At 72.0% G+C, this 57,671-nt stretch carries 48 protein-coding genes and 1 tRNA gene (1 of these 49 running past the window's edge); 28 read left to right on the top strand and 21 right to left on the bottom strand.

Going from position 1 to position 57,671, the window contains the following annotated elements:
- Positions 1-102 carry the start of a hypothetical protein gene (locus AB0M29_RS11565; RefSeq protein WP_365382003.1) on the bottom strand. Its footprint begins 1,011 nt before the window's first position, so only the first 102 of its 1,113 coding nucleotides appear in the window; the start codon lies at positions 100-102; its stop codon lies off the left edge, out of view.
- Positions 103-263: 161 nt separating this feature from the next.
- Here AB0M29_RS11565 and AB0M29_RS11560 point away from each other — a divergent pair, with 161 nt between their 5' ends.
- On the top strand, positions 264-722 hold the full coding sequence (locus AB0M29_RS11560; RefSeq protein ID WP_365382002.1) for an ATP-binding protein: 459 nt from the start codon (positions 264-266) through the stop codon (positions 720-722).
- On the opposite strand, the gene gltX is transcribed toward AB0M29_RS11560, so the two are convergent.
- Entirely contained in the window at positions 695-2,080 is a 1,386-nt protein-coding gene (gene gltX / locus AB0M29_RS11555; RefSeq protein ID WP_365382161.1) for a glutamate--tRNA ligase, read from the bottom strand. The genes AB0M29_RS11560 and gltX overlap by 28 nt on opposite strands.
- Before the next feature lie 492 nt (positions 2,081-2,572).
- Between gltX and AB0M29_RS11550 the strand changes: the two genes are divergently transcribed.
- The 3 genes from AB0M29_RS11550 to AB0M29_RS11540 all read left to right on the top strand — a co-directional run bounded on the left by AB0M29_RS11550 (position 2,573) and on the right by AB0M29_RS11540 (position 6,597).
- Positions 2,573-4,369, top strand: coding sequence for a glycoside hydrolase family 6 protein (locus AB0M29_RS11550; RefSeq protein ID WP_365382001.1), 1,797 nt, complete (start codon positions 2,573-2,575; stop codon positions 4,367-4,369).
- Between the two features lie 232 nt (positions 4,370-4,601).
- The gene (locus tag AB0M29_RS11545) at positions 4,602-5,768 is read left to right on the top strand and encodes a serine hydrolase domain-containing protein (RefSeq protein WP_365382000.1); all 1,167 of its coding nucleotides are present in this window, start codon (positions 4,602-4,604) and stop codon (positions 5,766-5,768) included.
- A gap of 4 nt (positions 5,769-5,772) precedes the next feature.
- Positions 5,773-6,597 carry an SDR family NAD(P)-dependent oxidoreductase gene (locus AB0M29_RS11540; protein ID WP_365381999.1) on the top strand — a complete coding sequence of 275 codons (825 nt, stop codon included), beginning with the start codon at positions 5,773-5,775 and terminating at the stop codon, positions 6,595-6,597.
- An 80-nt stretch (positions 6,598-6,677) separates the two neighbouring features.
- On the opposite strand, the gene AB0M29_RS11535 is transcribed toward AB0M29_RS11540, so the two are convergent.
- The 6 genes from AB0M29_RS11535 to AB0M29_RS11510 all read right to left on the bottom strand — a co-directional run bounded on the left by AB0M29_RS11535 (position 6,678) and on the right by AB0M29_RS11510 (position 12,941).
- Positions 6,678-7,394 (bottom strand): hypothetical protein, encoded by a 717-nt coding sequence (locus tag AB0M29_RS11535; protein ID WP_365381998.1) that lies wholly within the window; start codon positions 7,392-7,394, stop codon positions 6,678-6,680.
- A 94-nt stretch (positions 7,395-7,488) separates the two neighbouring features.
- The gene (locus tag AB0M29_RS11530; protein ID WP_365381997.1) at positions 7,489-8,010 is read right to left on the bottom strand and encodes a hypothetical protein; all 522 of its coding nucleotides are present in this window, start codon (positions 8,008-8,010) and stop codon (positions 7,489-7,491) included.
- 130 nt (positions 8,011-8,140) lie between these two features.
- Positions 8,141-8,437, bottom strand: coding sequence for a hypothetical protein (locus AB0M29_RS11525; RefSeq protein ID WP_365381996.1), 297 nt, complete (start codon positions 8,435-8,437; stop codon positions 8,141-8,143).
- Positions 8,438-8,624: 187 nt separating this feature from the next.
- Positions 8,625-9,470, bottom strand: a complete 846-nt coding sequence (locus AB0M29_RS11520) for a DMT family transporter (protein ID WP_365381995.1) — start codon at positions 9,468-9,470, stop codon at positions 8,625-8,627.
- A gap of 3 nt (positions 9,471-9,473) precedes the next feature.
- A complete protein-coding gene (locus AB0M29_RS11515; protein WP_365382160.1) occupies positions 9,474-11,108 on the bottom strand; it encodes a penicillin-binding transpeptidase domain-containing protein in 1,635 nt (544 codons plus the stop codon).
- A gap of 126 nt (positions 11,109-11,234) precedes the next feature.
- Positions 11,235-12,941 (bottom strand): phospholipid carrier-dependent glycosyltransferase, encoded by a 1,707-nt coding sequence (locus AB0M29_RS11510; RefSeq protein WP_365382159.1) that lies wholly within the window; start codon positions 12,939-12,941, stop codon positions 11,235-11,237.
- Positions 12,942-13,175: 234 nt separating this feature from the next.
- On the opposite strand from AB0M29_RS11510, the gene rsmI reads away from it, so the two are divergent.
- From rsmI to AB0M29_RS11445, 13 genes are all read left to right on the top strand, one after another.
- On the top strand, positions 13,176-14,048 hold the full coding sequence (gene rsmI / locus AB0M29_RS11505; protein ID WP_365381994.1) for a 16S rRNA (cytidine(1402)-2'-O)-methyltransferase: 873 nt from the start codon (positions 13,176-13,178) through the stop codon (positions 14,046-14,048).
- 179 nt (positions 14,049-14,227) lie between these two features.
- Complete coding sequence (locus AB0M29_RS11500; RefSeq protein ID WP_365381993.1) at positions 14,228-14,599, top strand: hypothetical protein; 372 nt, start codon at positions 14,228-14,230, stop codon at positions 14,597-14,599.
- A gap of 35 nt (positions 14,600-14,634) precedes the next feature.
- Complete coding sequence (locus tag AB0M29_RS11495) at positions 14,635-15,519, top strand: TatD family hydrolase (RefSeq protein ID WP_365381992.1); 885 nt, start codon at positions 14,635-14,637, stop codon at positions 15,517-15,519.
- A gap of 107 nt (positions 15,520-15,626) precedes the next feature.
- Complete coding sequence (locus AB0M29_RS11490; RefSeq protein ID WP_365381991.1) at positions 15,627-16,814, top strand: ubiquitin-like domain-containing protein; 1,188 nt, start codon at positions 15,627-15,629, stop codon at positions 16,812-16,814.
- A 72-nt stretch (positions 16,815-16,886) separates the two neighbouring features.
- Positions 16,887-17,750, top strand: coding sequence for a 16S rRNA (adenine(1518)-N(6)/adenine(1519)-N(6))-dimethyltransferase RsmA (gene rsmA, locus AB0M29_RS11485; protein WP_365381990.1), 864 nt, complete (start codon positions 16,887-16,889; stop codon positions 17,748-17,750).
- A gap of 282 nt (positions 17,751-18,032) precedes the next feature.
- Entirely contained in the window at positions 18,033-18,998 is a 966-nt protein-coding gene (locus tag AB0M29_RS11480) for a 4-(cytidine 5'-diphospho)-2-C-methyl-D-erythritol kinase (RefSeq protein ID WP_365381989.1), read from the top strand.
- 76 nt (positions 18,999-19,074) lie between these two features.
- Complete coding sequence (locus AB0M29_RS11475; protein WP_365381988.1) at positions 19,075-20,865, top strand: ABC-F family ATP-binding cassette domain-containing protein; 1,791 nt, start codon at positions 19,075-19,077, stop codon at positions 20,863-20,865.
- Between the two features lie 105 nt (positions 20,866-20,970).
- The gene (locus AB0M29_RS11470) at positions 20,971-22,665 is read left to right on the top strand and encodes a PQQ-binding-like beta-propeller repeat protein (RefSeq protein WP_365381987.1); all 1,695 of its coding nucleotides are present in this window, start codon (positions 20,971-20,973) and stop codon (positions 22,663-22,665) included.
- Between the two features lie 180 nt (positions 22,666-22,845).
- Positions 22,846-23,550 (top strand): LuxR C-terminal-related transcriptional regulator, encoded by a 705-nt coding sequence (locus tag AB0M29_RS11465; protein ID WP_365381986.1) that lies wholly within the window; start codon positions 22,846-22,848, stop codon positions 23,548-23,550.
- Positions 23,551-23,782: 232 nt separating this feature from the next.
- A complete protein-coding gene (gene galT, locus AB0M29_RS11460) occupies positions 23,783-24,829 on the top strand; it encodes a galactose-1-phosphate uridylyltransferase (RefSeq protein WP_365381985.1) in 1,047 nt (348 codons plus the stop codon).
- Complete coding sequence (gene galE / locus AB0M29_RS11455) at positions 24,826-25,857, top strand: UDP-glucose 4-epimerase GalE (protein ID WP_365381984.1); 1,032 nt, start codon at positions 24,826-24,828, stop codon at positions 25,855-25,857. The genes galT and galE overlap by 4 nt, the downstream gene beginning before the upstream one ends.
- Entirely contained in the window at positions 25,854-26,999 is a 1,146-nt protein-coding gene (gene galK / locus AB0M29_RS11450; RefSeq protein WP_365381983.1) for a galactokinase, read from the top strand. Before galE ends, galK begins: the two co-directional genes overlap by 4 nt.
- A gap of 276 nt (positions 27,000-27,275) precedes the next feature.
- Entirely contained in the window at positions 27,276-28,136 is an 861-nt protein-coding gene (locus tag AB0M29_RS11445) for a response regulator transcription factor (RefSeq protein ID WP_365381982.1), read from the top strand.
- Here the strand turns inward: AB0M29_RS11445 and AB0M29_RS11440 are convergent.
- Positions 28,095-28,592 (bottom strand): MarR family transcriptional regulator, encoded by a 498-nt coding sequence (locus AB0M29_RS11440; RefSeq protein WP_365381981.1) that lies wholly within the window; start codon positions 28,590-28,592, stop codon positions 28,095-28,097. The two genes, AB0M29_RS11445 and AB0M29_RS11440, sit on opposite strands and share 42 nt — an antisense overlap.
- A gap of 137 nt (positions 28,593-28,729) precedes the next feature.
- On the opposite strand from AB0M29_RS11440, the gene AB0M29_RS11435 reads away from it, so the two are divergent.
- Positions 28,730-29,557: a trans-aconitate 2-methyltransferase gene (locus AB0M29_RS11435; protein WP_365381980.1), complete on the top strand. Its 828-nt coding sequence runs from the start codon at positions 28,730-28,732 to the stop codon at positions 29,555-29,557.
- Complete coding sequence (locus AB0M29_RS11430; protein ID WP_365381979.1) at positions 29,554-29,940, top strand: VOC family protein; 387 nt, start codon at positions 29,554-29,556, stop codon at positions 29,938-29,940. The genes AB0M29_RS11435 and AB0M29_RS11430 overlap by 4 nt, the downstream gene beginning before the upstream one ends.
- Positions 29,941-30,018: 78 nt before the next feature.
- On the opposite strand, the gene AB0M29_RS11425 is transcribed toward AB0M29_RS11430, so the two are convergent.
- From AB0M29_RS11425 to AB0M29_RS11400, 6 genes are all read right to left on the bottom strand, one after another.
- Complete coding sequence (locus tag AB0M29_RS11425; RefSeq protein ID WP_365381978.1) at positions 30,019-30,513, bottom strand: hypothetical protein; 495 nt, start codon at positions 30,511-30,513, stop codon at positions 30,019-30,021.
- Between the two features lie 48 nt (positions 30,514-30,561).
- Positions 30,562-31,155 (bottom strand): aminoacyl-tRNA hydrolase, encoded by a 594-nt coding sequence (gene pth, locus AB0M29_RS11420; RefSeq protein ID WP_365381977.1) that lies wholly within the window; start codon positions 31,153-31,155, stop codon positions 30,562-30,564.
- A gap of 81 nt (positions 31,156-31,236) precedes the next feature.
- Positions 31,237-31,851 (bottom strand): 50S ribosomal protein L25/general stress protein Ctc, encoded by a 615-nt coding sequence (locus tag AB0M29_RS11415; RefSeq protein WP_365381976.1) that lies wholly within the window; start codon positions 31,849-31,851, stop codon positions 31,237-31,239.
- 198 nt (positions 31,852-32,049) lie between these two features.
- Entirely contained in the window at positions 32,050-33,021 is a 972-nt protein-coding gene (locus AB0M29_RS11410) for a ribose-phosphate diphosphokinase (RefSeq protein ID WP_365381975.1), read from the bottom strand.
- Positions 33,022-33,163: 142 nt separating this feature from the next.
- The gene (glmU, locus tag AB0M29_RS11405) at positions 33,164-34,606 is read right to left on the bottom strand and encodes a bifunctional UDP-N-acetylglucosamine diphosphorylase/glucosamine-1-phosphate N-acetyltransferase GlmU (RefSeq protein WP_365381974.1); all 1,443 of its coding nucleotides are present in this window, start codon (positions 34,604-34,606) and stop codon (positions 33,164-33,166) included.
- A 119-nt stretch (positions 34,607-34,725) separates the two neighbouring features.
- Positions 34,726-34,797, bottom strand: a tRNA-Gln gene (locus AB0M29_RS11400).
- Between the two features lie 238 nt (positions 34,798-35,035).
- Between AB0M29_RS11400 and AB0M29_RS11395 the strand changes: the two genes are divergently transcribed.
- Together AB0M29_RS11395 and AB0M29_RS11390 are read left to right on the top strand one after the other, a co-directional pair.
- On the top strand, positions 35,036-36,028 hold the full coding sequence (locus AB0M29_RS11395) for a fatty acid desaturase (protein ID WP_365381973.1): 993 nt from the start codon (positions 35,036-35,038) through the stop codon (positions 36,026-36,028).
- A 115-nt stretch (positions 36,029-36,143) separates the two neighbouring features.
- Positions 36,144-36,746 carry a TetR/AcrR family transcriptional regulator gene (locus AB0M29_RS11390; protein ID WP_365382158.1) on the top strand — a complete coding sequence of 201 codons (603 nt, stop codon included), beginning with the start codon at positions 36,144-36,146 and terminating at the stop codon, positions 36,744-36,746.
- Positions 36,747-36,791: 45 nt separating this feature from the next.
- On the opposite strand, the gene ppc is transcribed toward AB0M29_RS11390, so the two are convergent.
- Positions 36,792-39,524, bottom strand: a complete 2,733-nt coding sequence (ppc, locus tag AB0M29_RS11385; RefSeq protein WP_365381972.1) for a phosphoenolpyruvate carboxylase — start codon at positions 39,522-39,524, stop codon at positions 36,792-36,794.
- A gap of 184 nt (positions 39,525-39,708) precedes the next feature.
- On the opposite strand from ppc, the gene AB0M29_RS11380 reads away from it, so the two are divergent.
- Positions 39,709-41,004, top strand: a complete 1,296-nt coding sequence (locus AB0M29_RS11380; RefSeq protein WP_365381971.1) for a histidine kinase — start codon at positions 39,709-39,711, stop codon at positions 41,002-41,004.
- A 103-nt stretch (positions 41,005-41,107) separates the two neighbouring features.
- Here AB0M29_RS11380 and AB0M29_RS11375 read toward each other — a convergent pair whose 3' ends face one another.
- The 5 genes from AB0M29_RS11375 to AB0M29_RS11355 all read right to left on the bottom strand — a co-directional run bounded on the left by AB0M29_RS11375 (position 41,108) and on the right by AB0M29_RS11355 (position 47,667).
- Entirely contained in the window at positions 41,108-42,016 is a 909-nt protein-coding gene (locus AB0M29_RS11375) for a cellulose-binding protein (protein ID WP_365381970.1), read from the bottom strand.
- A gap of 209 nt (positions 42,017-42,225) precedes the next feature.
- On the bottom strand, positions 42,226-44,835 hold the full coding sequence (locus AB0M29_RS11370; RefSeq protein ID WP_365381969.1) for an SUKH-4 family immunity protein: 2,610 nt from the start codon (positions 44,833-44,835) through the stop codon (positions 42,226-42,228).
- Between the two features lie 8 nt (positions 44,836-44,843).
- Positions 44,844-45,800, bottom strand: a complete 957-nt coding sequence (locus AB0M29_RS11365) for an HNH endonuclease (RefSeq protein WP_365381968.1) — start codon at positions 45,798-45,800, stop codon at positions 44,844-44,846.
- Between the two features lie 122 nt (positions 45,801-45,922).
- The gene (locus AB0M29_RS11360; protein WP_365381967.1) at positions 45,923-46,735 is read right to left on the bottom strand and encodes a sensor domain-containing protein; all 813 of its coding nucleotides are present in this window, start codon (positions 46,733-46,735) and stop codon (positions 45,923-45,925) included.
- Between the two features lie 176 nt (positions 46,736-46,911).
- Positions 46,912-47,667, bottom strand: a complete 756-nt coding sequence (locus AB0M29_RS11355) for a hypothetical protein (protein WP_365381966.1) — start codon at positions 47,665-47,667, stop codon at positions 46,912-46,914.
- Positions 47,668-47,982: 315 nt separating this feature from the next.
- On the opposite strand from AB0M29_RS11355, the gene AB0M29_RS11350 reads away from it, so the two are divergent.
- From AB0M29_RS11350 to AB0M29_RS11325, 6 genes are all read left to right on the top strand, one after another.
- Positions 47,983-48,492: a YwqJ-related putative deaminase gene (locus AB0M29_RS11350; RefSeq protein ID WP_365381965.1), complete on the top strand. Its 510-nt coding sequence runs from the start codon at positions 47,983-47,985 to the stop codon at positions 48,490-48,492.
- Complete coding sequence (locus tag AB0M29_RS11345) at positions 48,489-48,986, top strand: SUKH-3 domain-containing protein (RefSeq protein WP_365381964.1); 498 nt, start codon at positions 48,489-48,491, stop codon at positions 48,984-48,986. The genes AB0M29_RS11350 and AB0M29_RS11345 overlap by 4 nt, the downstream gene beginning before the upstream one ends.
- Positions 48,987-49,279: 293 nt before the next feature.
- Positions 49,280-50,068 (top strand): ABC transporter ATP-binding protein, encoded by a 789-nt coding sequence (locus AB0M29_RS11340; RefSeq protein WP_365381963.1) that lies wholly within the window; start codon positions 49,280-49,282, stop codon positions 50,066-50,068.
- A complete protein-coding gene (locus AB0M29_RS11335; protein ID WP_365381962.1) occupies positions 50,065-52,629 on the top strand; it encodes an FtsX-like permease family protein in 2,565 nt (854 codons plus the stop codon). Before AB0M29_RS11340 ends, AB0M29_RS11335 begins: the two co-directional genes overlap by 4 nt.
- 243 nt (positions 52,630-52,872) lie before the next feature.
- Positions 52,873-56,412 (top strand): transcription-repair coupling factor, encoded by a 3,540-nt coding sequence (mfd, locus tag AB0M29_RS11330; RefSeq protein ID WP_365381961.1) that lies wholly within the window; start codon positions 52,873-52,875, stop codon positions 56,410-56,412.
- A 140-nt stretch (positions 56,413-56,552) separates the two neighbouring features.
- Positions 56,553-57,626, top strand: coding sequence for a glycoside hydrolase family 19 protein (locus tag AB0M29_RS11325; protein WP_365381960.1), 1,074 nt, complete (start codon positions 56,553-56,555; stop codon positions 57,624-57,626).
- The last annotated feature ends 45 nt before the right edge of the window (positions 57,627-57,671 follow it).

Genomic DNA, 57,671 nt, shown 5'->3' with positions numbered 1-57,671 from the left:
CATTCCGACGCCCAAATGCTCGGCGAAAGCACGGACGCTCAGCCGTAGCGCCGAACGCAGCGCTCGGGCCTCCAGGCCGGTCCATTGGTGCACCGTCGCCACACGTGGCTCCCTTCTGCCTGCCATGGAACCACGGTGCATGGACGCGGGGGACGGAAGTGCGACGCAAGTGCGACAGAGAGTCATTTCGCGTCGGCGCTGGCACGTTCAGGCTCGACGTGGCGCACGCCGTCACCGTCACCATCTGAACCGTGAGGTCCGTCATGGCTGAGACAGCACAGACATTCTTCGACGCGAAACGCGAATCGGTCCGCCTGGCACGCGAATTCGCTGCGACAACGCTCGCGGAGTGGGGATTCGCCGACACGGCTGACGATGTGCGGCTGTGTGTGTCGGAACTGGCCTCGAACGCATTGGTGCACGGGACGCAGCGCGGGCACGGGTTCTTGGTGCGGCTGGCCGTGGAGGACGCATTCGTACGGCTGGAGGTGCATGACAGCCGCGACGAGAAGGGGGAGCGCAGGCCGCGGGTCTGTCATCCGGGAGAGGCGGATACACGCGGGCGAGGCTTACTGATCGTCGCGACGGTCGCGGACGTCTGGGGTGTCCAGCGGCGGGAGCCGTTCGGGAAGGTCGTATGGGCGCGCTTCAAAGTCGGGCGCGGCGGGGGTGAGAGGCCGCCGCGCCCGGGGAGCTATGACTCCGTGGGGGTTTCCGCCTGAAGGCGGGTGCGGGCGGCTTCGAGGCGGGCGAGGGAGCGGGGGCGGCCGAGGACTTCGAGGGACTCGAAGAGGGGGAGGCCGACGGTGCGGCCCATGACGGCGACGCGGATCGGGGCCTGGGCCTTGCCGAGCTTGAGGCCGTGGGCGGTGGCGATCGACTCCAGGGTGGCCTTGAGAGGCTCGGCCTCCCAGGCGGGCAGGGCGCCGAGCTGGGTGACGGCGTCGCGCAGCAGCTGCTCCGCGCCCGGCTTCATCGCCTTCGACCAGGACACCTCGTCGGCGACCGGCGTGTCGAGGAAGAGGAAGTCGACGTAGGCCGTGATCTCGGAGAGCACCGGCAGCCGGGTCTGGGCGAGCGGGGCGACGGTCTCGAAGACGGCCTGGTCGAAGTCCTCCGGCTTCCAGGGCGCGTGCGGCGCGGACAGCCAGGGCGCGCAGGCGGCGGTGAACTCCGCGACGGGCAGCGCCCGGATGTACTCGCCGTTGAAGGCGGTCAGCTTCTTGATGTCGAAGAACGCGGACGAGCCGTTGACGTCCTCGATCCGGAAGAGCCGCTGCAGCTCCTCGTAGGGCAGGATCTCGCGGTCGCCGCCCGGGCCCCAGCCCAGCAGCATCAGGTAGTTGACCATGGCGTCGGGCAGATAGCCCTCGGCGAGGTAGTCCTCCAGCGCCACCTTGTCGCGGCGCTTGGACAGCTTCTGCCGCTTCTCGTTGACGATCACCGGCAGGTGCGCCCAGACCGGCGGGGTCGCGCCCAGCGCCTCCCACAGCAGCTGCTGCTTCGGCGTGTTCGACAGGTGCTCCTCGCCGCGGATGACCTCGGTGATCCGCTCGTCGAGGTCGTCCACCACGTTGGCCAGCAGGAAGACGGGGGAGCCGTCACCGCGGGCGATCACGAAGTCCTCGATCGCCGCGTTCGGGAAGGACGGCTCGCCGCGCACCTTGTCGACGACCACGGTCTCGCCCTCGTCCGGCGTACGGAACCGCATCGCGCGGCCCGGCTCGTACGCCAGCCCGCGCTCGCGGCAGTGGCCGTCGTACCCGAGGTGCTCGGAGCCGGTGCGCTCCTTGAGCTGCTCGCGGGTGCAGTCGCAGTAGTACGCCTTGCCCGCCGCGAACAGCTGCTGCGACGCCTCCTTGTGCCGGTCGGCGTTGTGCGACTGGAAGTACGGACCCTCGAAGGCGGGGTCGGACTCCTTGATCCCGATGGACGCGAGGGCGCTGATGATGCCGTCGATCCACTCGGGCTTGTTGCGCGCCGCGTCGGTGTCCTCGATCCGCAGCACGAAGGTCCCGCCTGACTGGCGGGCGACGGCCCAGTTGTACAGGGCGGAGCGGGCGCCGCCGACGTGGAACATGCCGGTGGGGGAGGGGGCGAAGCGGACGCGGAGCGGGGCATCAGACATGCCCCACACCCTACCCAGCCCCCGCCCTCCCGGCCGCCCCGGCCGCCCCGGCCAACCCGGTCCCAGCGCCGCGCCGCCGCTCCCAGCCAACCCGGTCTTTTCAGGGGCGCGAGGAACTGCGCGAGCAACCCTCCACCGGGCCGGTGGTCCGGCAGCGACAGCAACTGCCCCTTTGGGGCGGTTCCCTACCCGCGCCCCTTCGGGGCACGACCTCCGCCAGTGCGGCGCGCGGGCCCCGCGCCCCTTCGGGCGTAAGGGAGTTGCCCGGGAGCACCGGCGCAGCCGGATCTGCTTCAAGCATTGACACAAGCGAAGCGCCTCCGCACTATGGGAGCGCTCCCACGTTAAGAGCGTGTAACTGAACCATGTTCCACCGCACCACCTCCCTTGACCTCTCGAAGTCGCTTCGAGGGGCCCACCCCCCACCCCGGAGGTTGCTCGCACATGGCAGTCCCGACAGTCCGACGCAGAACCGCAGCACTGGCGGCGGGCGCCCTCGTCGTCGCCTCAGGCGGCGTCGTCGCAGCGCTCAGCACCAGCGCCGCGTCCGCGGCCACCCCCGGTTGCTCGGTGGCGTACACCGTCAACCAGTGGGACACCGGCTTCACCAGCCAGGTGACCATCACCAACACCGGCCCCGCGCTGACCTCGTGGCAGCTCGGCTGGAGCTTCGCCGGGAACCAGAAGGTCACCCAGGGCTGGAACGCCACCGTCACGCAGAACGGCGCGGCGGTGACCGCGGCCAGCCTGTCGTACAACGGGGCGATCGCCACCGGCGGTACGGCGAACTTCGGCTTCAACGCCTCGTACAGCGGCACCAACACCTCGCCGACGGCGTTCACCCTCAACGGGGTCGCCTGCGGCGGCGGTACGTCGACCACTCCGCCGACCACCCCGCCGACGACGCCCCCCACGACTCCCCCCACCACCCCGCCCACGACTCCGCCGACGACCCCGCCCACCACGCCGCCGACGTCGCCGCCGCCCGGCAGCCGGGTCGACAACCCGTACGCGGGCGCCAAGGGCTATGTGAACCCCGACTGGTCCGCGAAGGCCGCGGCCGACGGCGGGCAGAAGATCGCCAACCAGTCGACCGCCGTGTGGCTCGACCGGATCGCCGCGATCAACGGCGTGAACGGCGCCATGGGCCTGCGCGCCCACCTCGACGCCGCCGTCCAGCAGGCCGCGGGCCAGCCGCTCACCATCGAGCTGGTCATCTACGACCTGCCGGGCCGTGACTGCGCCGCCCTCGCCTCCAACGGCGAGCTGGGTGCCACCGATATCGGCCGCTACAAGACCGAGTACATCGACCCGATCGCCTCGATCATGTCGGACCCGAAGTACGCGGGCCTGCGCATCGTGAACATCATCGAGCCCGACTCGCTGCCGAACCTGGTCACCAACGCGGGCGGCACCGCCGGCTCGACCGACGCCTGCGCGACGATGAAGGCGAACGGCAACTACGAGGCCGGAGTCGGCTACGCCCTGGCCAAGCTGGGCGCGATCGGCAACACGTACAACTACATCGACGCCGGGCACCACGCCTGGCTGGGCTGGGACAGCAACCTCGCGCCCTCCGCCCAGGAGTTCCTGAAGGCCGCGAAGACCGGCGGTGCCACCGTCGACGACGTGCAGGGCTTCATCGTCAACACCGCCAACTACAGCGCCACCGTGGAGCCCAACTTCAAGGTGACGGACAACGTCAACGGCACCACGGTGCGCCAGTCCAAGTGGGTCGACTGGAACAACTACGTCGACGAGCAGAGCTACGCCACCGCGCTGCGCTCGCTGCTGGTCTCCGACGGCTTCAACTCCAACATCGGCATGCTGATCGACACCTCGCGCAACGGCTGGGGCGGCACCGCGCGTCCCACCGGCCCCGGCGCGACGACCAGCGTGGACACCTATGTGGACGGCGGCCGGATCGACCGGCGCATCCACGCGGGCAACTGGTGCAACCAGTCCGGCGCGGGCCTGGGCGCCCGGCCGACCGCGGCCCCCGCGGCCGGGATCGACGCCTACGTCTGGGTGAAGCCGCCGGGTGAGTCGGACGGTTCGAGCACGGCCATCGCCAACGACCAGGGCAAGGGCTTCGACCGGATGTGCGACCCGACCTACACGGGCAACGCCCGTAACGGCAACAACCCGACCGGCGCGCTGTCGGGCGCGCCGCTGGCGGGCGACTGGTTCTCGGCCCAGTTCCACCAGCTCCTGCAGAACGCGTACCCGCCGCTGTCGTAGCGGATCCCCCACCGGGCCCATGACGGGTCCGCGCCCTGGTCGGGCTTCTCCCACGCTCCAGCCGACCAGGACCGCGGGCCCGTCGCGGGCGTTCACCGGCCGCCCCCTCGCCCGCAGCCTCGCCCGCCCCTCGCCCGCCCCCACTCCCGCAAAACGCCCTGTTTCGGACTCCGTGCCCGCGTCGTGCACCATGGGTGCGGGAGAGTCCGGTACGGCGTGGGAGGCGGCATTCATGGAGGTCAAGGGGACGGCGGAGCCGGGCTACGAACCGGTCCGCACCGCCTTCGCGGAGAACTTCTCCCGCCGCGGCGACCGCGGCGCCGCCTTCGCCCTGTACCGCGACGGCCGCAAGGTGGTGGACCTGTGGGGCGGGACCGCCGACCCCGAGGGCGACGCGCCCTGGGCCGAGGACACCGCGCAGATCGTCAGGTCGGCGACGAAGGGCGTGGCCGCCGCGGCGCTGCTGCTGCTCCACCAGCGCGGGCTGCTGGACCTGGACGCGCCGGTGGGCGCGTACTGGACGGAGTTCAAGGCGCACGGCAAGGAGCGGGTGACCGTCCGCGACGCGCTGGCGCACCGCGCCGGGGTGCCCGCGCTCGACGTGCCGCTCACGCCCGCGCAGGCGCTGGACGGGGTGTCGGGCCCGCGGGCGATCGCCGCCCAGCCGCCGCTCTTCCTGCCGGGCGCCGCACACGGCTACCACGCGCAGACCTTCAGCTGGCTGGCCGGCGAGCTGGTACGGCGTGCCTCCGGGCGGACCATCGGCCGGTACGTCGCCGACGAGATCGCCCGCCCGCTCGGCCTCGACCTGTGGATCGGGCTGCCGCCGGACCAGGAGCACCGGGTCGGCCGGGTCGCCGAGGTCCCCACGCCCCCGCCGCCGCCCTCGGGCGGGCTGCGCGCCCGGCCCAAGCAGTCGGTGCACGACGCGTACGCCGACCCCGCCTCGCTCACCAGCCGCGCCTTCGCCGCGATCACCCCGCTGCCCGACGAGAACGAACCGGCCTACCGGGCAGGCGAGTTGGCCGCGTCCAACGGCATCGCGACCGCCCGCGCGCTGGCCCGCTGCTACGCCGCCCTGATCGGTGAGGTCGACGGCGGCCCGCGACTGCTGGCGCCCGCCACGGTGACCGCCGCCCGTACCGTGGAATCCGAGGGTCCCGACCAGGTGCTGGTGGTCAACACCCGCTTCGGCCTCGGCTACATGCTGCACGGCCCGTCCTCCCCGCTGCTCGGCCCCGGCTCCTTCGGCCACCCCGGGCGCGGCGGCAGCCTGGCCTTCGCCGACCCGGCCGCGGGGATCGGCTTCGGCTATGTGACCAACGGCCTGCAGAAGAACGTCACCGCCGACCCGCGGGCCCAGGCCCTGGTCAGGGCGGTACGGGAGTGCATACGCTGACCCGATGCGGCGCTTCGAGACGTACGGGGTAGTGGTGACCGGCTCGGCCCGCGGTATCGGCGAGGCGACAGCCCGCCGGTTCGCCGCCGAGGGCGCGGGAGTTCTGCTGGCCGACCTGGACGGCGAGGCCGCCGAGCGCACCGCCGCCGCGATCCGCGCGGAGGGCGGCCGGGCCGAGGGCTTCGGCTGCGACGTCGCCGACCGTACGGCGGTGGAGGCGGCGGTCGCGCACGCGGTGGACGCCTTCGGGACGCTGGACGTGCTGGTGAACAACGCCTACTCGTGCAGCCCGCACGAGGATGACTTCACCGACGAGTCGGACGAAGCCTGGTTCCGTGACCTGGACATCACGCTGACCGGCGCGATGCGCTGCTCGCGGGCCGCCCTGCCGCATCTGGCGGCGGCGCCCGACAGGCGCGGCGCGATCGTCAACATCGGCTCGGTCAACGGTCTTTCGTACTTCGGCAACCACGCCTACAGCGCCGCCAAGGCCGGGCTGATCTCGCTGACCCGCGGCCTCGCGGTGGACGCGGCGCGCCGCGGTGTGCGGGTCAACCTGGTCGCGCCCGGCACCATCAACACCCCCGCCTGGACCGGCCGGGAGGCCGTGCTGTCGGCCGCCGCCCCGCTCTACCCCCTCGGCCGGGTGGGCGAGCCCGCCGACATCGCCGCCGCCGTCACCTTCCTGGCCTCCACCGACGCGTCCTGGATCACCGGTGTCACGCTCCCGGTGGAAGGCGGCATCCTGAGCGCCAACCCGGCCTTCTACTCCGCCTTCGAGGCGGCGGGCGGGGCGGGGGCGGCGGGCTCGGTGGGCGACCCGGGCTGATCCCCCCGGGGCCCGGCGGTCAACCGGCGTGCAGCATCAGGCCGATGCCGGTTGGTTGATGGCGGGCTTCGACGGAACGGCTATCCCCAGGTGACGACGTTCTCCGCGGGTCGGTAACCGACATCGAACGCGTTCTCCCCGTCCGCCACGGCCACCGATACGGGGGACAGGCAGTGACAGCAGAGTTTGTAGCCCACTCCCTGGCGGGGGTCGGATTGCCACCTGACCCATTCGGCGGCTTCCTCGGTCGTCATGACCTGCATCCCGGCCGCCCATGTGGTGCTCAGCCTCCCATGGTGGGCGAACGCGGGCAGGCCGGCGAGGGACCACGGCGACCCCACCCGTTCTGCCTGGCCGACATACAGCGCCACCCGGGGGCAGTTGCTCCGGTGCAGAGTGGTCTTCCCTGCCGCATACGGATGGCGGTCCGGATCCGCGAGGCGCATCTTGTGCATGAAGGACTCGATGGCGATCGCTTCGAACTCCGCCCGGGCGCCGACGCACACGGGACAGCCGAGCGGGCAGTCGTATCCGTTCATCTCCCTCTCGGTGTAGCCGTTCCGGGAGTACGGCGGACCGGTCCACTGCGCGAAGGCGTCCAGCGAATCGTGGAGTTCCTGCCAGGTGATGTACCCCTGCGCACACATGTTGATCATTTCCTTGGCTGCGTGGAGTTCGACCACCAGGAGCGGTGCACCCGGAGCGTCGGGGGACTCGTTGGAGTGCGCTCCCCAGACGACCCAGTCCTCTGTGTGCGAGTTATCGATCATCATCTGGTCGTCCTCTTCGAGGAGCACACCTCCCGTATGGGCTGCGCGGGCCGCATGGCCGCCTGCCCTGGTGGTGGCGCGGACCGTCGTGGTCGAGGTCCCGTGCTCCCTTTTTGCGGGGTCAGTGTTTGCGCTGGCGCGGGATCTTGGTCCGGCCGGGGCGGTGAAGGGTGATCTGGCGGGAGAGGAGGAGGAAGCTGGCCAGCGCGGAGAACGGGGGCAGGCCGGCGGTGGCGCTTGCGATGATCGTTCTCGGGGCGTGGGAGATGCACAGCGCCATGGCGATCACCGAGAAGAGGATCACCGCGATCCACCCAGCCCGTCCGGAACGCCGGTAGGCGGCCGCGTGCAGGACGGACAGACAGCCGGCAAGCCACGGACCGTAGACGAGCAGCGGCCACGCGGTGGCCAGGCCGTGGGCGGTCGGAGACGCCAGTTGGCGCAGCGGGTCGTAGGAGACCATCGCGCCGAGCACGCTGACGCTGCCGGTGACGGCGCCGGTGATCGCCACGATGGCGACACCGAGGGCGGCAGGTCGCCGCAGCCACACGAGCCGGGGACGTCTGCGGCGGCGGTTGACGCGGGGTGTCGGGGAGGGGGAAGCCTGGGGCGTAGCCGTCTCCGGGACCAGCGATCTGAACATGTGCTCGAACTCGGCGTCGAGATCCCACTGTGTTCGGGTGTCATCCGACTGTGCATGGGGAGAGGCGCCCGCTTGCTCCCCCAAATGGGGAGCGAATTCGTCGGGGCCCACCATCTGGGGGATAAGATATTCATGCACTTTGGGGCCATCCGAGGTGCGAGTTCTGCCGGTGAGCGCTCATCGGGTCTTCGCGTTGTACGACATCCCAACGCCGCCTGAAATCCGCTTCGATGCGTTCCATCAGGGTGAGGAAGTCGCCGAGCAGGGCGCTGCACGGGGGTGTGCGAATGGCTGGCGCATAGTCGAATTCGGCGCTGCGCGCCGCGTCCAGGTCGTCCTCGCGAGTGAATTCCTGCGGAAGCGGAGCGGAGCCGACAGTTCGGCGGTCCGCATCCTCGGGAGTTGGTTGGCCAGAAGGCGTGTTCACACCTCAGTTAACGATGGGTGGGTCGGAGCAGGACGCGGCGAACGAGTGAACGGGCGTGGCATTCGGTTAGACCGTTTGCCAACGCCGGAGTCGGCTACTGATCCACCGTGGCCGAAGATCTCAGGGGCAAAATATTCGGCGGACGCATGACCGCAATGGGGGTGTAGCCGCCGCCTTCTGCGTGCCGTCAACCGGCGTGCAGCATCAGGCCGATGCCGGTCACGACGATCACGGCGGCCACGATCCGCGGCCTGCCGAACCGCTCCTTGAAGAAGAGCGTCCCGATCGCCGCGCCCGCGATGATCGACGTCTCGCGCAGTGCGGCGACCGGCGCCAGCGGGGCGCGGGTCTGCGCCCAGAGCACCAGACCGTAGGCGCCGATCGACAGCACCCCGCCGAGCAGGCCGCGCAGCGCCACCGGCCGTAGCTGGGCGAGCAGTTCACCGCGACGGGCGGCCAGCGCGAAGGCGGGGATCACCAGGCCCTGGCCGATCAGCAGCCAGGCGATGTAGCCCAGCGGCGTACCGGAGTCGCGGACGCCGACGCCGTCGACGACCGTGTACGAGGCGATGGTCAGGCCGGTGCCCACGGCGGCCGCCAGCGCGGGCCAGTTGGGCCGCCGGCCGCGCATGCCCCACAGGGCCACCCCGCCGAGGCCGGTGGAGGCGACCAGCACACCCGCGGTCTGCCACGGCCCCGGCCGCTCGCCGACGAAGACCGCCGCGAGCACGGTGACCGCGAGCGGTGCGATGCCGCGGGCGATCGGGTAGACCTGCCCGAACTCGCCCAGCCGGAACGACTGCATCAGCAGGTACTGGTAGGCCAGGTGGATCAGGACCGAGGCCACCAGATACGGCCACGCACGGCCGTGCGGCAGCGGCGCGAAGGGCGCCATCGCCAGCGCGACCAGGGCCCCGCCGCCACCCACCAGGGTGAAGGCGAGGACCTGGTCCTTGATGCCGTGCGCGATGGCGTTCCACGCGGCGTGCGTGAGCGCGGCGGTCAGCACCGCCGCCACTATCAGGGGCGTCACGCGTCAGGAGGCCCGCAGCACGGCGGCCACCAGGGGCCCCGCCGAGTCACCGCCGTGACCGCCCTGCACCACCAGCGCCGCCGCCGCGACATCGTCGCGGTAGGCGGTGAACCAGCCGTTGGGCTGGACCGTGCCCGCCTCCGCGGAACCGGTCTTGGCGCCGACGAAGCCGGGGATGCCGCTCATGGCCGCGTGCGCGGTGCCGTAGAGGACCGTGCCGCGCATCATGTCCTGCAGCGACTGCCTGACCCCCGGGGGCAGCGGCGTGGTGTTGATGGAGGCGCGGTCCGCGATCAGGCTGGTGTCCTGGAGGATCGTCGGCTGGTGGAAGCTGCCGTCGCGCACGGTGGCCGAGACGGAGGCCATGTTCAGCGGGCTGAGCAGCAGATTTCCCTGGCCGATCATCTCCGAGGTCAGCTCGTCGCCGGTGCCGCCGGGGACGCTGGCGTCGACGGTGGACGTGCCCACCGACCAGGGCGAGCCGAAGCCGTAGTACGTGCTCCCGGTCTGCGGCAGCGTGGTGGGCTTGATGTTGTCCGCCAGCCTGATGAAGCCGGTGTTGCAGGACTCCTCGAAGTCCCAGCGCAGCGTCGCGTTCGGGTTGTCGGGACTGACGATGTGATACGGCTTGCCGTACTTGTAGTTGTCGCCGTTCTTGCACCGGGACGGGGTGTTCGGCGTCAGCCCCGCGTTCAGCAGCGCCGTCGACGTCACGATCTTGAAGGTGGAGCCGGGCGCCCGCTTGTCCATCAGCGCGTGGTCGAGGCCGCCGGCCGGGCTGAAGGCCACCGCGAGGATGCCGCCGTTGCGGGTGTCCAGCGCGGTCACTCCGGACGTCTCGTTCGCCCGCGCCTTCACGGCCTTCTCGGCGGCGCCCTGGATCGTCGCGTCCAGCGTCGTCCGCAGCTTGGCGTTCTTGCCCTTCTTGATGACGTTCAGGGTCTTCTTCTGCGAGCCGTCGGCGCCCTGGACGAACGTCTCGACACCCGGGGTGCCCGCGCCGAGCTTGCTGCCGTAACGGTCCTTCAGCTGCTTGAAGATCTGGGTGAGCGACGGGTAGTCGGCCGCGTCCATCACCTTGTTGTGGCGGTCGACGATGTCCACGTCCGGTGCCTTCGCCAGGCCCGTGACGAGCGTGTCGCCCGCGGTCAGGTCCGGCTGCATCACCGAGGGCGCCCACTTGACCGCGGGCTTGCCGCTCGTGGCCCGGCCGACGGTCAGCGACGAGGTGTACATCCAGTCCGACGTGAGGCCCTGGTACGTGACGTGGGCGTCGACGGTGAACTCCATCTTGGTGCCGATCACCGTGCCCGGCGTGATGGCCAGCGACGTCACGTGCGCCTGGGTCTTGTACCCGCCCAGGTCGGTCGCGCTGGTCTGCGCGGAGTCGGTCAGCGCCGCGGCCCGCCCGATGTCGCCGGACGACCAGGCGGTCAGGAAGTCGGTGCCGGTGTCGTCGATCTCCTTGGCGCTCGGCGGCGTCGTGTCGACCGCCGCCGTCTTCGTATGGGACCCGGATCCGCCCCCGCCCCCGCTGTCCTTCAGCCCGCTGTAGATGTTGTACGCGCCGTAGCCCGCTACCCCGAACATCCCGGCGGCGACAACACCGACGATGCCCGTCTTCACGCCCCGCGACATGGGCACGATCTGACTCCCCTCCCCTTGAACGCGTTCAAAAGAACGCGCTTCAGCGTCGCACTTTACGCGACGCCCCAAGGGGTGAAGGTCTCGGTCCGGGCACGGCTTTGTACTGAAACCGGCCCGTCAGACCCAGGAGTCGAACCACATTCTGGCCTGCCAGCCGCTGTAAGGAATCGTCATTCCCGTGTAAATAGGGAAGAAATAGATGAAGTTCCAGATGATGAGGAGCACAAGGGTGCCGCCGCCGACCGCGCCCCACATCCGGCGTCCCTCGCTCGCGCCGGGTGGGCCGAGGAAAGCGCCGACCATCATCGCGACGGCCAGGCACAGGTAGGGCACGAAGGCGACGGCGTAGAAGAAGAAGATCGTGCGGTCCTGGTAGAGGAACCACGGGAGGTAGCCGGCGCCGGTCGCGCAGAGGATGGCGCCCGCCCGCCAGTCGCGGCGCATCGCCCACCGGTAGATCAGGTAGACCAGCGCGAAGCACGCCGACCACCACAGCAGCGGGGTGCCCAGCGCGATGATCTCCTGCGAGCAGCCGCTCGCGGTGTGGCAGCCCGCCTCGCCGTTCTTGGGCGAGTTGAAGTAGTACGACACCGGGCGGCCGAGTACCAGCCAGCTCCAGGGGTTCGACTGGTACGGGTGCGGGGTGTGCAGAGTGACGTTGAAGTCGTAGACCTGCACCTCGTAGTGCCACAGGCTGCGCAGCGGCGCCGGGATCCACGACCAGGTGCCGCCGCGGCCGTCGGCCCAGTGCCGTCCGTACGCCTTGTCGGAGACGAACCAGCCGGTCCAGGTGGCGAGATACGTCACCAGGGCGACCGGGATCAGGGTCAGCGCCGTCCAGCCGACGTCCTTGCGGAGCACCGCGAGGTACGGGCGGCGGGCGCCGGCGAGGCGGCGGGAGCCGACGTCCCACATCACCGTCATCACGCCGAAGACGGCGAGGAAGTACAGGCCGTTCCACTTGCTCGCGGCGGCCAGACCCAGGCAGACCGCCGCGGCGATACGCCAGGGGCGCCAGCCCATGCCCGCGCGGTCGCCGGTGCGCTGGTCGGGCCCGGCGAAGCCGTGTTCGTCGACGGGCAGCGCGGCGGCCAGCCGGGCCCGTGAGTGGTCGCGGTCGACCAGGAGGCAGCCGAACGCGGCGAGCGCGAAGAAGGAGATGACGAGGTCGAGCAGGGCGATCCGGCTCATCACGAAGTGCAGGCCGTCGACGGCGAGCAGCAGGCCCGCGACGCAGCCGAGGGTCGTCGAGCGGAACAGGCGGCGGCCGATGCGGCAGAGCATCAGCACCGACAGGGTGCCGAGCAGCGCGACGGAGAAGCGCCAGCCGAACGGGGTCAGCTTGAAGATCCACTCGCCGAACGCGATCACCCATTTGCCCATCGGCGGGTGCACGACGTAGCCGGGCGCGTCGGAGAGCGGGATCGTCTGGTGCTTGGCCAGGATGTCGGCGTTGGCGATCTTGCCGTCGGGCCAGGTGCCCTCGTAGCCGAGCTTCAGCAGGGACCAGGCGTCCTTGGCGTAGTACGTCTCGTCGAAGACGACGTCGCGGGGCTTGCCCAGGTGCCAGAAGCGGAGCGCTCCCGCGAAGAAGGCCACCAGGAGGGGGCCGAGCCAGCCGGTCCAGCGGGCCACGCGCCGGGACCACACCGGGCCCAGGCCCATGGTCTCCCACAGCCTCGTCCCCGGCTCCGGGAACGGCGGAACCAGCTTCTCGCGGGTGTCGGTCCTGGGCCGCTCGGTATAGCCGAACCGGCGCAGCCGACGCGCCCAAGGGCTCGGCTCCGCCTCCACCCGAACACTCAGATCGGCCCGGTCCGCCATCGCGGTCTCACTCGTCACCGGCCCATCGTAGGGAAACCCCCTGAGAATGCGATGAGGTCGGCCCTCCCCGCCCGGGTTTGTCCACGATTCCTGGCCCCCTCCGTCCTGTCCTCCATCGCCGGACGGGCTGATTCTTGCTTCTGGCCGCCCATTCCAGCCCCGCCGGCGTGTGGGGCGAAGGCAAGCCCCCGCCGGGATTGAGGTGAGAGGGCGGGTGGGTGGGAAGCTGGGGGAGTGAATAGCGCAGCCGCAGGCGTACTCGTGTTGGCCGGGACTCCTATCGGGGAGGTGGAGGATGCGCCGCCGAGGTTGAGGGGGGAGCTGGAGGGGGCGGATGTGATCGCGGCGGAGGACACGCGGCGGTTCAGGCGGTTGGCGCAGGCGTTGGGGGTGCAGCCCGGGGGGCGGGTGGTGTCGTACTTCGAGGGGAACGAGGGGGCGCGGACGCCGGAGCTGGTGGAGGCGCTGGAGGGCGGCGCGCGGGTGGTGCTGGTGACGGACGCGGGGATGCCGTCGGTGTCGGACCCCGGATACCGGCTGGTCGCGGCCGCGGTGGAGCGGGGGATCAGGGTGACGGCGGTGCCGGGGCCGTCCGCGGTGCTGACCGCGCTGGCGCTGTCGGGCCTGCCGGTGGACCGGTTCTGCTTCGAGGGGTTCCTGCCGCGGAAGGCGGGCGAGCGGACGGCCCGGCTGCGGGAGGTCGCCGGGGACCGCAGGACGCTGGTGTACTTCGAGGCGCCGCACCGGATCGACGACACGCTGGCGGCGATGGCCGAGGTCTTCGGCGCCGAGCGGCGCGCCGCGGTGTGCCGCGAGCTGACCAAGACGTACGAAGAGGTGAAGCGGGGCCCGCTGGCGGAGCTGGCGCGCTGGGCGGCCGACGGGGTGCGCGGCGAGATCACGGTGGTGGTCGAGGGCGCTCCCGAGCCCGGCCCGGCCGATCTGGACCCGGCGGAGCTGGTACGGCGGGTGCTGGCCCGCGAGGAGGCGGGGGAGCGCCGCAAGGAGGCCATCGCGGCGGTGGCCGCCGCCGCGGGCCTGCCCAAGCGGGACGTGTTCGACGCGGTGGTCGAGGCGAAGAAAACCGGGGACATTCCCAAGGTGTGACGCGCGTCACCGGGCCTAAACTTGGTGCATGGCAAAGCAAGGTCGGCCATCTCCCACATAAAGTCCAAATCTGGCTCAAGAGTCGGATACCTCTCCTGCGGTATCCGGTGAGGGGGCGTTCGCTGGTAGTGGGAAGTCCCGCTCCGGGCACCTTGTCCGGAGGGCACGTAGGAGCTGCCATGAGCGAGACCATCGGAAGCGACAGCGCGGTGGGCAACGGTCGCAACAACGTGACGGAGGCGTACTCCTTCGCCTGTCTGAACTGCGGCCACTGCTGGGAGCAGACGTACGAGATCGAGCACCACGTGGATCCGCAGGGCCAGCCGTTCGTCACCTACTTCGCGGACGGCGTGAAGGTGCCGTCCCCGCTCACCCACCCGTCCTGCGCGAACTGCGACGGCACCCACGTACGGATCATGCGCTCGGGGCAGGTGGCCGGCGTCGCGTCGCTGTGGGCGGTGCCCAGCGGTGACCGGGGAGCGCACCGTGCGCATCACTGGTCCCTGGCACACTTCCTGCACCGCAGGCGCGGGGAGCCCGACACCGTCTGAACCCGGAGCGGCCCCGCGTCCCTAAGATCGGGGCCATGCCCACGAAGAACGGCACGGCTGGTCAGAAGTCCGCCCCGCCGGCGCCCGAGCCCCTGCGCGTCCCCGTCGCCGACTCGCACACCCATCTCGACATGCAGTCCACGACCGTGTCGAAGGCCCTCGCCCAGGCTGCCGCCGTGGGTGTCGACACGCTGATCCAGGTCGGCTGCGACCTGCCCGGCTCGCGCTGGGCCGCCAGGACCGCCGCGGAGTACGAGCGGATCTGGGCCACCGTCGCCCTGCACCCCAACGAGGCGCCGCGCATCGTGCACGGCGCGGCGGCGGGTTCCCACGGGGGCCCGCAGCCCGCCCTGGGCCTCACCGGCCTCGACACCGCCCTCGCCGAGATCGACGCGCTCGCCGCCCTGCCCCAGGTCCGCGGTGTCGGCGAGACGGGCCTGGACTACTTCCGCACCGGGCCCGAGGGCGTGGAGGCGCAGCAGTACTCCTTCCGCCGCCACATCGCGATCGCCAAGCGGCACGGCAAGGCGCTGGTCATCCACGACCGCGAGGCGCACGAGGACGTGCTGCGCATCCTCGACGAGGAGGGCGCGCCCGACACCGTCGTCTTCCACTGCTACTCCGGCGACGCCGCGATGGCCGAGGTGTGCGCCGCGCACGGCTACTACCTCTCCTTCGCGGGCACCGTCAGCTACAAGAACGCCCAGAACCTGCGGGACGCGGTCGCCGTCGCCCCGCTGGACCGGCTTCTGGTGGAGACCGACGCGCCCTTCCTCACCCCCGTCCCCTACCGCGGACGGCCCAACGCGCCGTACCTCATCCCGGTGACCGTGCGGGCGATGGCCGCCGCCCGCGGCATCGACGAGGACACCCTCGCGGCGGCCATCGCCGCCAACACGGCCAAGGTGTTCGGCTACTGAGGCCACCGAGCGGACGACACTCCGTCACTCCATGGGTGCGTTTGATGACCCTCCGTGTCGGTTAAGCTCCCGGTGCCGAAACCGGACCCCGCAGCCGTGGAGCCGTCGTGAGCAATGCGCAGGGCACACACCGAGCCACCCCGGCCGCCGCGGGGCACACGCCCGGCGTCCGGCTGGTGCCGCGGGTACTCGTCGCCGCCGTGCTGGCGGGCGGCACCGGGGCGTACGTGATGGCCGACAAGGCGGTGCAGCTCACGGTGGACGGGCAGCCGCGCACCGTGCACACCTTCGCCGACGACGTGGGCGGCGTGCTGCGCCGTCAGGGCGTGTCGGTCGGCGCCCACGACATCGTGGCGCCGCGCCCCGACCAGCCCGTGCACGACGGTGACGAGGTGGCGGTCCGCTACGGGCGCCCGCTCTCCCTCACCCTCGACGGCCGCCACCAGCGGATCTGGACCACCGGCAGGACGGTCGCCGAGGCGCTGAGCCTGCTCGGCGTGCGGGCGGACGGCGCCTATCTCAACGCCTCGCGCGACGCGTCCATCGGCCGCCACGGCCTCTTCCTCGACGTCCGCACGGAGCGCACGGTCACCGTGCTGGCCGACGGCCGGGAGCACACCGTACGCACCAACGCCGGTACGGTCCGGCAGGCGGTCGCCGACGCGGGCGTCACGATGACCGGCCAGGACACCACCTCCGTCGACCCCGACAGCTTCCCGCGCGACGGCCAGACGCTGTCGGTGCTGCGGATCACCGGCCGGGAGGAGATCCACCGCGAGCCGGTCCCGTACCGCACGGTGACCCAGCACGACCCCGCGTTGGCGGCGGGCACGCAGGCCGTCGTCAACCCCGGCCGCACGGGGCTGCGCAAGATCACGTACTCCTTCCGTACGGTCAACGGCGTACGGCAGCGCGCCACGATCACCGGCAGCGAGCTGGAGCGGGCGCCGGTCGACCGGGTCGTCCGGGTCGGCACCAGGGCGCTGCCCGACAACGGCGGTCACGGCGGAAGCCTCGGCGGCGGTCAGGGCGGCGGGGGCCCCGCCGGAAGCGCCGACCACCTCAACTGGCACGGCCTCGCCCAGTGCGAGGCGGGCGGCCGCCCGCACGCCGTGGACCCCACCGGCAGGTACGGCGGGCTCTACCAGTTCGACAGCCACACCTGGCACAGCCTCGGGGGCCACGGCCGTCCCCAGGACGCCCCGGCGGCCGAGCAGACGATGCGCGCGAAGAAGCTGTACGTCCGGAGCGGCAGCCACCCCTGGCCCGCCTGCGGCCACCGCCTGCACGGCTAGGGCACGCCCCGGGAACCGTCCGGGCCCCGGCGGCGGCGGGGGCGGGGCCGCCGCCCCCGTACCCTTGCGGGTGTGAGTACGACAGATCCCGACGCCCTGCTCGGACCGGCCGACATCCGTGAGCTGGCCGCCGCTCTGGGCGTACGCCCGACCAAGCAGCGCGGCCAGAACTTCGTCATCGACGCGAACACCGTGCGGCGGATCGTCAGGACCGCCGACGTCCGCCCCGACGACACCGCCGTCGAGGTCGGGCCGGGGCTCGGCTCGCTCACCCTCGCGCTGCTGGAGGCCGCGGACCGGGTCACCGCGATCGAGATCGACGACGTGCTCGCCGCCGCGCTCCCGGCCACCGTCGCGGCGCGGATGCCGTCCCGCGCCGACCGGTTCGCGCTGGTGCACCGCGACGCGATGCTCGTCGACGAGCTGCCGGGACCGCCGCCCACCGCCCTGGTGGCGAATCTGCCGTACAACGTGGCCGTACCGGTGCTGCTGCACATGCTGGCCACCTTCCCCAGCATCGAGCGCACCCTGGTCATGGTGCAGGCCGAGGTCGCCGACCGGCTCGCCGCCCGGCCCGGCAACAAGGTCTACGGTGTCCCGTCGGTGAAGGCGAACTGGTACGCGGAGGTCAAGCGCGCGGGCTCCATCGGCCGCAACGTCTTCTGGCCCGCGCCGAACGTCGACTCCGGGCTGGTCTCGCTGGTCCGCCGCGACCCGCCGAAGACGACCGCGAGCCGCGCCGAGGTGTTCGCCGCCGTGGACGCGGCCTTCGCCCAGCGCCGCAAGACGCTGCGCGCGGCGCTGGCGGGCTGGGCGGGCTCCGCCCCCGCCGCCGAGGCCGCCCTGCTCGCCGCGGGCGTCTCCCCGCAGGCCCGCGGCGAGTCCCTGACGGTGGAGGAGTTCGCGGCGATCGCCGAACACCGACCAGCCGCCTGACGCGGTCCCCGCGGGAAGCACCGAAGACCCAGGAAGCCCGCGGAACCGCCCGCCCTGCCGCCCCCTCCGCCCGCCACGACCTCTCGCCCGACTGCTGATCGCGGGCAGCCGCCCACCTCCGCACCGCACGAATCGCCGCCCGCCCCGCCCGTCCGCAGCCCACCCGCTCGAACCTCGCCCGTCGTCCGCCCGCCCGAAGCCCGCCGCCCTCCGGCGGCAGCCATCGTCCGCGCCGCCCGTACGCTCACCGCATCCACCACCCCCCGCACCGAGGAGTCCCGCGTGACCGCCGCAGCGACACCCGTATCCGACGCCGGCCGCGCCAGCGGCGCGGTCACCGTCCGCGTGCCCGCGAAGGTCAACGTGCAGCTCGCGGTGGGCGGGCGGCGGCCGGACGGCTTCCACGACCTGGCGAACGTCTTCCTCGCCGTGGGGCTGTACGACGAGGTGACGGCCGCCCCGGCGGACGGACTGCGGATCACGGCCGAGGGCCGGGACACCGAGAACATCCCGCTGGACGCGACGAACCTGGCGGCCAGGGCCGCCGCCGCGCTCGCCGCGCGGCACGGCATCGCGCCCGACGTCCATCTGCACATCGTCAAGGACATCCCGGTCGCGGGCGGCATGGCGGGCGGCAGCGCGGACGCGGCGGCGGCGCTGCTGGCCTGCGACGCGCTGTGGGGCCTGGACACTCCTCGGGACGCGCTGCTGGAGATCTGCGCCGAGCTGGGCAGCGACGTGCCGTTCAGCCTGGTCGGCGGGGCGGCGCTGGGGGAGGGGCGCGGTGAGCTGCTCACCCCGCTGGAGGTGAGCGGCCCCTTCCACTGGGTCTTCGCCGTCGCCGACGGCGGGCTGTCCACCCCGGCCGTCTACCGCGAGTGCGACCGGCTGCGGCAGGAGTCAGGGACCGGCGACACCATCGACGACATCCCCGTACCGGCCGCCGACCCCGCGCTGCTCGCGGCGCTGCGCACCGGCGACCCGCACGCGCTGGCCGCGGCCCTCGGCAACGACCTGCAGGCCGCCGCGCTCTCGCTGCGGCCCGCGCTGGCCGCCACCCTGCGCACCGGCACCGACGCGGGCGCCCTCGCCGCCCTGGTCTCCGGCTCAGGGCCCACCTGCGCCTTCCTGGCGCCCGACGCCGACACCGCGGCGAAGATCGCCACCACCCTCACCGAGTCCGCCACCTGCCTCGCCGCCCGCCCCGCGACCGCGCCCGCCCCGGGCGCCACCGTGCTGGGGCGCTGACCCCGCCGGGCCGACCGGGGCCCGGGCGGCCCGGACTACGCTGAACACCGACACCCCGCAGCTTGGAGAGCACATAGTGGCCGTCAACCTGGTCAACGTCGAAGCCGTCGGCAAGACATACGGCACCCGGGCACTGCTCGACGGCGTGTCCCTCGGCGTGTCCGAGGGGGACAGGACCGGCGTCGTCGGCCGCAACGGCGACGGCAAGACCACGCTGATCCGGATGCTCGCCCGGTTGGAGGAGCCCGACAGCGGCCGCGTCACCCACCAGAGCGGGCTGCGGCTGGGCGTGCTGACCCAGCACGACAGCCTGGACCCGGCCGCGACCGTCCGGCACGAGGTCGTCGGCGACCGCGCCGACCACCAGTGGGCGGGCGACGCGAAGATCCGCGACGTGCTCACCGGACTCTTCGGCGGCCTGGAGCTGCCCGGCTTCCCGCAGGGCCTGGACACCGTGATCGGCCCGCTGTCCGGCGGCGAGCGCCGCCGTATCGCGCTGGCGAAGCTGCTGATCGAGGAGCAGGACCTGCTCATCCTCGACGAGCCGACCAACCACCTCGACGTCGAGGGCATCGCCTGGCTCGCGGGCCACCTCCAGGTCCGCCGCTCGGCGCTGGTCTGCGTCACGCACGACCGCTGGTTCCTCGACCAGGTGTGCACCCGCATGTGGGACGTGCAGCGCGGCGCGGTGTACGAGTACGAAGGCGGCTACAGCGACTACGTGTTCGCGCGCGCCGAGCGGGAGCGGATCGCCGCCACCGAGGAGACCAAGCGGCAGAACCTGGTCCGCAAGGAGCTGGCGTGGCTGCGCCGCGGCGCCCCCGCCCGCACCTCCAAGCCCCGCTTCCGCATCGAGGCGGCCAACGAACTGATCGCCGACGTGCCGCCGCCGCGCGACACCGCCGAGCTGATGAAGTTCGCCAACTCCCGCCTCGGCAAGACGGTGTTCGACCTGGAGGACGTCACCGTCCAGGCCGGGCCGAAGGTGCTGCTGAAGCACCTCACCTGGCAGCTCGGCCCCGGCGACCGGGTCGGCCTGGTCGGGGTGAACGGCTCGGGCAAGACCTCGCTGCTGCGGGCGCTCGCCGACGCCGCCACCAGCGACGGCGACAAGCAGCCCGCGGGCGGCCGGGTGATCGTCGGCCGCACGGTCAAGCTGGCGTATCTGTCCCAGGAGGTCGCCGAACTCGACCCGCAGTGGCGGGTGTTGCAGGCCGTGGAGTCGGTGCGGCAGCGCGTCGACCTCGGCAAGGGCCGGGAGATGACCGCGGGCCAGCTCTGCGAGAAGTTCGGCTTCACCAAGGAGAAGCAGTGGACGCCGGTCGGCGACCTGTCCGGTGGCGAGCGCCGCCGGCTGCAGATCCTGCGGCTGCTGATGGACGAGCCGAACGTGCTCTTCCTCGACGAGCCCACCAACGACCTGGACATCGAGACGCTGACCCAGCTGGAGGACCTGCTCGACGGCTGGCCCGGTTCGATGGTGGTCATCAGCCACGACCGGTACTTCCTGGAGCGCACCACCGACCGGGTGTTCGCGCTGCTCGGCGACGCGACTCTGCGGATGCTGCCGCGCGGCGTCGACGAGTATCTGGAGCGCCGCCGCAAGGCCGCGGAGGCGGCCGCGCCCGCTCCGGCGCCGGCCAAGGAGAAGCCCGTCGGCGACACCCGCGCCGCCAAGAAGGAGCTGCAGCGGATCGAGCGGCGGCTCGACAAGGTGGGCGAGCGGGAGGCCGTGCTGCACACCAGCATCGCCGACCACGCCACCGACTTCGAGAAGGTCGCCGTGCTGGACGCGGAGTTGCGCGCGCTGCGTGACGAGCGCGAGGAACTGGAACTGCGGTGGCTGGAGCTCGCGGAGGACGTGTAGCGGCCCGGTAACGGTCCAGCGGCGGCGTGAAGTGCCGGATGGGGCGGGTGATAGAAAGAATTCCCGTTCACCTGTTCCCGCTTCACCGTGCCCGAAGGACCCGCGATGTCGCAGCCGCCCCCGCCGCCGCCCGGAAACCCGCCGCCTCCGCCCGGCGGGGGTTACGGCTATCCGGCCCAGGCGCCCGGACCCGGCCCGGCGCCCAGCGGCGAGAACCCGTACGCGCAGCCCGTGCCGCCGGGGCAGAACCCGTACGCGCAGGCGCCGACCCAAGCGGCCTTCCCGCAGCAGCAGTACCCGCAGCAGGGCCCCCCGCAGGGGCCTCCGCCGCCCCCGCCCGCGCCGGGCTACGGCGGCCAGCAGCCGTACGGCCAGGGGCAGATGCCGCAGGGTCAGCCGCAGTACGGCTACCCGCAGCAGGCTCCGGGGCAGCCGTACGGCACCCCGCCGCCCTACCAGGTCGCGCCGGGCGGTCCCGGCGGGCAGCCGCGGAACAACAACAAGACGCTGGGCATCATCGCGGGCGTGGTCGCGGCCGTGCTGGTCATCGGCGGCGGCGTGTACCTGGCCACCAAGGGCGGCGGCGGGGACGACCCGAAGCCCAAGCCGCTGGCCAGCGGGCAGAACTCCGGGAAGCCGACGCACAGTTCGACGCTGTCCTACAAGTGGGACAAGCCCGCCGACCCGGTCGCGGAGAAGGACAACCTCAAGAACACCGTCGGCATCTGGTTCACCGACAAGTACGTCGTCAAGAACGAGATCAACAAGGTCGTCGGCTACGACCAGAGCACCGGCGCCGTGGCGTGGACCATCCCGGCCCCCTCCAGCGGCGACTGCTCGGCGGCCCGCGACTCGTACAACAACCTCGCGGCCATCCAGTTCGGCGCCGACTGCGAGCAGATCATGGTCATCGACATGGCCAAGGGCAAGCCGGCGTGGACGGCGAATCTGCCCTCCTCGTCCGGCAAGCCCGACTTCAACTACACCGAGATGGCCATCAGCGGCGACACGGTCGGCATCGACTGGATGCGCGGCTCGATCGCCTACCGCCTGAGCACCCAGAAGGTGCTGTGGCAGTCCGGCGACGGCAACTGCGAGGACGACGGCTACGCGGGCGGCAAGCAGTTCGTGGCGGTCGTCAACTGCGACTACAAGTCGTACGAGGTGCAGGTCCTCGACACCGAGAACAACGGCAAGGCCAAGTGGTCGTGGCAGGCGCCGGCCGGCACCAAGGTCAGCGCGATCGTCTCCACCGACCCGGTCGTGGTGCTGCTCGGCAGCGACGACGCCACCTTCACCGACGTGGTGACGCTCAACGCGGGCAGGCTGCAGTCCCGGGTCTCGCTCGGCACCGACAAGTACGACATCAGTGACGACGGCACGGAGAAGCAGGCCGTGCACAACGTCCTGGTCAGCAGCGACACGCTCTATCTGACGCTGCGCAGTTCGGGCGGCGCGAGCAACACCGCGGGCATCGCGGCGTTCAACCTGAGCGACGGCAAGCCGAAGTGGGTGGCCAAGCCGACCGACAAGCACGACATCAGCGGCCTGGACTTCGCCGACGGCAAGCTGCTGGCGTACGAGCCCGCCGACTACGAACTCAGCGGCGCGCTGGTCACCATCGACCCCGCGACCGGCAAGATCGCGCCGTACGCGACCTTCGACGACGCCTCGAAGGACCGGCTGGACGGTTCGAGCCTGCGCAACTACCCGGTCTGGCACAACGGCCACTTCTACCTGGCCACCCGGACCGTCTACGCCACCGACAACAGCCAGTCGTACCTGGTGTCCTTCGGCTGAACCACCGCACAGCGCGCCGTACATACCGCCCGCGCCCCCGATCCGCAGGGTTTCCGCGATAACCGGAACGATCTGCCGATTGGGGGCGCGGGCGGTATGGCGAGCGTGTAGCTTCGCGCACTGGGGTAGGGAGGGGGACCGGGGGCATCCGGCTCCCTGGGGGGATAGGGGATACCCGACATGGGCGTACGGCTCGTCGTGGTCGACGACCACCGGCTGCTCGCCGAGGCACTGGCGTCGGCGCTGAAGCTGCGCGGGCACCGGGTGCTCGCCGCCGCGGCGCCCGCGGCGGGCGCGGCCGAACTGGTACTGAGCAGGTCGCCCGAGGTGTGCCTGTACGGCACGGCGGAGCCCGCCGAGCCCGGGGCCTTCGACGCGGTGGCGCGCATCAAGCGCGAACGGCCCGCGGTGGCCGTGGTGGTGCTCGGCCCGGTGCCCGATCCGCGCGGTATCGCGGCGGCGTTCGCCGCGGGCGCGTCCGGTTACGTCCGCCACGACGAGCGGATCGAGGGCGTGGAGCGCGCGATGGCCAAGGCGCGGGCCGGAGAGGTCGCGGTGGCCCAGCAGTTGCTGCAGGGCGCCTTCGCCGAACTGCTCAACCCCGCGCGGCAGCCGGACGACGAGGGCGCGCGGCTGCTGGAGATCCTCACCCCGCGTGAGATCGAGGTGCTGGTACGGGTCGCCGAGGGCGAGGACACCCGGCTGATCGCCGCCGGGATGCGGATCGCGCCCAGCACCGCGCGCACCCATGTGCAGCGCGTGCTGATGAAGCTCGGTGTCGGCTCCCGGCTGGAGGCGGCGGCGCTCGCGGCCCGTACCGGCCTGCTGGACCGGGCGGCCGGCGGCCCGGTGGGCGGCGCGGTGGGCGGCCCGGCACAGGGCTGACCCCGCGGTGACGTCCGCGGCGGTGCTCGTGGCTGCGCTCGCGGCGGTGCTCGCGCGGATGTTCGTTTAACCCTCACCCTGTTCGTCTTTGTTTGGTTACGCCTCTCCTGGGTGCTCTGCGTCCCCTTTCGGCCTTCCCTAACTTCATGGTCCGTACCTCATTGACGCCACTGTGTCATTGTGATTAATTGTGTGCGGTTCTGTTGAGTGCTTGTGATGAGGGGCCTCAAGGGTGAAGAAGACGACGACTCGGCTCGCGGACGGCCGCGAGCTGATCTACTACGACTCCGCCGACGCGGTGGTCCGCGATGCCGTCGACCGCCGTCCGCTGGAGCCCGTCGCCACCGACTCCGAGCTGCGCGAGGACCCGCTGCTGGGCGACACCGTCGCCATCGCCTCGCACCGCCAGGGACGCACCTACCACCCGCCCGCCGACGAGTGCCCGCTGTGCCCGTCGCGTGAGGGACGGCTCAGCGAGATCCCGGACACCGACTACGAGGTCGTGGTCTTCGAGAACCGCTTCCCGTCGCTGACCGGGGACCGCGGCCGCTGCGAGGTGGTCTGCTTCACCTCCGACCACGACGCGTCCTTCGCCCAGCTCACCCCGGCCCGCGCCCGGCTCGTCCTGGACGCCTGGACCGACCGCACCCGCGAGCTCTCGCAGCTCCCCGGTGTCCAGCAGGTCTACCCCTTCGAGAACCGCGGCCAGGAGATAGGCGTCACGCTCGGCCACCCGCACGGCCAGATCTACGCCTACCCCTTCGTCACCCCGCGCACCTCGCTGATGCTCCGCTCCCTCGGGCAGTACGCCGAGCGCAACCCCGGCCGCAACCTCTTCGACGACGTCCTCGCCGACGAGCGCGCCGACGGCCGCCGGATCGTGCTGTCGGGCGAGCACTGGACGGCCTTCGTGCCGTACTCGGCGCACTGGCCGTACGAGGTGCACCTCTACCCGCACCGCCGGGTGCCCGACCTGCTCGGGCTCGACGAGGAGGCCCGCGCCGAGTTCCCGGAGATCTACCTGGAACTGCTGCGCCGCTTCGACCGGATCTTCGGCGACGACCAGCCGCCGACGCCGTACATCTCCGGCTGGCACCAGGCGCCCTTCGACGATCCGCACCGCCGGGACTTCGGGCTGCACCTGGAGCTTTTCACTATCCGGCGGACATCGGGCAAGCTGAAGTTCCTCGCGGGCTCCGAGTCCGGAATGGGCGCGTTCATCAACGACGTGCCGCCGGAGGCCGCGGCGTTGCGACTGCGAGAGGTAGCGAGCGCGTGAGCACTCAGCCCAAGAAGGTCCTGGTCACCGGTGGCGCCGGATATGTCGGCGGGGTGGTGGCCGCGCGTCTGCTGGCCGCCGGGCACCGGGTGACCGTGCTCGACGACCTCTCCACCGGCTTCCGGGCCGGAGTGCCGCAGGGCGCGGAGTTCGTCGAGGGCCGGATCCAGGACGCGGCGAAGGTGCTCGACGGCAGCTATGACGCGGTGCTGCACTTCGCCGCCTCCTCGCAGGTCGGCGAGTCGGTCGCCAACCCCGAGAAGTACTGGCGCAACAATGTGGCGGGCACCCTCGAACTGCTCGCCGCGATGCGGGCGTCGGGCGTGCGCACCCTGGTCTTCTCCTCCACCGCGGCCACCTACGGCGAGCCGGTCTCCGTCCCCATCACCGAGGACGCGCCGACCGCGCCCACCAACCCGTACGGCGCCACGAAGCTCGCCGTCGACCACATGATCAGCGGGGAGTGCGCCGCGCACGGCCTGTCCGCGGTGAGCCTGCGCTACTTCAACGTGGCGGGCGCGCACGGCGTCCAGGGCGAGCGGCACGACCCCGAGTCGCACCTGATCCCGCTGGTGCTCCAGGTCGCGCAGGGCCGCCGTGAGGCGATCTCCGTCTTCGGCGACGACTACCCGACGCCCGACGGCACCTGCCTGCGCGACTACATCCATGTCGCCGACCTCGCCGAGGCCCATCTGCTGGCGCTGGACAAGGCGACGGCGGGCGAGCACCTGATCTGCAATCTCGGCAACGGCGAGGGCTTCTCGGTCCGCCAGGTCATCGAGGCCGCCCGGCAGGTCACCGGCCACCCGATCCCGGTCCGCACCGAACCGCGGCGGGCGGGCGACCCGGCCGTCCTGGTCGCCTCGGCCGAGCGGGCCCGGCAGCGGCTGGGCTGGCAGCCCACCCGTACCGACCTCGCGGAGATCATCCGCGACGCCTGGAACTTCGCGCAGTCACTCGCACAGGACACCCAGCACAGCCAGAACACCCAGCACACCCACGTCACGCAGGGGGAGGACGGACGATGACCGATGCCGCGCTCGAGACGTTCGAGATAGCGTTCAAGGACGTCTTCGGCCGCGCGCCGGAAGGGACCTGGGCGGCTCCGGGCCGGGTCAACCTCATCGGCGAGCACACCGACTACAACGACGGCTACGTGATGCCGTTCGCGCTGCCGCACCGCACGCGGGCGGCGGTCGCCCGCCGCGACGACGGGCTGCTGCGCGTGCACTCCGCCGAGATGGACGGCGGCGTGGTGGAGCTGCGGGTCGCCGACCTCGCGCCCGGCACCGCGAGCGGCTGGGCGACCTACCCGGCCGCCGTGCTGTGGACGCTGCGCGAGGCCGGGCACGACATCGGCGGCGCCGACATCCACTACGACAGCACGGTGCCGGTCGGCGGCGGCCTGTCGTCCTCCGCCGCCCTCCAGGTCGTCACCGCCCTGGCCCTCACCGAACTGGCCGGCCTCGACCTGCCGCGCCAGGAACTCGCCCTGCTCTGCCAGCGCTCGGAGAACGTCTACGTCGGCGCCCCCGTCGGCGTCATGGACCAGACCGCCTCCGCCTGCTGCACCGAGGGCCACGCCCTCCACCTCGACGTGCGCGGCCTCGGCCAGCGGCAGGTGCCCTTCGACCTCGCCGCCGAGGGGCTGGAACTGCTCGTCGTCGACACCCGGGTCAAGCACGCGCACGCCGACGGCGCCTACGGGGAGCTGCGCGCGGGCTGCGAGGCCGCGGCCGCCGCGCTCGGGCTGCCCGCGCTGCGCGACATCCCCTACGCGGGTCTTGACGACGCCCTGCGGGCGCTGCCGGACGACCGGCTGCGCCGGCTGACCCGGCACGTCGTCACCGAGAACCGCCGCGTCGAGGAGGTCATCGCGCTGCTCGACGCCGGGCGCACCCGGGAGATCGGCCCGGTCCTCACCGCGGGCCACGTCTCGCTCCGGGACGACTTCCGGATCTCCTGCCCCGAACTCGACCTCGTGGTGGACACCGCGCTCGCCTCCGGCGCCCTGGGCGCCCGGATGACCGGCGGCGGCTTCGGCGGCTCGGCGATCGTGCTGACCGACACCGCCGCCGCCCCGGCCCTCACCGCCACTCTGAACGCCGCCCTGCCCGCGGCCCGTATCTTCGCCACCACCCCCTCCCGGGGCGCGCACCGGCTGTCGTGACGGCGGCCGCCGGGGCCTTCGGGGCCCGGGAATCGAGGGCTGGAGTCACGCAGGCCACAGGCGTATCCGAGTAGAGGGAACTTCCGGCAAGACGGCACCAATGTCGGGCGGACGCCCCTAACCTTTTGGCAGCGCCGGTGGGGGCCGGCGTGCATCAGGGGGCGAGACGCAGGGGGTCCGGCACCCGGGAGGGGCGGCGGTCCCGGGCCGGGTGCCGGATCCCATGTGAGCGATGCCCCGCCACTGGGGGAGTGCCCTGCACTGGGAGTGGTAGCCGTGGGACGAATTCGCGTACTCGTCGTCGATGATCACCGCATCTTCGCCGAGTCGCTCGCCGCCGCTCTCGCGGCGGAGCCGGATGTCGACGTGTCGGCCGCGGGCAGCGGCCCCGCCGCGCAGCGCTGTCTCGACCGCGCCGCGGCGGACAACCGGCGCTATGACGTACTGCTGGTCGACGCCGACCTCGGCGACGGCCCGCGCCAGGCGTCGCCGGTGCTCGCCGCGCAGGGGGCGGCGCAGGCACCGCAGGTGGCGCAACTGGCGCACACACCGGCCGCCGCGCCGGTCGCGCTGGCGGCGGTGCCGCGTATCCCGGTCGAGTCCGAACCGGTCGTCGACGGGCTGACGTTGGTGGAGCGGGTGCGCGCCGACTACCCCGGGACCCGTACCGTCGTGCTCGCCGAGCGGGACGACGCCCGGCGCGCGGCCCGCGCGCTGCAGGCGGGGGCGTCCGGCTGGGTCGCCAAGGACTGCTCGCTGTCGCGGCTGCTCGCGGTGGTCCGCGGGGTGCTGCGGGACGAGACGCATCTGCCGCCCGCGCTGCTCACCGGAGTGCTGCGGGAGCTGACCGCGGCCCGCAGGCACCGCACCGAGAGCGAGCGGCTGGTGGAGTCGCTGACGCCGCGCGAGCAGGAGGTGCTGCGCTGCATGGTCGCGGGCCTGGGCCGTAAGGCGGTCGCCGAGCGGCTGTATCTGTCGCCGCACACCGTCCGCACCCATATGCAGAACGTGCTGGGGAAGTTGGGCGTGCACTCCACGCTGGCCGCGGTCGCGCTGGCCCGCCGGGCGGGCGTCGGTCCCGTCGAACTGCTGCCGTCAGCCGGGGACGTTGTCGAAAGGCGCGGTCAACTGTCGTAGCAGATCCGCCAGTTCGCTACGCTGACGAGTGCTCAGCTCGCCCAGGATCGCTCGTTCCTGGGCGAGCAGTCCGGCCAGCGCCTGGTCGGCGCGGTCCTGCCCCTCAGGGGTGAGGCGGACCAGGACGCCGCGCCGGTCGGTGGGGTCGGGCAGCCGCTCGACCAGCCCTTTCTTCGCGAGCCGGTCGATCCGGTTGGTCATGGTGCCCGAGGTGACCAGGGTCTGGGTCAGCAACTGGCCGGGGGAGAGCTGATACGGCGCCCCCGCCCGCCGCAGCGAGGTGAGGACGTCGAACTCCCAGGGCTCCAGGTTGTGCTCGGAGAACGCCAGCCGCCGGGCCCGGTCAAGATGCCGGGCGAGCCTGCTGACGCGGCTGAGCACCTCCAGCGGTTCCACGTCGAGGTCGGGGCGCTCTCGGCGCCATGCAGCGACCAGCCGGTCGACCTCGTCCTCCATGCCGATCAGTGTAGTAGGTCTGTCGACATGAAGTCTCTTGACATCAAGATATATCCCGGAGGAACCTAGATCCAACGGGAGGGCTGAACGCGGCCCTCCGCTTCGGCAGCGGATTCGCAGAGCCAGGGAGCACGACGATGCACGCAGCACCAACGTGGGACCCGCAACAGTATCTCCGCCACTCCACCCACCGCACCCGCCCCTTCCTCGACCTCCTCACCCGGATAACCGACCTCCCCGGCGGTGACTCGCCGCGGATAGCCGACATCGGCTGCGGTCCCGGCAACGTCACCGCGCTGCTCGCCGACCGCTGGCCCGGCGCGCGGATCACGGGCTTCGACAGCTCACGGGAGATGCTGGCCGCCGCGGCGGAGTACGCGGGACCCACTGCGGGCGGCGGCGAGCTGGACTTCCGGCGCGCCGACGCGGCCCACTGGACACCCGACGAGCCCTATGACCTGATCGTCTCCAACGCCGCGCTCCAGTGGGTGCCCGGCCACGCGGAGCGCTTCCCCGACTGGCTCGACCACCTCACCCCCGGCGGCACCCTGGCCTTCCAGGTGCCGGGCAACTTCACCGCGCCCAGCCACGCCCTGCTCGCGGAGCTGTGCGACACCCCGCGGTGGCGCGCGCGGCTCGACGGACACGGCCGCCGCTATGTGCACATCCTCAGCCCCGCCGACTACCTGGAGCGGCTCACCGGCCTCGGCTGCGCCGCCGACGTCTGGGAGTCGACGTACGTACAGCTGCTGCAGGGCGAGGACCCGGTGCTGGAGTGGACCAAGGGCACCGCGCTGCGGCCGGTGCTCACCGCGCTCGACGAGGACAGGGCGGCGGTGCAGGAGTTCGTCGGCCAGTACCGCGACCTGCTGCGCAAGGCGTACCCCTCCGGCCCGCACGGCACCGTCTTCCCCTTCCGGCGGATCTTCGCCGTCGCCCGCACCGCCCAGGAGGCCGCCGCGTGATCACCGCTCTCGACCATGTCCAGCTCGCCGCCCCGCCGGGCGCCGAGGACGAGCTGCGGGCGTACTACACCGGGGTGCTGGGGATGACCGAGCTGACCAAGCCGCCGGTGCTCGCGGCGCGCGGCGGCTGCTGGTTCGGCGCGGGCGGCGTCGTGCTGCACCTGGGCGTCGAGCAGGACTTCAGGCCGGCCCGCAAGGCCCATCCGGGCATCCGGGTGAGCGGCATATACGCCTACGCCAAGAGACTGGAGTCGCACGGCGCCAAGGTCGTCTGGGACTACGACCTGCCGGGGCACGAGCGCTTCTACTCCGAGGACCCGGTGGGCAACCGGCTGGAGTTCCTGGAGCCGACGCCGCTGAAGGCCGACGGCCCGACCGGCTGACCGGATGCCCGGGACCACGGGGGCGGCTGGACGGCGGCCGCCCCCGTACCGCTCATGCCCGGGTCACCCCATGTGGGGTCACAGCATCAGGAAGGCCCCGGCCAGCAGCGCCGCCCCGGCCGCCGCCACGCCCCAGGCCGTACGCCGCATCCGCAGGCCCCCGGCGAACACCACGGCCGCCAGCAGCAGGGCGCCGCCCAGCGGCACCCAGGCGTAGAGGATGCCGCCCCACCCGGCGCGCACCACCTTGTCGGTGCCCGGCTCGACCGCGACCGGCACGCGCTGCCCGGTGCGGCGGCGGATCGGCAGGCTGATGGTGACCTTCTGCCGGGCGGTTGCCGAGCCCTGGGGCTCGAAGGGGCCGGTGCAGGTGGATTCGCCGCAGCTCACCAGCGTCATCGTGCCGCGCTCACGGCCCTTGGTGAGCATCACGAAGTGCGCGGTCCGCCAGGAGTCCCACGCGCCGGACGCCAGCAGGAGCACTATCAGCGCGGACATGCCCACCACCCGGGCGAGCAGCACCAGGCCCCAGGTGCCCTCGGCTATCCGGCGGGAGCGGCTGCGTTTGACCATGCGGGCGATCTTTGGCCATTACCTGCCGTCCGGTCAACCTGCGGCCGGTCAGCTGTTGTACGTGCTCTGCGCGCGCTCCAGACCCTCGGTGACCAGCGCCTCGACCGCGTCGGCCGCCCGGTCCACGAACCAGTCCAGCTCCTTGCGCTCGCCGGACGAGAAGTCCTTGAGCACGAAGGCCGCCACGTCCATCCGGCCTGGCGGGCGCCCGATCCCGGCCCGCACCCGCAGATAGTCGGGGCCCAGTGACTTGGTGATCGATTTCAGGCCGTTGTGTCCGTTGTCACCGCCGCCGAGTTTGAGCCGCAGGGTGGCGTAGTCGATGTCCAGCTCGTCGTGGACCGCGATGATCCGCGCGGTGGGCACCTTGTAGAAGTCCCGCAGCGCGGTGACCGGACCGCCGGAGAGGTTCATGTACGACTGCGGCTTGGCGAGCACCACCCGCTGGTTCGCCGGTCCCGGCGCGCCGATCCGGCCCTCGACCACCTGGGCCTGGGCCTTCTGGGCACGCTTGAACCTGCCGCCGATCCGCTCGGCGAGCAGGTCGGCCACCATGAACCCGATGTTGTGCCGGTTCCCCGCGTACTCGGGGCCCGGGTTGCCCAGACCCACGACCAGCCAGGGTCCTTCGCTGTCGGTCATCGCCATCTCTCGTCTCGGCCGGGCTGCGGAAACGGCCGCCGCCGCACCCCGAGGGGTACGACGGCGGCCGGAGTGCGCGGACTACGCCTCGGGGGCGGCGTCCTCGACGGCGGCGGCGGGCTCCTCGCCCTCCTCCTCGGTCTCCTCGACGGCCTCGACCTGGGCCGCGACGATCTGGATGACGACCGCGTCCTCGTCGGTGGCCAGCGTGGAGCCCTTGGGCAGCTCGATGTCCTTGGCGAGGATGGAGGCGCCGGCCTCCAGGCCCTCGACGGAGACGGTGACGGCGGTCGGGATGTGGGTGGCCTCGGCCTCGACCGGCAGGGTGTTGAGCACGTGCTCCAGCAGGTTGCCGCCGGGGGCCAGCTCGCCCTCGGTCTGCACCGGGATCTCGACGGTGACCTTCTCGCCGCGCTTCACGGAGAGCAGGTCGACGTGCTCCAGGTGGCCGCGCAGCGGGTCACGCTGGACCGCCTTGGGGATGACCAGCTCGGACTTGCCGTCGATCTCCAGGGAGATCAGCACGTTCGCGGTGCGCAGCGCCAGGAGCAGCTCGTGGCCGGGGACGGAGACGTGCTTGGGGTCGGCGCCGTGACCGTAGATGACGGCGGGGACCAGGTGGGCGCGGCGGGTGCGGCGGGCGGCGCCCTTGCCGAACTCGGTGCGCAGCTCAGCGGTGATCTTGACCTCGGACATGAGGCTCAACTCCTCGGGGATGGCGACTGGCGTGTTCACGGTCGCCCGACCCACGACGGGCCGTTCCACATTACGAGGAGCGCGTCGATAACGGAGTGCCTGGACGCAAGACGTCCGCGGCCTCCCTCGCCGAGCAACGCGGACAGCGTAACCGGCGGGGAGGCCGCGGACGAAATCGATCTTGCGGGAGGTCGACCGTCAGTGGTCGAACAGGCTGGTCACCGAGCCGTCCTCGAACACCTCGCGCACCGCGTTGGCGATCAGCGGCGCCATCGAGAGCACCGTGATCTTGTCGAGCGCCAGCTCGCTGGGCGTCGGCAGGGTGTCGGTGAGGATGAACTCGCTGACCTTGGAGTTCTTCAGCCGGTCCGCGGCGGGGCCGGAGAGCACCCCGTGGGTGGCGGTGACGATGACGTCCTCCGCGCCGTTGGCGAAGAGCGCGTCGGCGGCGGCGCAGATGGTGCCGCCGGTGTCGATCATGTCGTCGACCAGTACGCAGACCCGGCCCTTGACGTCACCGACGACCTCGTGGACGGTCACCTGGTTGGCGACATCGGGGTCGCGGCGCTTGTGGACGATGGCCAGCGGCGCGCCCAGCCGGTCGCACCAGCGGTCGGCGACCCGGACCCGGCCGGCGTCCGGCGAGACGATGGTGAGCTTGTCGCGGTCCACCTTGGCGCCCACGTAGTCCGCCAGTATCGGCAGCGCGAACAGGTGGTCCACCGGGCCGTCGAAGAAGCCCTGGATCTGGTCGGTGTGCAGGTCGACCGTGAGGATACGGTCGGCGCCCGCGGTCTTGAACAGGTCCGCCATCAGCCGGGCCGAGATCGGCTCCCGGCCGCGGTGCTTCTTGTCCTGCCGGGCGTAGCCGTAGAACGGCACGATCACGGTGATGCTCCGCGCCGACGCCCGCTTCAGGGCGTCGAGCATGACGAGCTGTTCCATGATCCACTTGTTGATCGGAGCGGTGTGGCTCTGGATCAGGAAGCAGTCGGCGCCGCGCGCCGACTCCTGGAACCGCACATAGATCTCGCCGTTGGCGAAATCGAAAGCCTTGGTGGGCACCAGCTCGACCTCGAGCTCGTGTGCCACCGCCTCCGCCAGATCGGGGTGGGCGCGGCCGGAGAAGAGCATCAGCTTCTTCTCGCCGGTCGTCTTGATCCCGGTCACTGCACCGTCTCCTTGGTGTTTCGACTGGTGTTCGGCACAGCGCCGCCCAGAGTTCGGCGGGCTGGCGGAATTGTGTGCACCACACACGGTACGCCCCATCCGGCGCACCTGTGCACCTCAGGGGCCGCCGATGAGACGACGCTCACTCACCCTGCTGGGCGCGTTCGGCGGCCTGGGCCGCCGCGCTGCCGGGACGCTTGCGCGCCACCCAGCCCTCGATGTTGCGCTGCTGCCCGCGGGCGACGGCCAGCGACCCGGACGGCACGTCCTTGGTGATCACCGATCCGGCCGCGGTGTAGGCGCCGTCCCCGACCGTCACCGGGGCCACGAACATGTTGTCCGAGCCCGTCTTGCAGTAACTGCCGATCGTGGTGTGGTGCTTGGCCTCGCCGTCGTAGTTCACGAAGACGCTGGCGGCGCCGATGTTGGTGTAGTCGCCGATGGTGGCGTCACCCACGTAGCTGAGGTGCGGCACCTTGGTGCCCTCGCCGATGGAGGCGTTCTTCATCTCGACGTACGTGCCGGCCTTGGCCTTGCGGCCGAGCCTGGCGCCGGGCCGCAGGTAGGCGTACGGGCCCACGGTGGCCTCCTCGCCGACCTCCGCCTGGTCGGCGACGGTGTTGGAGACCCGGGCGCCCGCGCCGACCACCGTGTCGGTGAGCGTGCAGTTGGGGCCGACCTCGGCGCCCGCGGCGACGCTGGTGGCGCCGAGGAGCTGGGTGTTGGGGAGCACCACCGCGTCCGGCTCGAAGGTGACGGAGACGTCCACCCAGGTCGAGGCGGGGTCGACGATGGTCGCGCCGTCCAGCATGGCCTGGGTGAGCAGCCGGTCGTTGAGCACCCGGCGGGCCTCGGCGAGCTGCACCCGGTTGTTCACCCCGGCGATCTCCCGGTGGTCGGCGGCGACGAACGCGCCGACCCGGTGGCCGGACTCGCGCAGGATGGCCAGGGTGTCGGTCAGGTACTCCTCGCCCTGCGAGTTGTCCGTGGTGACCTTGCCGAGCGCGTCGGCGAGCAGGGCGGCGTCGAAGGCGTAGACCCCGGAGTTGATCTCCGCGATCGCCCGCTGCTCCTCGCTGGCGTCCTTCTGCTCCACGATCGCGGTGACCTGGCCGTCGGCGCCGCGGATGATCCGCCCGTAGCCGGTGGGGTCGGGCACCTGCGCGGTGAGCACGGTCACGGCGTTGCCGTCCGTCTCGTGCGCGCCGACCAGGGTGTGCAGGGTGTCGCTGGTGAGCAGCGGGGTGTCGCCGTAGGTCACCACCACGGTGCCGTCCAGGACGACGCCCTGCCCGGCCAGCTCGGCCAGGCCGATGCGGACCGCGTGGCCGGTGCCGTTCTGCTCGTGCTGCACGGCGGTGAGGGCCCGCGGGTCGATGCCCGCCAGATGCGCGGTGACCTGCTCGCGGGCGTGCCCGACGACCACCACGAGGTGCTCGGGGTCGAGATCGCGGGAGGCGGCCACGACATGGCCGACCAGGGTGCGGCCGCAGATCGCGTGCAGGACCTTGGGGGTGGCCGACTTCATGCGCGTGCCCTCACCCGCGGCGAGGATGACGACGGCAGCCGGACGGTTGGGGCTCACGGCGGAGACTCCTCGGCTTCGGGTGCTGGACACCCGCAGGATACCGACGGGTTGTGGAGGGGGCACCGGGCGGCCCCGGCCGGACCTGGCCGGGAGCCTCCGCTGAACTGCCCGCACTGCTCCGCCGCCAGGACTCGAACCCGGACAGAGGGCACCAAAAGCCCCAGTGCTGCCAATTACACCACGGCGGATCAACTCGGCGTTCGTGACCCGTTGTCGGGCCGGCCGAGCTGGACTTCACCATCATGCCGTACGACGGGGGGTGGGCGCGACGGCGATCCTGGGTACAGCCTTGGGGGAAGAGATCGCCTGGCGGGCCACGCCAGGTGGTCCTGTCGCACGTCGCGCACCGCTGCAATACTTACGGAGCCGTAAGTTACGACCGTGACCGGCGCAATCCAGCCCCCTCCGCATCCGCAAGGGACACACATGACCACACAGACGGACGTGATCACCGAGTCCCGGGAACCCGGGCCCTCGGGACAGCAAGATCCGCAGGCCAGCGCGACCCGTGGCGGCGAGAGCAAGCGCTCGATCGAGCAGATCGCCCTGCTGATCTTCATCACCATTCCCTTCGTGGCCCTGGTCGCCGCCATTCCGCTTGCCTGGGGCCGCGGCATGAGCTGGCTGGATCTGGGCCTGATGATCGGCATGTACTATCTCGGCTGCCACGGCGTGACGATCGGCTTCCACCGGTACTTCACCCACGGCTCCTTCAAGGCCAACCGGCCGCTGCGGATCGCGCTCGCGGTCGCCGGTTCGATGGCCGTCGAGGGCCCGATCGTGCGCTGGGTCGCGGACCACCGCAGGCACCACAAGTTCAGCGACGCCGAGGGCGACCCGCACAGCCCGTGGCGGTACGGCGAGACGCTGCCCGCGCTGATGAAGGGCCTGTGGTGGGCGCACATGGGGTGGCTCTTCGACGAGGAGCAGACCTCGCAGGCGAAGTACGCGCCCGACCTGATCAAGGACCCGGCGATCCGCCGCATCTCCCGCGACTTCTGGGTGTACACCACGCTGTCGCTGCTCATCCCGCCGGTGATCGGCGGCCTCGTCACCATGTCGTGGTACGGCGCCTTCACCGCGTTCTTCTGGGGCTCGCTCGTCCGAGTGGCCCTGCTGCACCACGTCACCTGGTCGATCAACTCGATCTGCCACGCGGTCGGCAAGCGCCCGTTCAAGTCCCGTGACCGCTCCGGCAACGTGTGGTGGCTGGCCGTGCTCTCCTGCGGCGAGTCGTGGCACAACCTCCACCACGCCGACCCCACCTCCGCCCGGCACGGCGTGCTGCGCGGCCAGGTCGATTCCAGCGCCCGGATCATCCGCTGGTGCGAGCAGCTCGGCTGGGCGACCGACGTCCGCTGGCCCACCCCGGAGCGGATCGCGGCCCGGCGCAAAGAAAGCGTCAGCGAAGCGGCATGATTGAGCCGTGAGCGACGGCAGCGGTTCGAGCGGCGACGGCAGAGACGGCAGGACGGCGACCACCGGGAAAACCGGTACGAACGGCACGGCGGCCCGCCGTGCGCGACGGGTCCGGATGACCGGCAAGGAACGGCGCGAGCAGCTCCTCGACATCGGCCGGACCCTCTTCGCCGAACGCGGCTTCGAGGGCACCTCCGTCGAGGAGATCGCCCACAAGGCCGGGGTGTCCAAGCCGGTGGTCTACGAGCACTTCGGCGGCAAGGAAGGGCTCTACGCCGTCGTCGTCGACCGTGAGATGCGGCGGCTGCTCGACATGGTCACCGGCGCGCTCACCGGAGGACACCCGCGTGAGCTGCTGGAACAGGCCGCCTTCGCCCTGCTCGACTACATCGAGCAGTACACCGACGGGTTCCGCATCCTCGTCCGCGACTCGCCGGTCGCCCAGTCGACCGGTACCTTCGCCTCGTTGATCAGCGACATCGCCACCCAGGTCGAGGACATCCTCGGCCACGAGTTCAAACAGCGCGGCTTCGACTCCAAGCTCGCCCCGATGTACGCCCAGGCCCTGGTCGGCATGGTCGCCCTCACCGGCCAGTGGTGGCTCGACGCCCAGAAGCCCAAGAAGGCCGAGGTCGTCGCCCACCTGATCAACCTGTCCTGGAACGGCCTCTCGGGCCTGGACGCCAAGCCGCGCCTCATCGGCCACCGCAAGAACTGAACGCCGGACGGGCTGAGAAATCAGCCCGTCCGGCGCTTTCGTGTCTCAGCCCGTGTTGCGCAGGCCCGCTGCCACGCCGTTGACGGTCAGCAGGAGGGCGCGGGCGAGCAGGGGGTCCGGGTCCTCGCCGCGGGCGGCCGCGGCGCGCTGGCGGGCCAGCAGGGTGACCTGGAGGTAGGAGATCGGGTCCAGGTACTGGTCGCGGATGCGGAACGTCTGGGCGAGCAGCGGGCTGCCCGCGAGCAGCTCGTCCTCACCGGTGATCCGCAGCACCTCCCGTACGGTCAGCTCGTGCTCCGCCTCGATGTCGGCGAAGACGTGCTTCAGCTCGTCCGGCACCAGGGTGTCCACGTAGTGCCGGGCGATCCGCAGATCCGTCTTGGCCAGCGTCATCTCGACGTTGGACAGGAAGTTGCGGAAGAAGTGCCACTGCCCGTACGCCTCGTCGATGACCTCGCCGAGCCCGGCCTCGCGGGCCGCCTTCAGACCGGAGCCGACGCCGTACCAGCCGGGCACGATCTGCCGGGACTGCGTCCAGCCGAAGACCCACGGGATGGCCCGCAGCCCGTCCAGGCCCGCGTCGGAGTCCGGGCGGCGCGACGGCCGCGAGCCCAGGTGCAGCTCGCCGAGCTGGTCGACCGGGGTCGAGGCGAAGAAGTACGGCGGCAGGTCCGGGTCCTCGACCAGCTCGCGGTAGGCGGTGTGGGCGGTGTCCGAGACGATGTCCATCGCCGCGTCCCAGCGCGCCAGCGCCTCGTCGGACTGCCGGGGCGCGGTGTGCAGCGCCGACGCCTGGAGGGTGGCGGCGACCGTCAGCTCCAGGTTCTCCCGGGCCAGCGAGGGCAGCAGGTACTTGTCGGAGATGACCTCGCCCTGCTCGGTCACCTTGATCTCGCCCTCCAGGGTGCCCCAGGGCTGGGCGAGGATCGCGGTGTGCGAGGGGCCGCCGCCGCGGCCGACGGTGCCGCCGCGGCCGTGGAAGAGCCGCAGCCGCACACCGTGCCGGTGCGCCACGTCACGCAGCCGCCGCTGCGCCCGGTGGATCTCCCACTGCGAGGTGGTGATGCCGCCGAACTTCGACGAGTCGCTGTAGCCGAGCATGACCTCCTGGACGTCGCCGCGCAGCGACACCAGCCGCCGGTACGACGGGTCCGACAGCATCTCGTCCAGCAGCTGGTCGGCGATCTTCAGCTCGTCGGTGGTCTCCAGCAGCGGCACGATGCCGATCTTGGCGATCCCGGCGTGCAGGTCGATCAGCCCGGCCTCCCGGGCCAGCACCGCCGCCGCGAAGACGTCGTCGGAGCCCAGGCACATGGAGATGATGTACGACTCCACGACCTCCGGCCCGAACCGCTCGAACGCCTCGCTGATGGTGTGGAACACCCCCAGCGTCTTGGCGCCCGCCGCGTCCAGCGGCGCCGGGGTCGGGGCCAGCGGCCGCCGCGAGCGCAGCTCCTTGGCCAGCAGCTTGCGCCGGTACTCGCGCGGCATGTCGGCGTACCGCCAGGACTCCTCGCCGAGCCGGTCGAAGAGCTGGCCCAGTGCGTGGTGGTGGGCCTCGGCGTGCTCCCGTACGTCCATCGTCGCCAGCTGCAGGCCGAACGCGGACAGGGTGCGGATCGTACGGTCCACCCGGCCGTCGGCGATCAGGCCGCCGCGGTGGGCGCGCAGCGAGCTCTGGATCAGCTCCAGGTCGTGCAGCAGCCCGGCGGTGCCCAGGTAGTCGCGGCCAGGGACGTGCGGAGTGCCACTGGCCAGCCTCTCCCGGGTGTTGACCAGCTTCTGCCGGACACAGGTCGCCTTGAGCCGGTAGGGCTCCTCCGCGTTCAGCCGCTTGTAGCGCGGGCTGATCTCGGGCAGCGCCACCAGGTCGGTGGCGAGCGAGTCCAGCAGGTCGGTGGACGCGCCGCAGTTGCGGATCGAGTTGGACAGCGCGCCGCGCAGCACGTCGACCAGTTCCAGCGCGTCGGTGATGCCGTGCTCGTGCTGGAGGATCAGCACGTCCCAGGTGACCTGCGGAGTGACGTTCGGGTTGCCGTCGCGGTCGCCGCCGATCCAGGTGCCGAAGGTCAGCGGCCGGGTCTGGGCGGGCAGCGGCAGGCCGACCCGCTCCAGCTCGGCGGCCAGGTCCTCCAGCACGTCGCCGACCGCGCCCGCGTGCAGCTCGTCCAGGTAGTAGATGGCGTTCCTGGCCTCGTCCGCGGGCTCGGGGCGCACCACCCGCAGCTCGTCGGTCTGCCACAGCAGGTCGATGCTCTCCGCGAGCCGCAGGTCGGCCCGCCGCCGGTCGCCGCCCGTCAGACCCGTGTCGTCGAGCAGCTCGGCGATCCGGCGCAGCTTGTTCAGCACGCTGCGGCGGGCGGCCTCGGTGGGGTGCGCGGTGAAGACCGGCCGCACGTTGAGGTTGCGCACGCTGTCGCGGACATGGGCCGCGTCGCCGTCCTTGAGCAGGTCCGCGGTCTGGGCGAGCAGCCCGCCCTCGACGGCCCGGCGCTCGCGCAGGTCCCGGCCGCGGTGCACCTGCTCGGTGACGTTCGCCAGGTGGAAGTAGGTGGAGAAGGCCCGCACCAGCTTGGCGGCCGTCTCCAGGTCGGTCCCGCCGAGCAGCGCGGCCGCCGCCTCGCCGTCGCTGCGGGTCAGGGCCCGTACCCGCTCGACCAGGTCGAGGAGGTCCTGCCCCTCCTGTCTCACCAGCGTGCCGCCGAGCAGCTCACCCAGGCGTCGGATGTCGGCTCGCAGGGCTGTACTGCTGTCCGGGGCGGTGTCGGCGCTGCTCACAGGTGCGGCTCCTTGTGCAGGGGAAGGGACGGGGGGTGCTTCGGAGTACCAGGGGTACTCGCGGACCGCGCTGTCCGACCGGTCCAGGATAGGTGGCCGTCCTTCCGTCGAGACGGGCCGCCCATTTGGCGGACACCGTGACGGGGCCGATGCGCTCTTCCGCGCCTCGCCTAGTCTGGACGCCATGAGTTCGACGGGGGCGCACGTACCGGACGACGGGGCTGGAGGACGGCCCGCGTCCGGCTGGTGGTGGTGGACGCGGCGGCGGAGCTTCGTCCTGGACGCGACGCTGGCCGCGGTGTCGGCGCTGGAGTGCGCCTTCGAGGGCGCGACCTTCGCACAGAAGACCGGCTTCCCGACCAGTGTGGGCGCGCTGCTCGGCGTGGTCGTCGGCGCGGTGCTGCTGCTGCGGCGGCGCTGGCCGGTCGCGGTGGTGCTGGTGAGCATCGCCGTCTCCCCGGCGCAGGTGGGCTTCGCCCTGTCCCTGGTCGGCCTCTACACCCTGGCCGCGTCCGAGGTGCCGCGCCGGATCACCGCCGCGCTCGCCGGGATGAACGGCTTCGGCACCATGCTGGTGGCCTTCCTCCAGTTCCAGGACAACCTGCGGGACTCCGACAGCGGCTCCTCGCTGACGCTGCCGCTGATCCTGGTCATCTCGGTCCTGATGGCGCTCGGCCTGACCGCGCCGCCGGTGCTGCTGGGGTTGTACGTACGGGCCAGACGGCGGCTGGTGGAGAGCCTGCGGGAGCGGGCGGACGGCCTGGAGCGCGAGCTGGAGCTGCTCGCGGAGAAGGCTGCCGAGCGGGCCGAGCGGGCCCGGGCGGAGGAGCGCACCCGGATCGCCCGCGACATGCACGACGTGGTCGCGCACCGGGTCAGCCTCATGGTGGTGCACGCGGCGGCGCTCAAGGCGGTGGCCCTCAAGGACCCGGCCAAGGCGTCGGCCAGCGCCGAACTCCTCGGCGACATGGGGCGCGAGGCGCTCACCGAACTGCGGCAGATGCTGGGCGTACTGCGTACGGCGGACACCGCGCCGGTGCCGGCCGCCGCGGCCGCCCGGGCGCTGGCCTTCACCGAGGTCGGCGAGGAGCAGGGACCGTGCCTGGAGCAGCTGGGCGAGCTGGTCGAGCAGTCGCAGGCGGCCGGGATGACGGTGGAGCTGGTGGTCGAGGGCGAGGCACGGGACTGCGGGCCGCGGGTGGAGCAGACGGTCTACCGCGTGGTGCAGGAGGCGCTCACCAACGTCCACAAGCACGCGGCGGGCGCGAAGGCCCATGTCCGCCTGGTCTACCGCGAGGTCGAGATCGCCGTCCTCGTCGTCAACGGCCCCTCCGACGGCACCCCCGCCACCCCCCTCCCCAGTGGCGGCCACGGCCTGCTCGGCATGAAGGAACGCGTCACCACCCACGGCGGCGGCTTCGCCGCCGGCCCCACCCCCGACGGCGGCTTCCGCGTCTCAGCGATGCTCCCGCTGGGCTGAGCCCGACGGCGGGCTGGGGCTGCGGGTCGGCCCGCAGACGGCATCGGAGTCGCACGGGTGGTGCGGGTGGGAAAAAAGCACATCGCGCCGCAGGCGCGCGGGTTCAGGACTCGGGGTCCGGGGCCTGCTCCGGGAGGGTGCGGCCGGTGAGGGCGGCGAGGGTGGAGCGGACGTGGGCGAGGTGGGCGCGAATCTCGTCGCGGTGCTCCTCGTGCTCGCGGAGGGAGCGCTCAGCCTCCCGCCGCACCCGCTCCTCGTGCAGGCGGGCCTGCGCGAGCAGCGCGGCTGCCCGCTCCTCCGCCTCCCGCTGCTGCTGCCGCAGCGCCTCCTCCGCCTCAGCCCGCTCCTGGTGCGCCTCGGCGAGCCGCCGCTCCGCGTCGCCGAGGAGGTCGGCGAGCCTGCTGTCGACTCCCGCCTCCCGCTCGGCCAGCTCGTGCTCCAGCGTGTCCATCCGCTCGCGCCGCTCCTTGTCCACCTCCGCCAGCGAGCGGTTGACGTCCTGCCGTACGGCCTCCATCGCCGCGCCGGCCTCACCGCGTACCGCCTCGGCCTCGGCGCGGGCCTGCCCGAGGATCTCCGCGGCCCGCGCGCACGCCTCGTCCAGCATCCGGTCGGCCTGGTCCTCGGCCGCGGCCAGCCGCGCCGACGCCGCCGCCCGCGCCTCGTCCTGGAGGGTGCGCCGCGCCGTCTCGGCCGCGTCCCGCGCGTGCTGCGCCTCGACCTCGGCCCGGTCGCGTACCGCCGCGGCCTCCTCCTCGACCAGCCGCAGCAGCTCCTGCGCGCCCTCGCCCAGCGCGTCGAACGCGGCCGAGCCCAGCGCCTCCACCTGCTGGCGCAGCGCCACGCACTCGGCGTCCATCTCGTTGGCCAGCACGGTGAGGCGGGCGGCCCGCTCCCAGGCGGCGTCGCGATCCTCCGACAGCTCCTCCAGGAATCTGTCGACCTGGTCGGGGCGGTACCCACGGCCACGCGCGGTCTCGATCCCACGGGGTGTTGTCGTGTTGCTGCTCATGCCTGTGCCCCTCGCCGTTGGGCGCTCCGTATGTCGCTATTTTTGGCTTATGTCCGAATTGTAAAGGTTGCGACACTCCGACATTGCTCCTACCCACCCACTGGCCCCGTGATGGCCGCGCGCGACGGCCGTGCACGCGAAAGGGCCGGGTGCCCTGGGGTTCACCACCCCGGCACCCGGCCCGTCGCCGTACCGCGTCCGCTGCGCCGCTACAGCAGCCCGTCCCACATCTGCTCGATGAGTACCGACCACCAGTGGTCGGGCGAGGCGATCGCCGCCGGGTCCTGCGCGGCGAGCTGCGCCTGGAAGTCGACCGTCCAGCGGCCCGCCTGATCGGGCGTGAGCCCGATCCGCAGCCGCCACATCCGGCCCAGCAGCGCCAGGCAGCGGGTGAACTCCGGCAGGCTGGAGTTCACGAACTGCGGCGGCACCGGCTGCCCGCCGGGACCGGCCTCCAGCGGTACGGCCACGATGTGCGCGGTGCCGTACTGCACACAGAGCTGGCGGCCGAAGTCATTGCCCATGACCAGATACGAGCCCGCGTCGGACGCGGGCTGCACGCCGCGCTGCTGGGCGAGCTCGGCCAGCGTCGGCACCGGCTGGCCCGGCTGGGCCTGCGCCCAGAAGAACGGCCCGAAGTCGACGGGCAGCCCCGCCCACACCAGGGACTGGGCCACGATGTCCGGCACGCCCTGCCGGGACACCGCCCGCTGGTCGAAGCGGAACAGCCCCTGCGGGCCGAACGCCGCCGCCAGCTCCTGCCCGATCACGTCGAGCGCCACCGGCGGCACCCGCAGCACGGTGTGCGCCTCGGGCATCGGCACCCGCTGCGGCTGCGGCCGCGCGGGCGCGCCCGCCACCTGGTGCAGCTCGCCCTGGTGGGTCAGCAGATGCTGGACGCCCTGCTGGCGGCTGGCGTGGTCCCGGCCGTACGGCGCGGTGTGGCTGATCCGCACCTGCGGCCAGGTCTCGCGGATCATCCGCGTGCAGTAGCCGCCCGGCAGGTCGCAGGACTCCAGTTCGGTGTGGAGCTCCAGCACCTGCTCGGGGCGTACGCCCAGGGAGCGCAGCTCGTGCAGGATCTGCCACTCCGGGTGCGGCGTGCCCGGCGCGGAACGCCGGATGAGCTGCTGCTCGCTGCCGTCCTGGCCGCGGTAGCGCAGCACGGCCATGTAGCCGGGGCCGACGGTCGGCACGGCCGCCGCCTGGGGGTAGCCGTAGGCGGGCGGCGGCGGGGGAGTGCCGGTGCCCATCGGGGCGCCCATGCCGGGCACGGGCGGCGGGGGCGGCGGTCCACCCGCGGGCGGACCCGCGGGGCCCGCGAACATCGTGGCCGCGTAGTGCGGGTCGTTGCTCGCCCCGGCCGGGGGCGGCGGCGGGGTGCCGGCGCCCATGCCGGGTCCGGGCGGCGGCGGGGGCGGTCCGCCCACGGGCGGGCCCGCGGGACCGGCCAGCATCGTGGCGGCGTAGTGCGGGTCGTTGCCGCCCGCGGCGGGCGGCGGCGGGGGAGTGCCCGCGCCCGGTCCCGGTGGCGGGGGCGGCCCGGTGGGTCCGGCCAGCATCGTGGCCGCGTAGTGCGGGTCGTTGCCTTGGGGCGGCGGGGGAGTGCCCGCGCCCGGTCCGGGCGGCGGGGGCGGCCCTGTCGGTCCGGCCAGCATCGTGGCGGCGTACTGCGGGTCGGCGCTGCCCGGCGCGGGCCGGGGCGGCGGCGGGGCGTCCGGGCTGCGGACGGGCGCGCCCGACGGCGGCGGGACGCTGCCCCGTACGGCCTTGGCGGTCTCCAGGTCGTGGATGTCCCCGGCCCCGGCGCCGTGGTCCACGGGCGGCGGCAGCGGCACGGGCTGCCCGCCGGGTGGCGGGAAGGCGGAACCGCCCACGGTGTGCGGCACGGGCGAACGCCCCGGCGCGACCGGCGGCGGACCCGGCTGCTCGGGCGGCGCCACCATGGTGCGCGGCAGCGAACTCCCGCCCGGCATCAGCTCGGTGCGCGCCTCCGCGCTCAACGGGCCCTGGCCCAGGTCGATCTGGTCGGAGCCCGAGATCGGCGGTGCGAACACGGTGGCCGGAGCGGCGACCGACTCGCCCTCCCCGCTGTCGCTCGTCGTCTTCCCCGCCCAGCCGCCACCCGCGACATCACCAGGGGCGGGCGCGGGCGCCGGGACGGGAGTCGGACGGCGGTAGTCCACGCCGGGCGTACCGGGGCGCGCGTCCACGGGGGCCGGACCGCTCTGCGCGGGCGGCGCGTCCGCGGGCGTACTCGCGGCGGCCGGGCGGCGCGTGTAGTCGATGCCGCCCGAGGAGGACGACGAGTCGGCGCTCGCCGCCGCCGGACGGCGCGTGTAGTCGATGCCGGAACCGCTCGACGGCGTCGGGTCCGGGGCTGGGTCCTGGGCGGACGGGACCGCGGACAGGTGCCCCGAAGAAGAAGACGACGTACGCCGGTCCGGGATGCCGATGCGGTCGGCCGCGTCCTGGAGCCACTGCGGCGGGCTCAGCAGGAAGGACGTCGCTTCGAGGTCGATGCGCTGGGGCGGTTCGGGAACCGCGTCGTTCGGCACGGGGCCGTATTCCTCTTCGTAGCGGCGGATGAGTTCGCCGATGGGCAGTCCCGGCCAGAGCGTCGCCTCGCCGCTGTCGCGGGCGATGATGACGCGGATGTCACCGCCGTCGTCGGCCGACGGCCCGTCCTCGCGGGGCTCCGACCAGACGACGAAGCCGAGGTCGAACTCGCGGACCCGGATCTCGCGGGCCTGGTACGCGGGCACGTCACCGTTGATCCAGCGTTCGGCGCGCTCCTGCGCCTGCGCGAAAGTGACCATGTCCGGCCTCATCCCTCCACCGGGACGGCGCTGGCGAAGCCCCCGTCCACCATCAGGTTCGCGACGGTCTCCAGCTCCGGCGGATTGCCCGCGAGGCGCAGCAGGAACGCGTCGAGTGATTCGCCGCAGGGCAGCAGCAGTTCGGCCACCCGGTCGGCCGGGGTGTCCCAGCGCTCGCCGTCGCGGGCGTCGTCGTACGCGCAGAACCAGACCGAACCGACCGCGTCACCCTTGACCTTGACCGCCAGGATGCCGCCCTGGACGTAACCGATCGCCAGGTAGTCCTTGGTGAGGTGGTCGCGCAGGCACTTGTTGACGTAGACGAGGTCGTTGACGGCCGCGTCGTCGCGCACGGTGAAGAACGGCTGGTCGATCAGCAGCCCGAGCTCGGGGTCGAGAGCCACACCGCGGGGCGCGCAACCGCCAGCCGCCTTCAGGAAGGTGCGGTACGCGCCGGGCAGCCGGTAGCCCAGCTCCTCCTCGACCTCCCGCACCTGCGCCTCGCTGACCGAGACCGGCTCCTTCGGCAGCCCGAAGTGGACCGGCCGGGTCTCCTGCAGCGGGCGGGTGCCGCGCTTGTCGTGGTCGGCGGCGGAGGCGGCGAGCCCGCCGTGGTGGCGCAGCAGCGCCTTGATCTCCACCGGGACCAGTTCGAGCCGCCGGGTGCCGCTCACGTGGTGCCAGGTCCAGCCGTGCGGGGTGGCCACCGGCGGCAGGCTGCCCCACAGCTCATGGCCGGAAGCGTGCAGAGCGGCGTTGGCGGACACGTAGTCCGTCAGCCGCAGCTCGTCTATCCCGAAGCCCTCCGGCGGCTCGGCGATCTCGGCCGCCGCCCGCGCGTACGGCGCGAAGTCGGGGAAGCCGTCGTCGTCCACCCAGACCCCCTGGGGGTGCCGGGCGGCGCGTACCGGGTCGGGAAAGTGCACGACCTGTCCGGCGTAGGCCGCATTCGGTGGCGCGGTCATGGCGGTTGCCCCCTGCTGCGTCTGGCTGTTGACGACAGCCTAGGGCCTGTCCCCATGGACCTGACCAGCCCGGTACCGGTTCCGCGCAACCCGCGGCGCCCCGCTGCCGCCCCGTCGCCGCATCACTTGCCCGTCGCGGCGTCCTTCAGCTTCTCGGCCTGCTTGAGGGGGATGGACGGGCGCAGCGTCGCCGGCTGGTGGTCGGCGCGGACCGTCTCGTACGCGGCGGTGGTGTCACCCGACCTGACGACGGTGACCAGGACGATGCCCTGGGCGCCGCGCGCGGTGTCGGCGATGGTGTACGTCGCCTGCTGGTCGCCGAGCGGGGCGGCGCCCGTCGCGGGCTGCACCGGCTGGACGCTGAAGGTGGTGATCGCCCCGGTGTCGCGGGTGGCCTTGAAGTTGCGGCAGGTCCGCAGCGCCGTGGTCAGCTCGTCGAGCACCGAGCGGGCGGTGCCGGGGGTGTACGAGGCGATCACCTCCAGGGTGATGGCCTTGGCCTTCTTGTCCTTGTCGGTGGTGTCGGTGACCATCGCGCCGGTGTACACCTGCCGCGGGTGCTTGGGGCGGCTGCTCCACTGGTCGGCGATCGGCTGGCAGGCCGGGTTGTCGGCCTTCGCCGCGCCACCCAGGAGCTGGGTCTTGCTGCCCGCGGGCATCACCTGGACGTGGGGGACGTCGGAGGAGGTGAGCAGCGCCGAGGTGAGCTTCGCGGTGGACACCGCGCCGGACGCGCGGATGGTGTCCGGCGTCTTCGCCTTGCTGCCGCCCGAGCACCCGGCGCTCAGCGCGAGCGCGGGGACCAGCACGGCGGCGGTCACCGCCGCGGTCCGCAGGCGGCCGCCGCGTACCCGACCGTTCGGGGTACGAAGGCGCAGGTCACCGGCCTGCTGGCGGCTACTGGCGAGTAGGCGAGTGGCTACACGTATCGGCATCAGTGTTTCCCCTGGTGGTGTCCGTCCCCGTGTCCGTGCCCGGGACCTCGCGGGCGACGGCCCGCTGCCGCGCGACTTTACGGCACCGGGGGCGGCGTTTCCCCTGTGGATCTGCTCACAAGAAGGTCACATCGGCGGTCGGCGCCGAGGGCCGTCCACGGGCAACGGCCGCCCTGTCAGCCGCCGAGCGCCGCCTTCAGCTTCTCGTTCTGCTTGCGCGCGATCTCCAGCGGCAGCGAGCCCGCGCCGCCCTGGGACTTCACCGACAGATAGGCGCTGATGGTGTCGCCGGTGCGCACCACGGTGACGAGAGCCGCACCCGATGCCTTGTCCGAAGTGTCGGACATCACGTAGGAGACGGACGCGTCGCCGACGGACACCGCGGGGCCCTTGGTGATGCGGAACGGCGTCTTCGTACCGGTGTTGTCGGTGGCCGTGAAGGTGGTGCAGGTGCCCAGCGCGGTCTTCACCGAGGCGATGACCTTCTCGGCGTCACCCGGCGCGTGGCTGGCCAGCAGCATCTGGTTGATCTCGTCGGGCGTGCTGGTGGGGGTGCCGGTGGTCGTACCGGTCTTGGCGAAGGCGGCGCCGACGAAAGCCTTTCGGGGGATCTTCGGCTTGCTGCTGGTGACGTCGGCCAGCGGCTGGCACTCCGCCTTGTCCGCCGTCAGGGTGGAGGTGTCGGCGGAGTCGTTGGTCTGCGAGACCTCCACCGAATAGCCGGGCACCTCACCGGACTTGACCAGGGCGCTGGTCAACTGCGCCTTGCTGAGCGGGGTCGCGCCGCCGCCGCCACTCCCGCCGGAGGACGCGGACTTGGGCGACTTGGACGCGCCGTCGGAGCCGGAGGATCCGGAGGAACCGGAACACGCGGCGGTGAGGACGAGAGCGGGCAGCACGGCGGCCGCCAGTCGGATCCGGGTCTTGTGCATGGGAGTCACATTCCCTGTTCGGGCGGGCGTATGGCCCCGCGGCTGCGGGCCGACTGACGATCCTCCCCGCCAGGAGCCGCCCCGTCCATCGGACACCGGAGCCCTACCCGGAATGCGCACGGCCGATTCCCCGGCGATTTGTGCACGTGCTGTGCCCACGTCACCGACATACCGTCACGGGACGGTGACATGGCCCACACAGGATGGTCGCGACACCGCGTTCTGCTTTCCCATCGCGTGGCCTGTTTGGCACTCTGAACCGACATACGGGGGAACGCCCGCCGTGGTGGGCGGATGGAGGGATGCGTGCAGACCATGACAACTCCGACGTCGGCGGCGGGGGCGGCCGATCCACGGTTGAGCTGGAGTACGGCACGGGACCCGGTGGGACCGCCGGTCCTGCGGCACCGCAGGGACGGCATCATGCCCGCGGTCGCCGCCGCGCTGCTGATCCGCGACGAGGTGCTGACCTGCACGGGCGCGAAGGGCGAGCAGCCGCCGCCGCTGCACCCGATCGTGCGCGAGTTCCTCGACGCGCTGCCCGTCGCGCAGCGCGAGCGGTTCACCGGGCGGTGCCCCGAACCCGTGCTGCTTTCCCGCCATCTGACGGCGGTTGAGGCGACCCGCGGCAAGCGGGCCTCGCGCAAGCCCCTCACCCAGGGGGAGGCACGCAAGGCCCTGCGCGGCGCCAAGCTCACCTCGCGGTGGATCCGCGAGGACGGCGACCCCGCACACGGCGCCTACGCCCCGCCGTGCCGCTCCTGCGCGCCGCTGCTGGCGCACTTCGGGGTACGGCCGGTGGACCCGGCGGCGGAAGGGGCATGAGCATCCCCATGGCCGGCAGCACCAGGTTCCCGGTCGGCGTCGACGCCGCGCTGCGCGCCGCGGGCTGGCAGCCGGGACGCTGGGACATCCGGCAGGCCGAGTCCTGGGCGGACGGCCTGCGCGCCTACGCCTCACCCGGCGGGCACCGCCACGCGGTCTCCCCGGCGGCGGTCGAGGCATGGGCGGAGTTCGGCGGGCTGACGATCCCCGCGGCCTCCGGGCCCGGCCGCCAGATCGCGCCCACCACCGTGGTGATCGACCCGATGCGCGGCCTCCACCTGGCCCGTACCCTCGCCGACCTCGGCCGCGCCCTGGAGACCGACATCAGCCCGCTCGGCGAGGAGCCGTCCTCCGGCGCGCTGCTGGCCATCGACGCCGAGGGCCGCGTCTACACCGTCGACCACACCGGCGACTGGTACGCGGGCCCCGACATCGACCGCGCCCTCGCCACCCTGGTCGGCGGCATCCAGCAGGTCCGGCTCAGCGTGAACTGACCCCGCGGGGGCACTCGCGGGTGGAGACCGGGCCGGGTCACGGGTGGAGACCCCTGACACGCGGATGGGCCTCAGGTATCAGACCCCTAGGGGGAGGTACCTACTTTCGGTGGTCCCCGGTTCGTACCGGCGGATGACGATCTGGCGCCCGGCGTTCCCTACCTTCATGGGGAGAGGTGGGGATAGCCCCACCCCAGGACGGAGACCTCCCCCATCGTGCGGGGGACGGCGCTCGGCCAGGCTGAACCCATCAGCTCGACCACGCGGTACCAAGACCTACACAGGAGACAAACGTGACAACGGCAGTGACGGTTCCCAAGGCCGGGGGCAGCGGAGAACGTTCGGCCGTTGCCGCAGCAGGCCGCGCGGTGACGAAGGCGTACGGCACGGGCGAGACGCGGGTCGTCGCACTGGACGCCGTCGACGTCGACATCGCGCGCGGCCGGTTCACCGCGATCATGGGCCCCTCGGGCTCCGGCAAGTCCACGCTCATGCACTGCCTCGCCGGGCTCGACACGGTCTCGGAGGGGCGGATCTGGATCGGTGACACCGAGATCACCGGCCTGAAGGACAAGAAGCTCACCCAGCTGCGCCGGGACAAGATCGGCTTCATCTTCCAGTCGTTCAACCTGCTCCCCACGCTCAACGCGGCGGAGAACATCACGCTGCCGATGGACATCGCGGGCCGCAAGGTGGACCGCGACTGGTTCGACCGGGTCGTGGAGACCGTCGGTCTGGCCGGGCGGCTCAAGCACCGCCCCACCCAGCTCTCCGGCGGACAGCAGCAGCGCGTCGCGGTCGCCCGCGCACTCGCCGCCCGCCCCGAGATCATCTTCGGTGACGAGCCGACCGGAAACCTGGACTCCCGGGCCGGCGCCGAGGTCCTCGGCTTCCTGCGCCGCTCCGTCGACGAGCTGGGCCAGACCATCGTCATGGTCACCCACGACCCCGTCGCCGCCTCCTACGCCGACCGCGTCCTCTACCTGGCGGACGGCCGGATCGTCGACGAGATGGTCAACCCGACCGCCGAGTCGGTCCTGGAGCGCATGAAGTCCTTCGACGGTCGCGGGAGGACCTCGTGACCGTCTTCAAGACATCGGTGCGCAACTTCTTCGCGCACAAGGGACGAATGGCGCTCTCCGCCATCGCCGTCCTGCTCTCGGTGGCGTTCGTGTGCGGCACGCTCGTCTTCACCGACACCATGACCGCCACCTTCGACAAGCTCTTCGGTTCCACCGCCTCCGACGTCACCATCAGCGCCAAGAAGGTCGACGACGCGCAGACCACCGGCCGGCCCGACACCGTGCCCGCCTCGCTGCAGGCCACGCTGACGCACGTCCAGGGTGTGGCGAAGTCCGACCCGGACGTCACCAGCGAGGACGTGACGGTCGCCGACTCGCACAACAAGAGCATCAGCCCGTCCTCCGGCGCGCCGACCATCGTCAGCAACTGGGACCCCACCGAGACCAAGGCCGTGGAGATCTCCTCCGGCCACATCCCGCAGGGGCCGACGGACGCGGTGCTCGACGCCGACACCGCCAACAAGCACGACCTGAAGATCGGCGACACCCTGCGGGTCATCGCCGCACCCGGCGACTTCAACGTCACCATCTCCGGCATCGCCACCTTCAAGACCACCAACCCCGGTGCCGCCGTGATCTACGTCGACACCGCCACCGCCCAGGCCAAGCTGCTCGGTGACTCCAAGGCGTACACCGGCTTCGGCCTGACCGCCGCCAAGGGCGTCACCGACGACCAGCTCAAGGCCAACGTCAAGGCGGCGATCGGCACCAAGTACACGATCGACACCGCGGCCGAGACCAAGAAGAAGGACAAGGACGACGTCGGCGGCTTCCTGAACTTCATGAAGTACGCGATGCTCGGCTTCGCCGGTATCTCGGTCCTGGTCGGCATCTTCCTGATCGTCAACACCTTCTCGATGCTGGTCGCCCAGCGCACCCGTGAGATCGGCCTGATGCGGGCCCTCGGGTCCAGCCGCAAGCAGGTCAACCGGTCGGTGCTGATCGAGGCCGTGCTGCTCGGCATCACCGGCTCGATCCTCGGCATAGGCGGCGGCATCGGACTGGCCATCGGCCTGATGAAGCTGATGGGCAAGGCCGGGATGAAGCTCGACACCTCCGAGCTGACCATCAAGGCCACCACCCCGGTGATCGGTCTGGCCATCGGCGTCATCGTCACCGTGGTCTCCGCCTACATCCCGGCCCGCCGGGCCGGGCGCATCTCCCCGATGGCCGCGCTGCGGGACGCGGGCACGCCCGCCGACGGCAGGGCGGGCAAGATCCGCGCCACCATCGGTGTGCTGATCTGCGCCGCCGGCGCGGTGGCCCTGATCGGGGCCGGCCAGGCGGACAAGGCGTCCTCCGGCGGCAGCCTGCTGGGCCTGGGCGTCCTGCTCAGCCTGGTCGGGTTCGTGATCGTCGGCCCGCTGCTGGCCGGTGTGATCGTTCGGGCGGTCAGCGCGGTCGTCCTGCGGTTCTTCGGGCCGATGGGCCGCCTCGCGGAGCGCAACGCGCTGCGCAACCCGCGGCGTACCGGCGCCACCGCCTCCGCGCTGATGATCGGCCTCGCGCTGGTCGCCGGTATGTCGGTGGTCGGCTCCTCGATGGTGGCCTCGGCCGACGACCAGCTCGACAAGTCGGTCGGCGCGGACTTCATCCTCCAGCCCGACGGCCAGCAGCCGCTGACCCCGGCGCTGGTGGCGGCGATCAAGTCCGCCTCGCACATCCAGCACTTCACCGAGTACGCCGGGGTCAACGCCAAGATCACCACCCCCGACGGCAAGACCGGCACCAAGCAGCTCTCCGCGGTCAGCCCCACCTACGCGGACGACCTGCGGCTCAAGACCGTCAAGGGCAAGCTCACCGACGCCTACGGCGCCAACGCGATGTCGGTCAACGAGGGCTACGCCAAGAGCCACAACATCAAGCTCGGTGACGAGCTGGCGGTGGCGATGGTCGGCGGCCAGCCGACCAAGCTCAAGGTCGCCGCCATCACCAGCGACGACACCACGGTCGACCACGGCGCGATGTACATCAACATCGCCACGGCCCGGCAGTACCTGCCCAAGGACAAGCAGCCGCTCGACCAGATCATGTTCGCCAAGGCGGTGGACGGCCAGCAGAAGGAGGCCAACGCGTCGCTGACGGCCGCGATCAAGGACTACCCGCAGCTCAAGGTGCGCGACCAGGCCGACTACAAGGACCTCATCCACAAGCAGGTCAACCAGCTGCTCTACATGATCTACGGCCTGCTGGGCCTGGCGATCATCGTGGCCATCCTCGGCGTGGTGAACACCCTCGCCCTGTCGGTGGTCGAGCGCACCCGGGAGATCGGCCTGATGCGGGCCATCGGCACCTCGCGCCGCCAGCTGCGCCGGATGATCCGGCTGGAATCGGTGGTCATCGCCCTGTTCGGCGCGCTGGTCGGCCTGGGCCTCGGCCTCGGCTGGGGCGCCACCGGGCAGCAGGTGCTCGCCTCCCAGGGGCTCGGCATCCTGCGGATCCCGTGGTCGACGATCATCACGGTCTTCATCGGCTCCGCGGTCGTCGGTCTGCTGGCGGCCCTCCTCCCGGCCTTCCGGGCAGGGCGGATGAACGTCCTGAACGCGATCGCCACCGACTGACCACCAGTCCCCGCGAATACGCGGCGGCCCCGGAAGCGCAACCCCCCGCGCTCCGGGGCCGCCGTATGTCCGTACGCCGGTGGCTCCCATGCCCCATGCCCCATGCCCCCGCGCCCCCGCGCTCGCGCGCCCCGGCGTCCCGGGGGTGGCTGTCGGTGGGAGGCCGTACGCTAAAGACACCCCGGCCCGTGACACGTGTCGGGCGGTTCGCGTTGCCCTCTGCCCCGGGACGGAAAAGCCCTCATGAGTCTGAACGGTCTGGTCGACGTCGTCGTCGAGGACGCCGCGCTCGCGGAAGGCGTGGAGGCCGCCGCCTCCGGCGCCCGGCCGATGGTGGACCTGGTGGGTCCGCCGGCCGCCCGCCCACTCGCCGTCGCGGCGCTGGCCGCTCGCACCGGCCGCACCGTGCTGGCGGTCACGGCGACCGGCCGGGAGGCCGAGGACCTGGCCGCGGCGCTGCGCTGCCTGCTGCCGCCGGACGACGTCGCCGAGTACCCGGCGTGGGAGACGCTGCCGCACGAGCGGCTCTCGCCGCGCAGCGACACCGTCGGACGCCGGCTGGCCGTGCTGCGGCGCCTGGCCCACCCTCAGGCCCACGACTCGGGCGCCGGGCCGGTCAAGGTCGTGGTCGCGCCGATCCGCTCGGTGCTGCAACCGCAGGTCAAGGGTCTGGGCGACCTGGAACCCGTGGCACTGCGCACCGGGCAGAGCGCCGATCTGGGGACGGTCGTCGACGGCCTGGCGGCAGCCGCGTACTCCCGGGTGGAGCTGGTCGAGAAGCGCGGGGAGTTCGCCGTCCGCGGCGGCATCCTGGACGTCTTCCCGCCGACCGAGGAGCACCCGCTGCGGGTGGAGTTCTGGGGCGACGACGTCGAGGAGATCCGGTACTTCAAGGTCGCCGACCAGCGGTCGCTGGAGGTCGCCGAGCACGGGCTGTGGGCGCCGCCCTGCCGCGAGCTGCTGCTGACCGACGAGGTCAGGGAGCGGGCCGCCGCGCTGGCCGCCCTCCACCCCGAGCTGCACGAGATGCTGGACAAGATCGCCGAGGGCATCGCGGTGGAGGGCATGGAGTCCCTCGCCCCGGTGCTGGTCGACGACATGGAGTTGCTGCTCGACGTGCTCCCCGGCGGCAGCATGGCCGTGGTCTGCGACCCCGAGCGGGTCCGCACCCGGGCCGCCGACCTGGTCGCCACCTCCCGCGAGTTCCTGGAGGCGTCCTGGGCCGCCTCGGCGGGCGGCGGCGAGGCCCCGGTCGACCTGGGCGCGGCCTCGCTCTGGTCGATCGCGGACGTACGCGACCGGGCCCGGGACAACGGCATCCTGTGGTGGTCGGTCAGCCCCTTCGCGGCCGACGAGGCCGACGAGCTGGACGGCGACACCCTCAGGCTCGGCATGCACGCGCCGGAGCTGTACCGCGGCGACACCGCCCGCGCGCTGGCCGACACCAAGGGCTGGCTGGCCGACGGCTGGCGGATCGTCTACGTCACCGAGGGCCACGGCCCGGCCGCCCGGGTGGTGGAGGTGCTCGGCGGAGAGGGCATCGCCGCCCGGCTCGACGTCGAGCTGACCGGGCTCGCGCCCGCCGTCGTACAGGTCGCCACCGGCTCGCTCGAACACGGCCTGATCGACCCGGTGCTCAAGCTCGCGGTGCTCACCGAGACCGACCTGTCCGGGCAGAAGTCGTCCACCAAGGACATGGGGCGGATGCCGTCCCGCCGCCGTAAGACCATCGACCCGCTCACCCTGGTCAGCGGCGACTACATCGTGCACGAGCAGCACGGCGTGGGCCGCTACGTGGAGATGGTGCAGCGCACCGTCCAGGGCGCCACCCGCGAGTATCTGCTGGTGGAGTACGCGCCCGCCAAGCGCGGCCAGCCCGGCGACCGGCTCTTCGTCCCCACCGACCAGCTGGAGCAGGTCACCAAGTACGTCGGCGGCGAGGCCCCGTCGCTGCACCGGCTCGGCGGCGCCGACTGGACCAAGACCAAGGCGCGGGCGAAGAAGGCCGTCAAGGAGATCGCCGCCGACCTGATCAAGCTCTACTCGGCGCGGATGGCGGCCCCCGGCCACACCTTCGGCCCCGACACCCCGTGGCAGCGCGAGCTGGAGGACGCGTTCCCGTACGCGGAGACGCCCGACCAGCTCACCACCATCGCCGAGGTCAAGGACGACATGGAGAAGTCGGTCCCGATGGACCGGCTGATCTGCGGCGACGTCGGCTACGGCAAGACGGAGATCGCCGTGCGGGCGGCCTTCAAGGCCGTGCAGGACGGCAAGCAGGTCGCCGTCCTGGTGCCGACCACGCTGCTCGTGCAGCAGCACATGGGCACCTTCACCGAGCGGTACGCGCAGTTCCCGGTGAACGTGAAGGCGCTGTCGCGGTTCCAGACCGACAGCGAGGCGAAGGCGACCCTGGAGGGGCTGCGCGAGGGCTCGGTCGACCTGGTCATCGGCACCCACCGGCTGTTCTCGTCGGAGACCAGGTTCAAGGACCTGGGCCTGGTCATCGTCGACGAGGAGCAGCGCTTCGGCGTCGAGCACAAGGAGCAGCTCAAGAAGCTGCGGGCCAACGTGGACGTGCTGACGATGTCGGCCACCCCGATCCCGCGCACCCTGGAGATGGCGGTCACCGGCATCCGCGAGATGTCCACCATCACCACCCCGCCCGAGGAGCGGCACCCGGTGCTGACCTTCGTCGGGCCGTACGAGGAGCGGCAGATCGGCGCCGCGATCCGCCGTGAACTGCTGCGTGAGGGCCAGGTCTTCTACATCCACAACCGGGTGGAGTCGATCGACCGGGCGGCGGCGCGGCTGCGCGAGATCGTGCCGGAGGCGCGGATCGCCACCGCCCACGGGCAGATGGGGGAGTCGCAGCTCGAACAGGTCGTGGTCGACTTCTGGGAGAAGAAGTTCGACGTGCTGGTGTCCACCACGATCGTCGAGTCGGGCATCGACATCTCCAACGCCAACACCCTGATCGTGGAGCGCGGCGACACCTTCGGGCTCTCCCAGCTCCACCAGCTCCGCGGCCGGGTCGGCCGGTCCCGCGAGCGCGGCTACGCGTACTTCCTGTACCCGCCGGAGAAGCCGCTGACCGAGACCGCGCACGAACGCCTGGCCACCATCGCCCAGCACACCGAGATGGGCGCGGGTATGTACGTGGCCATGAAGGACCTGGAGATCCGCGGCGCGGGCAATCTGCTCGGCGGCGAGCAGTCGGGCCACATCGCCGGGGTCGGCTTCGACCTGTACGTACGGATGGTCGGCGAGGCCGTCGCCGACTACCGGTCGGCGCTGGAGAGCGGCGGCGAGCCGGAGGAGACCCTGCTCGAAGTCAAGATCGAGCTGCCGGTCGACGCCCATGTGCCGCACGACTACGCGCCGGGCGAGCGGCTGCGGCTGCAGGCGTACCGCGCGATCGCGGCGGCCAACACCACCGAGGACATCACCGCGGTCCGCGAGGAACTCACCGACCGCTACGGCAAGTTGCCCGAGCCGGTGGAGAATCTGCTGCTGGTGGCGGGGCTGCGGATGCTGGCCCGCAAGGTGGGCGTCAGCGACATCACCCTGCAGGGCAACAACGTCCGCTTCGGGCCGGTGGAGTTGCGCGAGTCCCAGGAGCTGCGGCTGAACCGGCTCTACCCGCGCACCGTATTGAAGCAGGCCACCCGGCAGGCGCTGGTGCCGCGGCCCTCGACCGGGCGGATCGGCGGAAAGCCGGTCGTCGGGCGGGAGTTGCTGGAGTGGACGGCGGAGTTCCTGACGACCGTGCTGGACAACTGAGCGAGGCCGCCGGGGACTTACGGGCGGGAGTTTCCGGTGTGCCGCGAGTGAACGGGATTGGTCTGGACCCTTGACAGGTCCAGACCAATCCGCTTGAGTCTGCCTCGACCCCACTCGATCCCCCCACAAGGAGTGGTCCCGTGTCGAGACAACGGATCATCGCGTTCCTCACCGCCCTCGCGGTCGCGGTCGGACTCGCCCTGCTGATACCGATGGCGTCCACCGCGTCGGCCGCCACCTGTACGACCGCCTGGAACTCCTCCTCGGTCTACACCGGTGGCATGACCGCCTCCTACAACAGCCACAACTGGTCGGCCAAGTGGTGGACGCAGGGCGAGACGCCCGGCTCCGCGGACGTCTGGGCCGACCAGGGCGCCTGCGGCAGCGGCGGCACCACGGGCGGTGGCTCCGGGTGCAGCTACCCGGCCTGGGCCCAGGGCCACAACTACGTCACCGGTGACATCGTCACGTACACCAACGGCAACTACTACATCGCCACGCACGACAACCCGGGCTACGACCCGACGATCAGCACCTGGTTCTGGAGCCCGTACACCTGCGGTTCCAGCGGCGGCTCGACCGGCGGCGGCAATCCGCCGCCCGGCGGATTCGTGGTCACCGAGGCCCAGTTCAACCAGATGTTCCCGAGCCGGAACTCCTTCTACACCTACAGCGGCCTGACCGCGGCGATGAGCGCCTACCCTGCCTTCGCCACCACCGGCAGCGACACGGTCAAGAAGCAGGAGGCCGCGGCCTTCCTCGCCAACGTCAGCCACGAGACCGGCGGCCTGGTCTACATCACCGAGGTCGACAAGTCCGGCAACTACTGCGCCTCCGAGCCCTACGGCTGCCCGGCGGGCACCTACGCCTACTACGGCCGCGGCCCCATCCAGCTGAGCTGGAACTTCAACTACAAGGCCGCCGGTGACTCGCTCGGCATCGACCTGCTGGACAACCCCAGCCTCGTCGAGACCGATCCGGCCGTCTCCTGGAAGACCGGCCTGTGGTACTGGGACACCCAGACCGGCCCCGGCTCCATGACCGCGCACAACGCCATGGTCAACGGCGCCGGTTTCGGTGAGACCATCCGCAGCATCAACGGCAGCATCGAGTGCAACGGCGGCAACCCCGCCGAGGTGCAGGACCGCGTCGCCGCCTACCAGCGCTTCGTCCAGATCCTGGGCGTCCCGGCAGGCAACAACCTGAGCTGCTGACCCCCGCACGCACGCGACAGGGCCCGTCCGGCGGTGATCCGCCGG

Source organism: Streptomyces sp. NPDC051976 (assembly GCF_040680795.1).
Classification (GTDB): Bacteria; Actinomycetota; Actinomycetes; order Streptomycetales; family Streptomycetaceae; genus Actinacidiphila.
Note: the sequence above shows the minus strand (reverse complement) of the source record. Positions and strands in the feature narration are given on the sequence as shown.

Coding starts and splice junctions, on each gene's coding strand:
- AB0M29_RS11360 (WP_365381967.1), bottom strand. CDS start 46,735: ATGCCGATACGTGTAGCCACTCGCCTACTCGCCAGTAGCCGCCAGCAG.
- AB0M29_RS11365 (WP_365381968.1), bottom strand. CDS start 45,800: ATGACCGCGCCACCGAATGCGGCCTACGCCGGACAGGTCGTGCACTTT.
- pth (WP_365381977.1), bottom strand. CDS start 31,155: ATGACCGACAGCGAAGGACCCTGGCTGGTCGTGGGTCTGGGCAACCCG.
- AB0M29_RS11375 (WP_365381970.1), bottom strand. CDS start 42,016: ATGAGCAGCAACACGACAACACCCCGTGGGATCGAGACCGCGCGTGGC.
- AB0M29_RS11345 (WP_365381964.1), top strand. CDS start 48,489: ATGAGCATCCCCATGGCCGGCAGCACCAGGTTCCCGGTCGGCGTCGAC.
- AB0M29_RS11370 (WP_365381969.1), bottom strand. CDS start 44,835: ATGGTCACTTTCGCGCAGGCGCAGGAGCGCGCCGAACGCTGGATCAAC.
- mfd (WP_365381961.1), top strand. CDS start 52,873: ATGAGTCTGAACGGTCTGGTCGACGTCGTCGTCGAGGACGCCGCGCTC.
- AB0M29_RS11350 (WP_365381965.1), top strand. CDS start 47,983: ATGACAACTCCGACGTCGGCGGCGGGGGCGGCCGATCCACGGTTGAGC.
- AB0M29_RS11530 (WP_365381997.1), bottom strand. CDS start 8,010: ATGTTCAGATCGCTGGTCCCGGAGACGGCTACGCCCCAGGCTTCCCCC.
- AB0M29_RS11550 (WP_365382001.1), top strand. CDS start 2,573: ATGGCAGTCCCGACAGTCCGACGCAGAACCGCAGCACTGGCGGCGGGC.
- AB0M29_RS11470 (WP_365381987.1), top strand. CDS start 20,971: ATGTCGCAGCCGCCCCCGCCGCCGCCCGGAAACCCGCCGCCTCCGCCC.
- AB0M29_RS11425 (WP_365381978.1), bottom strand. CDS start 30,513: ATGGTCAAACGCAGCCGCTCCCGCCGGATAGCCGAGGGCACCTGGGGC.
- AB0M29_RS11415 (WP_365381976.1), bottom strand. CDS start 31,851: ATGTCCGAGGTCAAGATCACCGCTGAGCTGCGCACCGAGTTCGGCAAG.
- AB0M29_RS11380 (WP_365381971.1), top strand. CDS start 39,709: ATGAGTTCGACGGGGGCGCACGTACCGGACGACGGGGCTGGAGGACGG.
- AB0M29_RS11500 (WP_365381993.1), top strand. CDS start 14,228: ATGAGCGAGACCATCGGAAGCGACAGCGCGGTGGGCAACGGTCGCAAC.
- AB0M29_RS11560 (WP_365382002.1), top strand. CDS start 264: ATGGCTGAGACAGCACAGACATTCTTCGACGCGAAACGCGAATCGGTC.
- AB0M29_RS11510 (WP_365382159.1), bottom strand. CDS start 12,941: ATGGCGGACCGGGCCGATCTGAGTGTTCGGGTGGAGGCGGAGCCGAGC.
- AB0M29_RS11390 (WP_365382158.1), top strand. CDS start 36,144: ATGACCGGCAAGGAACGGCGCGAGCAGCTCCTCGACATCGGCCGGACC.
- galK (WP_365381983.1), top strand. CDS start 25,854: ATGACCGATGCCGCGCTCGAGACGTTCGAGATAGCGTTCAAGGACGTC.
- AB0M29_RS11395 (WP_365381973.1), top strand. CDS start 35,036: ATGACCACACAGACGGACGTGATCACCGAGTCCCGGGAACCCGGGCCC.
- AB0M29_RS11545 (WP_365382000.1), top strand. CDS start 4,602: ATGGAGGTCAAGGGGACGGCGGAGCCGGGCTACGAACCGGTCCGCACC.
- AB0M29_RS11540 (WP_365381999.1), top strand. CDS start 5,773: ATGCGGCGCTTCGAGACGTACGGGGTAGTGGTGACCGGCTCGGCCCGC.
- AB0M29_RS11515 (WP_365382160.1), bottom strand. CDS start 11,108: ATGTCGCGGGGCGTGAAGACGGGCATCGTCGGTGTTGTCGCCGCCGGG.
- gltX (WP_365382161.1), bottom strand. CDS start 2,080: ATGTTCCACGTCGGCGGCGCCCGCTCCGCCCTGTACAACTGGGCCGTC.
- AB0M29_RS11435 (WP_365381980.1), top strand. CDS start 28,730: ATGCACGCAGCACCAACGTGGGACCCGCAACAGTATCTCCGCCACTCC.
- AB0M29_RS11355 (WP_365381966.1), bottom strand. CDS start 47,667: ATGCACAAGACCCGGATCCGACTGGCGGCCGCCGTGCTGCCCGCTCTC.
- AB0M29_RS11440 (WP_365381981.1), bottom strand. CDS start 28,592: ATGGAGGACGAGGTCGACCGGCTGGTCGCTGCATGGCGCCGAGAGCGC.
- AB0M29_RS11495 (WP_365381992.1), top strand. CDS start 14,635: ATGCCCACGAAGAACGGCACGGCTGGTCAGAAGTCCGCCCCGCCGGCG.
- AB0M29_RS11465 (WP_365381986.1), top strand. CDS start 22,846: ATGGGCGTACGGCTCGTCGTGGTCGACGACCACCGGCTGCTCGCCGAG.